Annotated in this window: 57 protein-coding genes (1 of these 57 cut by a window edge); 22 read left to right on the top strand and 35 right to left on the bottom strand. The window is 73.6% G+C overall.

All coding sequences use genetic code 11. The features are described from left to right. A protein-coding gene (locus ACK8HX_RS00285) for a UPF0182 family membrane protein (protein ID WP_411938646.1) crosses the window boundary here: on the bottom strand, positions 1–532 show its 5' end (the start). Its footprint begins 2,516 nt before the window's first position; 532 of the gene's 3,048 nt are visible here — the first part of the coding sequence; the start codon lies at positions 530–532; its stop codon lies off the left edge, out of view. A gap of 98 nt (positions 533–630) precedes the next feature. On the opposite strand from ACK8HX_RS00285, the gene ACK8HX_RS00280 reads away from it, so the two are divergent. Further along, positions 631–1,170, top strand: coding sequence for a PPA1309 family protein (locus ACK8HX_RS00280; protein ID WP_411938645.1), 540 nt, complete (start codon positions 631–633; stop codon positions 1,168–1,170). Between the two features lie 22 nt (positions 1,171–1,192). Here the strand turns inward: ACK8HX_RS00280 and ACK8HX_RS00275 are convergent, their stop codons facing one another. The 4 genes from ACK8HX_RS00275 to ACK8HX_RS00260 form a co-directional block, all read right to left on the bottom strand. Further along, positions 1,193–1,444, bottom strand: a complete 252-nt coding sequence (locus ACK8HX_RS00275; RefSeq protein WP_411938644.1) for a DUF4242 domain-containing protein — start codon at positions 1,442–1,444, stop codon at positions 1,193–1,195. 101 nt (positions 1,445–1,545) lie between these two features. After that, entirely contained in the window at positions 1,546–4,167 is a 2,622-nt protein-coding gene (locus ACK8HX_RS00270; protein WP_411938643.1) for an ATP-binding protein, read from the bottom strand. Positions 4,168–4,207: 40 nt separating this feature from the next. Next, positions 4,208–5,371 (bottom strand): YlbL family protein, encoded by a 1,164-nt coding sequence (locus ACK8HX_RS00265; protein ID WP_411938642.1) that lies wholly within the window; start codon positions 5,369–5,371, stop codon positions 4,208–4,210. Further along, complete coding sequence (locus ACK8HX_RS00260; RefSeq protein WP_411938641.1) at positions 5,368–5,793, bottom strand: molybdenum cofactor biosynthesis protein MoaE; 426 nt, start codon at positions 5,791–5,793, stop codon at positions 5,368–5,370. Before ACK8HX_RS00260 ends, ACK8HX_RS00265 begins: the two co-directional genes overlap by 4 nt. Before the next feature lie 97 nt (positions 5,794–5,890). On the opposite strand from ACK8HX_RS00260, the gene ACK8HX_RS00255 reads away from it, so the two are divergent. Beyond that, complete coding sequence (locus ACK8HX_RS00255) at positions 5,891–7,294, top strand: zinc-dependent metalloprotease (protein WP_411938640.1); 1,404 nt, start codon at positions 5,891–5,893, stop codon at positions 7,292–7,294. After that, positions 7,291–7,860, top strand: coding sequence for an NUDIX hydrolase (locus ACK8HX_RS00250; protein WP_411938639.1), 570 nt, complete (start codon positions 7,291–7,293; stop codon positions 7,858–7,860). Before ACK8HX_RS00255 ends, ACK8HX_RS00250 begins: the two co-directional genes overlap by 4 nt. On the opposite strand, the gene ACK8HX_RS00245 is transcribed toward ACK8HX_RS00250, so the two are convergent. Continuing rightward, entirely contained in the window at positions 7,831–8,433 is a 603-nt protein-coding gene (locus ACK8HX_RS00245; protein WP_411938638.1) for a M48 metallopeptidase family protein, read from the bottom strand. The genes ACK8HX_RS00250 and ACK8HX_RS00245 overlap by 30 nt on opposite strands. A 206-nt stretch (positions 8,434–8,639) precedes the next feature. Here ACK8HX_RS00245 and ACK8HX_RS00240 point away from each other — a divergent pair, with 206 nt between their 5' ends. The 3 genes from ACK8HX_RS00240 to ACK8HX_RS00230 all read left to right on the top strand — a co-directional run bounded on the left by ACK8HX_RS00240 (position 8,640) and on the right by ACK8HX_RS00230 (position 10,829). Beyond that, positions 8,640–8,801: a DUF5679 domain-containing protein gene (locus ACK8HX_RS00240; RefSeq protein ID WP_013493366.1), complete on the top strand. Its 162-nt coding sequence runs from the start codon at positions 8,640–8,642 to the stop codon at positions 8,799–8,801. A gap of 151 nt (positions 8,802–8,952) precedes the next feature. After that, complete coding sequence (locus tag ACK8HX_RS00235; protein ID WP_411938637.1) at positions 8,953–9,495, top strand: hypothetical protein; 543 nt, start codon at positions 8,953–8,955, stop codon at positions 9,493–9,495. Further along, complete coding sequence (locus ACK8HX_RS00230; RefSeq protein ID WP_411938636.1) at positions 9,492–10,829, top strand: ABC1 kinase family protein; 1,338 nt, start codon at positions 9,492–9,494, stop codon at positions 10,827–10,829. The genes ACK8HX_RS00235 and ACK8HX_RS00230 overlap by 4 nt, the downstream gene beginning before the upstream one ends. 1 nt (position 10,830) lies before the next feature. On the opposite strand, the gene ACK8HX_RS00225 is transcribed toward ACK8HX_RS00230, so the two are convergent. From ACK8HX_RS00225 to ACK8HX_RS00195, 7 genes are all read right to left on the bottom strand, one after another. Continuing rightward, on the bottom strand, positions 10,831–11,028 hold the full coding sequence (locus ACK8HX_RS00225) for a hypothetical protein (RefSeq protein ID WP_411938635.1): 198 nt from the start codon (positions 11,026–11,028) through the stop codon (positions 10,831–10,833). 5 nt (positions 11,029–11,033) lie between these two features. Next, positions 11,034–11,606 (bottom strand): HhH-GPD-type base excision DNA repair protein, encoded by a 573-nt coding sequence (locus ACK8HX_RS00220; protein ID WP_411938634.1) that lies wholly within the window; start codon positions 11,604–11,606, stop codon positions 11,034–11,036. Then, a complete protein-coding gene (locus tag ACK8HX_RS00215; RefSeq protein ID WP_411938633.1) occupies positions 11,594–11,749 on the bottom strand; it encodes a hypothetical protein in 156 nt (51 codons plus the stop codon). The genes ACK8HX_RS00220 and ACK8HX_RS00215 overlap by 13 nt, the downstream gene beginning before the upstream one ends. Continuing rightward, positions 11,746–11,877, bottom strand: coding sequence for a hypothetical protein (locus ACK8HX_RS00210; RefSeq protein ID WP_411938632.1), 132 nt, complete (start codon positions 11,875–11,877; stop codon positions 11,746–11,748). Before ACK8HX_RS00210 ends, ACK8HX_RS00215 begins: the two co-directional genes overlap by 4 nt. 59 nt (positions 11,878–11,936) lie before the next feature. Beyond that, positions 11,937–12,224: a WhiB family transcriptional regulator gene (locus ACK8HX_RS00205; RefSeq protein ID WP_411938631.1), complete on the bottom strand. Its 288-nt coding sequence runs from the start codon at positions 12,222–12,224 to the stop codon at positions 11,937–11,939. A 241-nt stretch (positions 12,225–12,465) separates the two neighbouring features. Then, the gene (locus tag ACK8HX_RS00200; protein ID WP_411938630.1) at positions 12,466–12,708 is read right to left on the bottom strand and encodes a hypothetical protein; all 243 of its coding nucleotides are present in this window, start codon (positions 12,706–12,708) and stop codon (positions 12,466–12,468) included. A 167-nt stretch (positions 12,709–12,875) separates the two neighbouring features. Continuing rightward, positions 12,876–14,990, bottom strand: a complete 2,115-nt coding sequence (locus ACK8HX_RS00195) for an ATP-dependent DNA helicase UvrD2 (protein ID WP_411938629.1) — start codon at positions 14,988–14,990, stop codon at positions 12,876–12,878. 119 nt (positions 14,991–15,109) lie between these two features. Here ACK8HX_RS00195 and ACK8HX_RS00190 point away from each other — a divergent pair, with 119 nt between their 5' ends. Then, complete coding sequence (locus ACK8HX_RS00190; protein ID WP_411938628.1) at positions 15,110–15,379, top strand: mycoredoxin; 270 nt, start codon at positions 15,110–15,112, stop codon at positions 15,377–15,379. Between the two features lie 18 nt (positions 15,380–15,397). Here the strand turns inward: ACK8HX_RS00190 and nudC are convergent, their stop codons facing one another. Then, complete coding sequence (nudC, locus tag ACK8HX_RS00185) at positions 15,398–16,366, bottom strand: NAD(+) diphosphatase (protein ID WP_411938627.1); 969 nt, start codon at positions 16,364–16,366, stop codon at positions 15,398–15,400. Between the two features lie 42 nt (positions 16,367–16,408). Here nudC and ACK8HX_RS00180 point away from each other — a divergent pair, with 42 nt between their 5' ends. Continuing rightward, complete coding sequence (locus ACK8HX_RS00180; protein ID WP_411938626.1) at positions 16,409–17,821, top strand: phosphotransferase; 1,413 nt, start codon at positions 16,409–16,411, stop codon at positions 17,819–17,821. Here ACK8HX_RS00180 and ACK8HX_RS00175 read toward each other — a convergent pair. The 3 genes from ACK8HX_RS00175 to moeB are packed head-to-tail and all read right to left on the bottom strand — an operon-like array spanning position 17,787 to position 25,406. Then, positions 17,787–21,077 (bottom strand): UvrD-helicase domain-containing protein, encoded by a 3,291-nt coding sequence (locus ACK8HX_RS00175; RefSeq protein ID WP_411938625.1) that lies wholly within the window; start codon positions 21,075–21,077, stop codon positions 17,787–17,789. The genes ACK8HX_RS00180 and ACK8HX_RS00175 overlap by 35 nt on opposite strands. Further along, a complete protein-coding gene (locus ACK8HX_RS00170; RefSeq protein WP_411938624.1) occupies positions 21,074–24,166 on the bottom strand; it encodes an ATP-dependent helicase in 3,093 nt (1,030 codons plus the stop codon). Before ACK8HX_RS00170 ends, ACK8HX_RS00175 begins: the two co-directional genes overlap by 4 nt. Before the next feature lie 52 nt (positions 24,167–24,218). Next, positions 24,219–25,406, bottom strand: a complete 1,188-nt coding sequence (gene moeB / locus ACK8HX_RS00165; RefSeq protein WP_411938623.1) for a molybdopterin-synthase adenylyltransferase MoeB — start codon at positions 25,404–25,406, stop codon at positions 24,219–24,221. A gap of 91 nt (positions 25,407–25,497) precedes the next feature. On the opposite strand from moeB, the gene ACK8HX_RS00160 reads away from it, so the two are divergent. The 3 genes from ACK8HX_RS00160 to ACK8HX_RS00150 all read left to right on the top strand — a co-directional run bounded on the left by ACK8HX_RS00160 (position 25,498) and on the right by ACK8HX_RS00150 (position 26,907). Then, positions 25,498–26,118, top strand: coding sequence for a TetR/AcrR family transcriptional regulator (locus ACK8HX_RS00160; protein WP_411938622.1), 621 nt, complete (start codon positions 25,498–25,500; stop codon positions 26,116–26,118). A 134-nt stretch (positions 26,119–26,252) separates the two neighbouring features. Next, entirely contained in the window at positions 26,253–26,474 is a 222-nt protein-coding gene (locus tag ACK8HX_RS00155; protein WP_411938621.1) for a DUF3107 domain-containing protein, read from the top strand. A gap of 163 nt (positions 26,475–26,637) precedes the next feature. Then, positions 26,638–26,907, top strand: coding sequence for a GlsB/YeaQ/YmgE family stress response membrane protein (locus tag ACK8HX_RS00150; RefSeq protein ID WP_411938620.1), 270 nt, complete (start codon positions 26,638–26,640; stop codon positions 26,905–26,907). Positions 26,908–26,975: 68 nt separating this feature from the next. Here ACK8HX_RS00150 and ACK8HX_RS00145 read toward each other — a convergent pair whose 3' ends face one another. Further along, positions 26,976–27,644 (bottom strand): ferritin-like fold-containing protein, encoded by a 669-nt coding sequence (locus tag ACK8HX_RS00145; protein ID WP_411938619.1) that lies wholly within the window; start codon positions 27,642–27,644, stop codon positions 26,976–26,978. Positions 27,645–27,812: 168 nt separating this feature from the next. Here ACK8HX_RS00145 and ACK8HX_RS00140 point away from each other — a divergent pair, with 168 nt between their 5' ends. Both ACK8HX_RS00140 and ACK8HX_RS00135 read left to right on the top strand, forming a co-directional pair. Beyond that, entirely contained in the window at positions 27,813–29,387 is a 1,575-nt protein-coding gene (locus ACK8HX_RS00140) for a DEAD/DEAH box helicase (RefSeq protein ID WP_411938618.1), read from the top strand. Between the two features lie 70 nt (positions 29,388–29,457). Then, positions 29,458–30,891: an MBL fold metallo-hydrolase RNA specificity domain-containing protein gene (locus ACK8HX_RS00135; protein ID WP_411938617.1), complete on the top strand. Its 1,434-nt coding sequence runs from the start codon at positions 29,458–29,460 to the stop codon at positions 30,889–30,891. Here the strand turns inward: ACK8HX_RS00135 and ACK8HX_RS00130 are convergent. The 3 genes from ACK8HX_RS00130 to ACK8HX_RS00120 are packed head-to-tail and all read right to left on the bottom strand — an operon-like array spanning position 30,875 to position 33,689. Further along, positions 30,875–31,930, bottom strand: a complete 1,056-nt coding sequence (locus ACK8HX_RS00130) for an NAD(P)-dependent alcohol dehydrogenase (protein ID WP_411938616.1) — start codon at positions 31,928–31,930, stop codon at positions 30,875–30,877. The genes ACK8HX_RS00135 and ACK8HX_RS00130 overlap by 17 nt on opposite strands. A gap of 30 nt (positions 31,931–31,960) precedes the next feature. Beyond that, positions 31,961–32,758, bottom strand: a complete 798-nt coding sequence (locus ACK8HX_RS00125) for a ParA family protein (RefSeq protein ID WP_411938615.1) — start codon at positions 32,756–32,758, stop codon at positions 31,961–31,963. Between the two features lie 43 nt (positions 32,759–32,801). Further along, the gene (locus tag ACK8HX_RS00120; protein WP_411938614.1) at positions 32,802–33,689 is read right to left on the bottom strand and encodes a LysR substrate-binding domain-containing protein; all 888 of its coding nucleotides are present in this window, start codon (positions 33,687–33,689) and stop codon (positions 32,802–32,804) included. Positions 33,690–33,764: 75 nt separating this feature from the next. Here ACK8HX_RS00120 and ACK8HX_RS00115 point away from each other — a divergent pair, with 75 nt between their 5' ends. Beyond that, positions 33,765–33,992 carry a hypothetical protein gene (locus ACK8HX_RS00115; protein ID WP_411938613.1) on the top strand — a complete coding sequence of 76 codons (228 nt, stop codon included), beginning with the start codon at positions 33,765–33,767 and terminating at the stop codon, positions 33,990–33,992. Positions 33,993–34,016: 24 nt separating this feature from the next. Here the strand turns inward: ACK8HX_RS00115 and ACK8HX_RS00110 are convergent, their stop codons facing one another. Both ACK8HX_RS00110 and ACK8HX_RS00105 read right to left on the bottom strand, forming a co-directional pair. Continuing rightward, the gene (locus ACK8HX_RS00110; protein ID WP_411939324.1) at positions 34,017–34,457 is read right to left on the bottom strand and encodes a VOC family protein; all 441 of its coding nucleotides are present in this window, start codon (positions 34,455–34,457) and stop codon (positions 34,017–34,019) included. After that, a complete protein-coding gene (locus ACK8HX_RS00105; protein ID WP_411938612.1) occupies positions 34,442–35,350 on the bottom strand; it encodes a RecB family exonuclease in 909 nt (302 codons plus the stop codon). Before ACK8HX_RS00105 ends, ACK8HX_RS00110 begins: the two co-directional genes overlap by 16 nt. A 78-nt stretch (positions 35,351–35,428) precedes the next feature. Between ACK8HX_RS00105 and ACK8HX_RS00100 the strand changes: the two genes are divergently transcribed. Together ACK8HX_RS00100 and ACK8HX_RS00095 are read left to right on the top strand one after the other, a co-directional pair. After that, positions 35,429–36,292 carry a methylenetetrahydrofolate reductase gene (locus ACK8HX_RS00100; RefSeq protein ID WP_411938611.1) on the top strand — a complete coding sequence of 288 codons (864 nt, stop codon included), beginning with the start codon at positions 35,429–35,431 and terminating at the stop codon, positions 36,290–36,292. A 43-nt stretch (positions 36,293–36,335) separates the two neighbouring features. Continuing rightward, on the top strand, positions 36,336–37,220 hold the full coding sequence (locus ACK8HX_RS00095; protein ID WP_411938610.1) for a homocysteine S-methyltransferase family protein: 885 nt from the start codon (positions 36,336–36,338) through the stop codon (positions 37,218–37,220). On the opposite strand, the gene ACK8HX_RS00090 is transcribed toward ACK8HX_RS00095, so the two are convergent. Genes ACK8HX_RS00090 through ACK8HX_RS00070 form a run of 5 tightly spaced genes read right to left on the bottom strand, consistent with a single transcriptional unit; the run spans position 37,207 to position 42,130 of the window. Further along, entirely contained in the window at positions 37,207–37,893 is a 687-nt protein-coding gene (locus ACK8HX_RS00090) for a DUF1638 domain-containing protein (protein WP_411938609.1), read from the bottom strand. The genes ACK8HX_RS00095 and ACK8HX_RS00090 overlap by 14 nt on opposite strands. Then, a complete protein-coding gene (locus ACK8HX_RS00085; RefSeq protein ID WP_411938608.1) occupies positions 37,826–39,799 on the bottom strand; it encodes an ASKHA domain-containing protein in 1,974 nt (657 codons plus the stop codon). The genes ACK8HX_RS00090 and ACK8HX_RS00085 overlap by 68 nt, the downstream gene beginning before the upstream one ends. Then, positions 39,796–40,704 carry a dihydropteroate synthase gene (locus ACK8HX_RS00080; protein ID WP_411938607.1) on the bottom strand — a complete coding sequence of 303 codons (909 nt, stop codon included), beginning with the start codon at positions 40,702–40,704 and terminating at the stop codon, positions 39,796–39,798. The genes ACK8HX_RS00085 and ACK8HX_RS00080 overlap by 4 nt, the downstream gene beginning before the upstream one ends. Then, a complete protein-coding gene (locus ACK8HX_RS00075; protein ID WP_411938606.1) occupies positions 40,701–41,366 on the bottom strand; it encodes a corrinoid protein in 666 nt (221 codons plus the stop codon). Before ACK8HX_RS00075 ends, ACK8HX_RS00080 begins: the two co-directional genes overlap by 4 nt. Next, a complete protein-coding gene (locus ACK8HX_RS00070) occupies positions 41,363–42,130 on the bottom strand; it encodes an IclR family transcriptional regulator (protein WP_411938605.1) in 768 nt (255 codons plus the stop codon). Before ACK8HX_RS00070 ends, ACK8HX_RS00075 begins: the two co-directional genes overlap by 4 nt. Before the next feature lie 113 nt (positions 42,131–42,243). Here ACK8HX_RS00070 and ACK8HX_RS00065 point away from each other — a divergent pair, with 113 nt between their 5' ends. Both ACK8HX_RS00065 and ACK8HX_RS00060 read left to right on the top strand, forming a co-directional pair. After that, a complete protein-coding gene (locus ACK8HX_RS00065; protein WP_411938604.1) occupies positions 42,244–43,683 on the top strand; it encodes a trimethylamine methyltransferase family protein in 1,440 nt (479 codons plus the stop codon). 16 nt (positions 43,684–43,699) lie between these two features. Next, positions 43,700–45,085, top strand: a complete 1,386-nt coding sequence (locus ACK8HX_RS00060) for an L-serine ammonia-lyase (protein WP_411938603.1) — start codon at positions 43,700–43,702, stop codon at positions 45,083–45,085. Positions 45,086–45,098: 13 nt separating this feature from the next. Here ACK8HX_RS00060 and ACK8HX_RS00055 read toward each other — a convergent pair whose 3' ends face one another. Both ACK8HX_RS00055 and ACK8HX_RS00050 read right to left on the bottom strand, forming a co-directional pair. Continuing rightward, positions 45,099–45,533 (bottom strand): GNAT family N-acetyltransferase, encoded by a 435-nt coding sequence (locus tag ACK8HX_RS00055; RefSeq protein WP_411938602.1) that lies wholly within the window; start codon positions 45,531–45,533, stop codon positions 45,099–45,101. Between the two features lie 232 nt (positions 45,534–45,765). Then, positions 45,766–46,794, bottom strand: a complete 1,029-nt coding sequence (locus tag ACK8HX_RS00050; protein WP_411938601.1) for an aldo/keto reductase — start codon at positions 46,792–46,794, stop codon at positions 45,766–45,768. Between the two features lie 304 nt (positions 46,795–47,098). On the opposite strand from ACK8HX_RS00050, the gene ACK8HX_RS00045 reads away from it, so the two are divergent. Further along, positions 47,099–48,649 (top strand): DUF4041 domain-containing protein, encoded by a 1,551-nt coding sequence (locus tag ACK8HX_RS00045; protein WP_411938600.1) that lies wholly within the window; start codon positions 47,099–47,101, stop codon positions 48,647–48,649. A gap of 162 nt (positions 48,650–48,811) precedes the next feature. Here ACK8HX_RS00045 and ACK8HX_RS00040 read toward each other — a convergent pair whose 3' ends face one another. Next, entirely contained in the window at positions 48,812–49,195 is a 384-nt protein-coding gene (locus ACK8HX_RS00040; protein ID WP_411938599.1) for a hypothetical protein, read from the bottom strand. 420 nt (positions 49,196–49,615) lie between these two features. Between ACK8HX_RS00040 and ACK8HX_RS00035 the strand changes: the two genes are divergently transcribed. Beyond that, complete coding sequence (locus ACK8HX_RS00035) at positions 49,616–50,140, top strand: hypothetical protein (protein ID WP_411938598.1); 525 nt, start codon at positions 49,616–49,618, stop codon at positions 50,138–50,140. A 147-nt stretch (positions 50,141–50,287) separates the two neighbouring features. Here ACK8HX_RS00035 and ACK8HX_RS00030 read toward each other — a convergent pair whose 3' ends face one another. After that, the gene (locus tag ACK8HX_RS00030; RefSeq protein ID WP_411938597.1) at positions 50,288–50,506 is read right to left on the bottom strand and encodes a hypothetical protein; all 219 of its coding nucleotides are present in this window, start codon (positions 50,504–50,506) and stop codon (positions 50,288–50,290) included. Positions 50,507–50,721: 215 nt separating this feature from the next. Further along, entirely contained in the window at positions 50,722–52,257 is a 1,536-nt protein-coding gene (locus tag ACK8HX_RS00025; protein WP_411938596.1) for an exonuclease domain-containing protein, read from the bottom strand. 389 nt (positions 52,258–52,646) lie between these two features. On the opposite strand from ACK8HX_RS00025, the gene ACK8HX_RS00020 reads away from it, so the two are divergent. Continuing rightward, positions 52,647–53,126 (top strand): hypothetical protein, encoded by a 480-nt coding sequence (locus tag ACK8HX_RS00020; RefSeq protein ID WP_411938595.1) that lies wholly within the window; start codon positions 52,647–52,649, stop codon positions 53,124–53,126. 71 nt (positions 53,127–53,197) lie between these two features. Here the strand turns inward: ACK8HX_RS00020 and ACK8HX_RS00015 are convergent, their stop codons facing one another. Next, a complete protein-coding gene (locus ACK8HX_RS00015; RefSeq protein ID WP_411938594.1) occupies positions 53,198–53,452 on the bottom strand; it encodes a hypothetical protein in 255 nt (84 codons plus the stop codon). Between the two features lie 493 nt (positions 53,453–53,945). Between ACK8HX_RS00015 and ACK8HX_RS00010 the strand changes: the two genes are divergently transcribed. Next, a complete protein-coding gene (locus ACK8HX_RS00010; RefSeq protein ID WP_411938593.1) occupies positions 53,946–54,431 on the top strand; it encodes a hypothetical protein in 486 nt (161 codons plus the stop codon). 138 nt (positions 54,432–54,569) lie between these two features. Here ACK8HX_RS00010 and ACK8HX_RS00005 read toward each other — a convergent pair. Then, positions 54,570–54,859: HNH endonuclease signature motif containing protein (locus tag ACK8HX_RS00005; RefSeq protein WP_411938592.1), on the bottom strand; the 290-nt coding region annotated here is incomplete at its 5' end.

Raw genomic sequence — 54,859 nt, 5'->3', positions numbered from 1 at the left:
TCCCGAACTGCGGGTCCTCGATGCCGAACGGCTCACGGTTGGCCCAGAGCAGTGCCGTGCGCCACGCGCCGAGCGACCCGGAGCCGGCGAGCAGCCCGAGGACGACGGGGATCGCGATGAGGGCGAGGCGCCGCAGCGGCTCGATCGCCTGGCGGTACTGCTCGAGCACCTGCTGGGCCGGGGTGGTCGGGATGTAGATCGGCCGGGTGCGGTACGCGATGACCAGGCTGCCCGCCACGGCGCCCCCGGTGAGGAGCGAGGCGAGGACGAAGATGAGGACCTTCGTCGTGAGCTCCTTGACGAAGACCCCTCGGAATCCGACCGACTCGTACCACCACACGTCGGTGAGGAGGTCGGCGGCGAGCCCGCTCAGCAGGGCCAGACCGGCGAGGACGACGAGCGTCGTGCCGAGCGGGCCGCGACGGCGGCGCTCGGGCGGGCGGGCCGGGCCGCGGCCCCCGTCGTCGCCCTCGGGGCGAGGCGTACCGTCTCCCGGGCCGGTGGGCCCGTCGAACCACTCCGAGCGACTCACTGCTCTCCTCGTCCCGCCGGCGGGGTGGGTCCCCCGTGTCGACCGTGGGAGGCAAAGGTACCCCGGGCTCCTGCACGGCCATCGGGCACCATGGTCCGGTGACCCAGACCCCCCAGCCCGTGACCGACCCCCTGACCCTCGCCGCGCTCGACACCGAGCGCCACGTCGCCCGGTCGGGCTGGGACCAGCCCGTGCGCCTGTTCGCCCTCGTCCCGACGGCCGAGCTCCTCGCCCTCGAGCCGCAGCTCGCCGACGGGCTCGCCGCCCACGACGCCGTCGCCGGCGCCCTCAGTGCGGTGGAGCAGGAGGAGCTGCCCGAGGCCACGGGCCTCGAGGAGCTCCTCGCGCAGATCGCCTGGCCCGACCAGGTCACCGGGTGCGCCCTCGCCGTCGAGCGGATCGTCGTCCCCCCGGATGCCGAGCGTGACCTGCCCGACGAGGACGAGGCCGCCCTTCGCGCCGTGGCCGAGCACCCCTCGCGCCAGGACGTCCGGCTGCTCGTCGCCGTGACCCGCGGGGGCGAGGCGCGCTGCCTCCTGCGACAGCGGGCCCACGACAGCGACGACCGGGTCGCCCTCGGCGAGGACATCGCGCCCGGCCTCGTGCACGCGCTCCGGGCGACCTTCGGCCCCGAGTGACGACGGTGGCGCCCGGGGGGCGTCAGACGCCCTCGCGCACCTCGTAGATGTCGTCGGCGACGAGGCCGTGGGCCTCGCGGTGCACGGTGTTGGCGGCCTCGGCGTCGGGCGCCTCGACGAGGCAGAAGATCTGCCCCCGACCCTCGTCGACCCAGTAGCGCAGGTAGCTGACACCGTGGGGGCCCTGCGTCGCCAGGTCGGCCTGGTGCGCTCCGGCGACGGCGTCCATCGTCACGCCCTCGCCGAGGGTGTGCACGTCCATGAAGAGTGGCATTGCGGTCAACCTTTCGTGGTGGTGGTGGAACCACCACGGTCCTGCCGCAGGCCCGCCCGGGTCATGGGTGACCGGTACCCATCTTCCTGGCGGCCCAGGGGTCACCCACCTCCCTGGGTACCGACGAGGTCGCGCCGACCGCGGGCACCGGTCTTGGCGAGGATCGAGGCGACATGGTGCTCTGCCGTGCGCCGCGAGATGACGAGCCGCTGGGCGATCTCGGCGTCCGAGAGGCCGTCGGCCAAGAGGTCGAGGACGTCGGCCTCCCGCGGTGTCAGACCCATCGGGTGCGCCCTCGTTCCGACGCGCGGCTCCCGAGGAGGGCGGGGGGCCGGCCATCCGTGGGCGCGCAGCTCGGCCCGCGCCCGCGCGGCGGCACAGCGCGCGCCGGTCTGCTCGAACACCCCCACCGCCTCGACGAGGAGGTCGCGCTCGCCGCTGCGGGCGAGGGCCAGCCCCCGGTCAAAGGGCGACTCCAGGTCGGCCCAGATGGACGCGGCGTGCGCCCAGTCCCCGGCGACCTCGGCGGCGTACGGCGGGGCCAGCGGCCCGGCCTCCGCCACGCGGACGTCGACCATCCACCGGGCCAGGGCCCCGCGGTTCCAGGGGCAGTCCGTCTCCTCGGCCACGGGCCAGGCGGCGCGGGCGAGCCGGGCCGCCTCCTGCGGGTCCCCGCGCAGCCAGGCGAGCTCGCACTCGAGGGCGACGACCGGGGCGACCCGCTGGAGCTCCCGCATCCCGTCGGCGAGGTCGCGGGCCCGGGCCACGAGCCCGGCGACCTCGGGCTCGCCGAGGCGGGCGCGGACGTGGGCGAGGACGACGAGGGGCTCGACCACGCCGACGGAGGAGACCGAGGCGTCGCCGAGCACCTCCGCGGCGAGGCGACCGGCCTCGGCGTGCTCGCCCCGGTCGAGGTGGTGCGCGGCGCGCCACCCCCGCAGGTACTGGGTCCACGAGTCCAGGTCACGATCGGTGCAGTACCCCATCCCCTCCTCGAGCCAGCGCCGTGCGTCGGCGTGGCGGCGCTGTGCGACGGCGGAGGAGGCCAGGTTGCAGTAGGCGCGCGCGGCGTGCTCGTGCAGCTCGTGGTCGCGTGCCGCGGACAGGCTCTCCGTGAGCATCGCTGTGCCCCGCGCGAGCTCGCCGACGACGACCTCCATGGTCCCGAGGTTGGTGAGGGCATGGACGCGCACCTCCGTGCGCCCGGGGCCCTCGTCGAGGGCCTCGGCCACGTCGAGCGCCCGGCGGCCCCAGGTCCGCGTGCCCTCGAGGTCGGTGGAGAGCATCCGGAGCTGGGCACGGTTGCTCAGGGCCAGGCCGAGCTCGGTCGTGGCCGGCCCGCTGAGGGCCTCGACGGCGACGGCGCCCAGGCGCTCGGCCTCCTCGCCCCGCCCGGCGAACCAGGACAGGCGGGACAGGCACCGCCACGAGTCCCCGACCCGCAGGTCGTCCCCCACGGCCGACCAGATGTCGCGGGCCGCCTCCACCGAGGCGATCGCCTCCTCGATCCGCCCGGTGACGTAGAGCTCGTACCCGAGGGACCACGACAGGGCCGCCCGGTGCGCAGCGTCGAGCTTGTCGTCCGGCAGCCGGGCCGCATGGTCGAGGGCCCGGCGGTACTGTGCGGCGGCCTCGCGGTGGGCACCGAGCCGGGCCGCGTGATCCCCTGCGAGAGAGGCGAACTCGACGGCCACGGCACTGTCTCCGGCGGCGTCCGCGTGGTGGGCGATGCGGGCCGGGTCGGCCTCGACCTCCCTCAGCGCGGCGAGCAGGCGTCGGTGCACGTGCAGCCGGCGCCCGACGGGCACCTCGCCGAGGACGGCGAGCCGGCCCAGCTCGTGCCGGAAGGCCAGCTCGCCCCCTCGCTCGACGAGCAGGCCACGTGCCAGGGGCTCGTCGAGGGCCGCGAGGCCGTCGGCGAGCAGTCCCTCGACGAGGCCGGCCTCGACCCGCGCCCCGGCCAGCGCGACGACCTCGATGGCGCGCTGGGCACCCTCGGGCAGCCGCGCCACCCGGGCGAGGACGGCGTCGCGCACGGTCGGTGGCACGCCGGCGGAGCCCCCGCGCAGCACCTCGGTGACGAAGAAGGCGTTGCCCCCGGTGACGGCGTGCAGCCTGACCGGGTCGACGGGCGGGCTGTCCGGGTGCTCCCGGGCGTGCGCCGCCGCCAGGTCGGCCACTGCGCGCGAGGTGAGCCCGGCGACGTCGATGCGGCGCACTCCTGACGCGGAGGCGGTGTCCCCCAGCAGGACCCGCAGGCCCGTGGTCGCCGGGACCTCCTCCCCCCGGTAGGTGACGAGGACAAGGGCGTGGCAGGTGTCGACCCTTCTTGCGAGGTGGCGCACCAGGTCGAGCGTCGCCTCGTCGGCCCAGTGCACGTCCTCGACGACGACGAGGATCGGTCCCTCCTCGGCCGCCCGGAGCACGTCGAGGAAGGCGGCGAACAGCTCGTGACGTCCCCGGTCCGGCGACCACACGACCCCGGGCAGCTGGGTGGCGAGCTCGGCGAGCGGCGCGAGGGCGGACGGCGTCGCGGAGCCGTCGCACCCGGCGAGGGCGACACGGGCACGCCCGTCGGCCCGCTCGACGGCGGCGCGGACGAGCGTCGTCTTGCCGACGCCCGCCTCGCCGCACACGTAGACCAGCCGGCCGTGCCCGCGCGCCGCGTCCGAGAGCCAGGCCTCGACGGCGGCGAGCTGTTCCGCCCGCTCGACGACATCCATGCCCCGATCCTAGGAAGCCGGCGGGGTCCCTGACGAGGTTTCAGCGGCAGGCGGGGAGCTCCTCGGTGTCGTCGCGCGCGATCGCCTCGACCGCGGCGCGGCCCTCCTCGAAGGTCGCGACCCGCACGACGCGGAGCCCGTCGGGCACGTGGCCGACCACCTCGTCGCAGTTCTCGGCCGGGGCGAGGAACCACTCGGCGCCCTCGGTGCGTGCGCCCACGAGCTTCTGGCGGATGCCGCCGATCGGCCCGACGAGCCCGCCCTCCTCCATCGTCCCGGTGCCCGCGATGTCCTCGCCCCCGGTGAGCGCACCGGGTGTCAGGACGTCGTAGATGGCGAGGCTGAACATCAGTCCGGCAGAAGGGCCCCCGACGCTGCCGGTGTTGAGGGTGACGTCCACGGGGAGGTCGAACTCGATCCGCAGGCCGACGCCGATGACGGTGCGGCCCTCGGACTCGGCCGTCCGGGCGCTGACCGTCCGCTCGGTGCCGCCGCGTCGCACGACGACCGGGAAGGTGTCGCCCGGCGCGTGCCGCTGCACGGCCGCGCGCACCGCGTCGGCCGACGAGGCGGGGTCGCCGTCGACGGAGACGAGGACGTCGCCGGGCTCGAACAGGCCCTTGCTCGGACTGTCCTCGGGGATCCCCGCGATCGCGACGACCTGGCCGACGTCGCGGCCGAGGGCGCGCAGCGCGGTGGCCGCGGCGACGTTCTGGGAGTCGGCCATCTCGGCCGCGCCCTCCTCCTCGGCCTGCTCCTCGGTCGTGTCGGGCGGGAAGACCGCGTCCACCGGCAGGATCTCCTCGAAGGGTGAGAGCCAGCCCTGGAGGACCTCGTAGATCGTGACCCGGTCGCCGGGTCCGCCGCGCACGCTCACCGTCGTGAAGTCCAGGCGCCCCTCGGTGGGGTAGGTCTCGGCGCCCTCGACCTCGAGGAGCGGCTTGCCGCCGGTCTTCCCGAGGATGTTCGTCGCCGGACCCGGGGACATGACGACGTACGGGAGCCCCACGAACGACAGCAGCGCCCCGAGCGCGATGAGGGTGAAGGTCGTCGTGAGGAGCACGCCGGCGAGGCGGCCCGGACGCATCGGGTCGACCGGGCGCGCGGGGCCGGACCCGCGGCGGCGACGACGCCCCGAGGTGGGGAGGAACGGTCCCTCGTCACCGGGCGGCCCGGTGACCGTGTGCGGTGAGGACGAGGTCACGGCAGCCCCACCCACTCGGTCGAGCCGTCGCCGAGGCGCTGGTGCTTCCAGATCGGGGTGCGGCTCTTGAGGGTGTCGATGAGGGCGCGGCACGCGTCGAACGCCTGGCCCCGGTGCGGGGCGGCGGCCGCGACGACGACCGCGAGGTCCCCGACGCCCAGGGCCCCCGTGCGGTGCACGGCGGCGACCCGGACGGCCTCCGAGCCCGCGGCGACCTCGGCACAGACCGCCCGCATCGTCTCGACCGCGCTCGGGTGGGCCTCGTAGTCGAGGGCGCTGACGACGGCACCGTGGTCGTGGTCGCGGACGACCCCGACGAACAGCGCGACACCACCGCACGCGGGGTGGCGGACGGCGTCGAGCACCTCGTCGACGGAGAGCGGCTCGTCGCGCAGGTCGACGAGCACGACCGGGTCGTGCATGGAGCTCCTCGGGCAGGCGGCGGCGGAACCATTCCGGCGCCGTCGTGGTTGGGTTGGACGAGACGACATCCTCTCACCCCCGCCGAGGAGCCCCGGAGTGAACGACCCCGGACCGACCACCCCCCGAGACGACGACGGGCAGGGCCTGCCCCCCGAGATCGAGCAGCTGCTGCGCGGCCTCACCGGAGGTGGCCCGGTCGACCCCCAGGTGGCCTCGATGATGCAGGGGCTGGGGCTGGACAAGGTCGACCCGCAGATGCTCGCGATGGTGATGCAGCAGGTCCAGGCGATGTTCGCCGCGCCCGAGGGCGACGGTCCGGTCAACACGACCCTCGCCACCGACACCGCCCGCAGGACGGTCGCGGCCGAGGGCGACGCCCTCGCCTCCGACGCCGACCGCCGAGCGGCGGCCGAGGCCGTCCAGGTCGCCGGCATGTGGCTCGACGCCGTGACCGACGTCAGCACCGCGGGCCTGCGCGGCACGGCGTGGAGCCGGGCCGAGTGGGTCGAGGCGACGATGCCGGTGTGGACCGGGCTCGTCGAGCCGGTCGCCGCCGGTGTCACCGACGCGGTCGGCACGGCCCTGGAGACCCAGCTGGAGCAGCTGGGCGGGCTCGGGGAGTCCGAGGCGGCGGCCGCGGGCCTGCCAGCGGGAATGGCGGGGATGCTCGACCAGGCCGGGCCGATGCTGCGCCGGATGCACGGCTCGATGTTCTCGATGCAGCTCGGCCAGGGGTCGGGGACCCTCGCGGGCGAGGTGCTCACGGGCTGCGAGGTGTCGCTGCCACTCGTCCCCGCGCCCGACGTCGTCCTCATGCCGCAGTCCCTGCGTGCCTTCGCCGAGGGCCTGGAGGTCGACGAGCCACAGGCCCGCCTCTACCTCGCCGTGCGAGAGGTCGCGAGGGTCCGCCTCTTCGGTGCCGTGCCGTGGCTCGCCCCGGCCCTCCTCGCGGCCGTCCGCGACTACGCCGCCGACATCAGCATCGACACCGACGCCATCGACGAGGCGGTCCGCTCGATCGACCCCTCCGACCCCGAGGCGGTGCAGCAGGCCCTCCAGGGGCGGATGTTCGCGCCGCGGCACTCGCCCGCGCAGCAGGCCGCGCTCGCCCGCCTCGAGACCCTTCTCGCGCTCGTCGAGGGCTGGGTCGACGTCGTCACCGAGGCCGCCACGGGCGACCACCTCCCGCAGGCCTCGGCGCTCGGCGAGGCCGTGCGGCGCCGCCGCGCCACCGGTGGGCCGGCCGAGAAGGCGTTCGGTGCCCTCGTCGGGCTCGAGCTGCGCCCCCGGCGCCTGCGCGATGCGGCCAACCTCTTCCGCGCCCTCGAGGACCGCGGGGGCAGCGCCCTGCGCGACGGTGCCTGGCGCCACCCCGACCTCTCGCCCTCGACGGCCGACCTCGACGACCCGCTCGGGTTCGTCGAGCGGGCGGTCGCGCCGGAGGGCGACGCCATGGACGTCGAGCTGGACCGCCTGCTGCGCGGCGAGGACCCCGCGTGACGGCGGTGGCCGCCGCCTTCGCCCACCTCCACGCCGACGCCGTCCACGTCCTCACCGGCTGGTCCGCGCCGGACCCCGGCCAGGACCGCCTGCGCCGCGACTACCTCCGTCACCTCGCCGAGCACCCGGAGGGCGTGGCCAAGGCCGGGCCGCCGGCCCACCTCACGGCCTCCTGCGTCGTCCTCGACGGGCGCGGCGAGCGCGTCCTCCTCACCCACCACCGCAGGGCAGACGCCTGGTTCCAGTTCGGCGGGCACCTCGAGGAGGACGACGCCTCCCTGTGGGCGGCGGCGCGGCGCGAGGCGCGCGAGGAGTCGGGCATCCCCGGCCTCGAGCCCCTCGCGGACCCCGTGCAGCTCGACCGGCACGTCCTCGTCGGCTCCTTCGGGCGCTGCCACGAGCACCTCGACGTCCGCTACGCCGCCGTGGCGCCGGAGGGGTCTGCGGCGGTCGTGAGCGAGGAGTCGCACGACGTGCGGTGGTGGCCCGTCGGGTCGCTGCCCGGCGGGACCGCCGCCGAGCTCGCGCCGCTCGTGTCAGCCGCGCGGGCCGCCCTCGGCCTCTGAGCGCACGTCCTCGACCCGGCCGACCTCGCCGGCCTCCCCCGCCTCGTCGTCCTCGAGGGCGTCTTCTCCGGGGGGCAGCCCCTCGGCGTGGGCGAGGCCGTCGAGGAAGCCGCGTGCCCGCTCGAGCTTCGGGTACGACGCGAGGAGGCGCCAGAACGCCGGGCCGTGCCCGTGGACGAGCAGGTGCCCGAGCTCGTGGAGCAGGACGTAGTCGAGGACGTGGTCCGGCACGTCGCGCAGCCGGTCGCTGACCCGGATCGTGCCCTCGGACGGGGTGCACGAGGCCCAGCGCCGACCCATCGTCGAGACCCAGCGCACGCTCGTCGGCTGCGCGTGGCCCCCGAGGTAGCGGCGCGAGACGCTCTGGGCGCGCGCGAGCAGGGCGGCATCGGTCGGGCGCCGCCGCCGCTCACCCGCGCTGAGCCGGGCGAGCATCCGCGCCACCCAGCGCTCCTCCTCCGCGCGCGAGAACGACGCCGGGATGAGCACGACGGTGCGGTCGCCGTCGCGGTACGCGCTCACGGTCCGGCGCCGTCGCCGGCTTCGTCGGACCTCGACGTCCTCGCTGGTCACGGCACGAGCCTAGGGGCGTCGCGTCGCTGGTGGGACGGATGTGGTCGATGTGACGCCGGGGGCGGAGGTGGCGGCGTGGCGCGGGCGCGTCACGAGGTCGGGCGCTCCACCCGTCGGTACGGTGGGAGACGTCCAGGCCGCGACCGCGGCACATGACCCCGCATCGACGCGGCCCGGGGCCGTCGTCGACGACAAGGAGAGCGTCCATGGCTGACGAGACCTACAAGGGCGAGTTCTACTGCGTGAAGTGCAAGGAGAAGCGCGAGGCCGAGGGGAAGGTCGTCGTCTCCGAGAATGGGCGACGGATGGCCAAGGGCCAGTGCCCCGTGTGCGGCACGAACCTCAACCGGATCCTCGGCAAGGCCTGACCCCGACGGTCCCCCGCGGCCCCCGGTCCCCTCGCGGACCGGGGGCCGCGCCGCGTCCGGGCCGGGAGGCCGGGTCGCCTGTGGACGACCGCCGACGCGCCCGGGGCGGCGACGGCAGGATGGCGGCGTCGGCGTAGGACGAGGGGGACGGATGCACGAGCCTGGCGGGGCCGCCGTCGTCGTCGACGGGTGGGGTCCGGTCGCCGACGAGGTGACCGCCCAGCTGCGGCGGTGCGGCGTCGAAGTCGGTGGGGGCCCACAGGCGGCCGACGGCGCCGAGCTGCTCCTCGCGGCGCGGGGGTCCCCGGACGTCGTCGTCCTCGTCACCCAGGGCCGCGCGCCGGTGTGGGCCGCGGCGCCGTGGCAGGTGCGGCGCGTCCCGCACCTCCCGGTCGTCCTCGGTGCCGGCGGGCTGGTGGTCGGCCCGCTCGTCCTCCCCGGCCGCACCCCGTGCCTGCGCTGCGCGTCCACCGCGTGGTCGGGGTCGTGGGTCGCCGGCGAGGAGGAGGTGCCCGCCGGACCCCTCCTCCTCACCGCGGCCGTCGTCGCCGTCACGGTCCTGGGCGTGCTCCGCGGCGACGCCTCGCTCGGCGGCATCTCCACCGAGGTGGCCCTCGACAGCGTGCGCGTCACGCACCGGGTGTGGGGCCCTCGACCCGGTTGTCGGTGCGTGGGGGTGAGAATGGCCGGGTGACCGACATCCCCAAGGGCTCGATCGCCCGTGCGGCGAAGCTGGCCGGCCTGCCCGTGGGGTACGCCGGCCGGGTCGCGCTGGGCGTCGGCAAGCGGGTCGGGGGCCGGCCGGCCGAGGCCGTGGCGGCCGAGCTCCAGGCGCGCACGGCCGAGCAGCTCTTCGCGGTCCTCGGCACGCTCAAGGGCGGGGCGATGAAGTTCGGGCAGGCGCTGTCGGTCATGGAGGCCGCGATGCCCGAGGAGCTGGCCGGTCCCTACCGCGCCACGCTCACCAAGCTGCAGGAGGCCGGCCCGCCGATGGGCGCCGACCGGGTCCACGAGATCCTCGCCCGCGAGCTCGGCCCGCGCTGGGCGAGCACCAAGCTCGTCGAGTTCGACGACACCCCCGCCGCGTCGGCCTCCATCGGGCAGGTGCACCGCGGCATCTGGCGCGACGGGCGCGAGGTCGCGGTGAAGATCCAGTACCCGGGGGCCGCCGAGGCGCTGCTGTCCGACCTCAACCAGCTCTCTCGGGTGGCGCGGGTCGCCGGGTCATGGGTCCCGGGCATCGACGTCAAGCCGATCATGGACGAGCTGAAGGCGCGGATGAGCGAGGAGCTCGACTACCACCTCGAGGCGCGCAGCCAGCGGCACTTCGCCGCCGCCTTCCGCGACGACGACGACGTCCTCGTGCCGGACGTCCTCGTCGAGAGCAGCCACGTCATCGTCACCGAGTGGGTCGACGGCACGCCCCTGTCCGCCATCATCCGCGAGGGCACGCAGGAGCAGCGCGACGAGGCCGCCACCCTCTACCTCGAGTTCCTCCTGAGGGCGCCCAACGTGGCGCGGATGCTCCACGCCGACCCGCACCCCGGCAACTTCCGGGTCACGGCCGACGGGCGCCTCGGCGTCCTCGACTTCGGGGCGGTCAACCGCCTCCCCGACGGGCTGCCCCACGCCATCGGCCGGCTGCTCACCGACGGACTGGCCGGCGAGGCCGAGGCGCTGGAGGCCGGGCTGCGCGGGGAGGGCTTCATCCGGCCGGGCGTCGACATCGACCCCGATGCGCTGCTGGAGTACCTCGGGCCGCTCGTCGAACCGATCCTCCACGAGGAGTTCACCTTCTCCCGCGAGTGGCTGCGCGGCGCGGCGGCGACGGTCCAGGACCCCCGCAAGCCGCAGTTCCTCGTGGGGCTCAAGCTCAACCTGCCGCCGGAGTACCTGCTGATCCACCGCGTGTGGCTCGGGGGCATCGGGGTGCTCAGCCAGGTGGGCGGCACCGTGCCGCTGCGCGAGATGATCTGCGCCTACCTGCCCGGTGTCGACGAGGACCGGCTGCCCGCCGCCCCGGGCTGAGTCACCACCAGCTCGAGTCGAGCTTGCCCTCGATGCTGCGCAGGTGCTCGCGGCTGCAGTGCGGGCAGGTCCAGACCCTCCGGCGGTGCTCGGTGCCGCGGGCCCACGTGCTGCGGGCGAGGGCGCGGGCCTCGTCGTCCACCGGGGTCGTCCCGCAGGTGGCGCAGACGATGTGCTCGTCGTCGGCCCGGCCGGCCACGGGTGTCAGCCGTTCGCCTTCGCGGCCGCCTTGGCCGCCTTCTTGAAGTCGCGGACCTTCTGCAGCGACTCGGCGTCGACGACGTCGGCGACCGAGCGGAACGCGCCGTCCTCGGCGTAGGCGCCGCACGCCTGCTCCCAGCCCGGCGGTCGCACGCCGAGCTGCTTGCCGAGGAGGGCGACGAAGATCTTGGCCTTCTGCTCCCCGAAGCCGGGGAGGCGCCTGACCCGGCCGAACAGCTCGGCGCCGGTGGCCGCGTCGCGCCAGAGCCCGCCGGCGTCGCCGGCGTACTCGTCGCGGACCACGACGGCGAGCGCCTGGATGCGCGCCGCCATCGAGCGGCCGTACCGGTGCACGGCGGGCGGGGTGGCGCACAGGTCGGCGAACGCCTCGGGGTCGGCGGCGGCGACCGCCGCGGGGTCGAGCGTGCCGAACCGCTCGAGGATCTTGGCCGGTCCGGCGAACGCCCGCTCCATCGGGAACTGCTGGTCGAGGAGCATCCCCACGAGGAGGGCGAACGGGTCCTCGGACAGGACGCGGTCGGCGGCGGGGTCCTGGGCGATCGTCAGCGAGACCATGGCCTCAGGGTAGCCAGCACCGTCGCCCCGACCGCGCGCCAGAAGTCGCTGCCGCGCAGCGCGGCCTCGTCGAGGAGGTGGTGGAAGGGCACCGCCCCCGACGCGGTGTCGGGGGCGGCGCTCGTCCCGGTCGCGGGGGTCATCGCACGATGCTGTGGACGACGGCCCGCATCTGCTCGCGCTCGGCCGCGGCCTGCGCCCGGCGCAGCGTCTCGTGGACGCGGCGCTCCTGCGCGGTGCGACGGAGGCGCTGCATGCGTCTCGTGTACATCTCGTTCTCCTTGCGGTGCTGTGTCACGTTCGGGTGGGGCAGGCGGTGCGGGTGGCGCGTCACGCGGCGACCTCGGACTTCCGGGGGCGGCCACGGGGGCGCTTGCGGGGGACGACGACTCCCTGGACGAAGAGCTCGCCACCCCAGACGCCCCACGGCTCGTGCCGGTGGAGGGCCCCGGTGAGGCACTCGAGGCGGGCCGGGCAGGTGCCGCAGAGCGACTTGGCGAACTCGACGCCCTCGGGGGTGTCGGCGAACCACATCTCGGCGTCGTTCTCGCGGCAGGGAATCCCGTCGCCGGTCGTCGCGGACGCCTCGTGCAGGTCGAGGAGGTCGGTCAGCTGCATCGGTGTCTCACCTCCTTGCTCGGCGCGCCCGGTGGGGCGCTCGGACTGGTCGGTCACGCACCGGGTGGGGTGCGGGGTACTCGGAGGGCGGCCCTGGTGGGTCCGCACCGCGGTGGTGGTCATGTGGTGTCCTCGCGTTGGTCCGGGTGTCCGGGTGGTCTGGGTGGTCGTGCCGGGAAATGACGAAGGCCGCGGATCCCGGTGTCGGGATCCGCGGCCTCGAGGTGAGCCTGTCTGGTGGTCAGACGGGTGGTACCTCGAGGCGTGGATACACGACACCCGTGATCGGGGCGACGGTGCGGGCGACGGCGATGCGCAGATCGGTGAGCTGGTAGCCACGACCGCGGAAGCCGGCGAAGGGCACAGTGGTCCCCTGGACGGAGCGGAACGTGCCTGCGTGACCGGTGTTGGCGCCGCGCCAGAGACGCATGCAGATGCCACGGACCGCGCTCATCGCCGCCTCCTTCATCGTCGTGTTCTCCATCGGGCCAACCCTCCTCACTGCTGCTCGTTCCTGTGCGCACGCCGGACGGACGCGCGAGGTATGACTAGGAGGGTATGGGAGCCCCGGAGGCGGTGGCAACGGAATTACGAGGAGTTGTTCTCCGCGCGCCGCCGGCTTGGAGCGAAAGTCGTTGCGGCACAGCCCGATCAGGCGTCAGAAAATTCTTGGAGAACGGCCAGGACGGCGTCGCCCCAGCGCTCGAGCTTGGCCGGTCCGACGCCGGGGATCCGGGACAGCTCGCGGGTGTCGCCGGGCACCCGCTCGGCGATCGCGGTGAGGGTGGCGTCGGTGAAGACGACGAAGGCCGGCACGTCGGCCTCCCGCGCCGTCTCGAGGCGCCAGGTGCGCAGGGCCTCGAACAGCCGCTCGTCCATGGTGGGCGGACAGGCGGTGCACCGGCCGATCGTGCGCTCCTTGGCCGTCGCCAGCGGTCCGCCGCACACGCGGCAGGTCGTGCGTGCCGGCTCCTTGGCCGCGCCGGCGGCTCCGCCGCGCCGCCGTCTGGGCTGCGAGCGGGCGCCCTGGCCGAGGACGTCGGCCGTGCCGTCGAGGAACCGGGAGGGCCGGCGGGTCGCCTTGGCCCCGGGGGTGCGGGCGGCGGCGTAGCTGAGGACGAGCCGCTCGCGGGCCCGGGTGACGCCCACGTAGAGGAGGCGGCGCTCCTCCTCGATGGCTTCCGGGGTGTCGGCCATCGTGATGGGGAGCAGCCCGTCGGAGCAGCCGACGAGGAGCACGGTGTCCCACTCGAGGCCCTTCGCCGCGTGGAACGAGGCCAGCGTGACCCCCTGGACGGTCGGGGCGTTCTGCTCGGCGGCCCGCTGGTCGAGCTCGGCGACGAACGCCGGCAGGCGCGCGGCGTCGTCGAGGGCGTGGAGGTCGTCGGCGAGCGCGGCGAGGGCGTTGAGCGACTCCCACCGCTCGCGGGCCGCCCCACCGGACGTGGGCGCCTGGCGGCTCCAGCCCGCGCCGAGGAGGACGTCGCGCACGAGGTCCGGCAGCGGCACCGAGCCGTCGTCGCTGCGGGCTGCGCCCCGGAGGAGGACGACGGCGTCGCGGACCTCGCGTCGCGAGAAGAACCGCTCGCCGCCGCGGACGAGGTAGGGGATGCCGCGCTCGGCCAGCGCCGACTCGACGCCCTCGCTCTGCCCGTTCGTGCGGAACAGCACCGCGATCTCGGACGCCGGGTGCCCCTCGGCGATCAGGGCCTCGATGCGGTTCGCGGCGCGGGCGGCCTCGTCGGGGTCGTGGTCGGCGACGACGAGCTCGGGCTCGGGGCCGTCGCCGCGCTGGGCCCGCAGCTCGACCGACCCTGACCGCCGCGCGCCACCGGGCCCGCTGAGGACGAGGTTCGCGAGCCGCACGACCTGTGGGGTCGAGCGGTAGTTGCGGACGAGCTCGACGACCCTGGCCTGCGGGTACCGGGAGCGGAAGCCGAGGAGGTGCTCGGGCGAGGCGCCGGTGAAGGAGTAGATCGTCTGGGCGGGGTCACCGACGACGCAGAGGTCGTCGCGGTCCCCGAGCCAGAGGTCGAGCAGGGCCTGCTGGAGGCGGTTGACGTCCTGGTACTCGTCGACGACGAAGTGCCGGTACTGGCCGCGGACAGCCCGGGCGATCTGCTCGTGCTCGCGCAGGATGCCCACGGTGAGGAGGAGGACGTCCTCGAAGTCGATGACCCCGCGGTCGGCCTTGACGTCCTCGTAGGCGGAGATGAGCCGCGCCATCGCCGTGGGGTCGAGGCCGGCGGGCGGCTCGCGGCGGGCGCGGGCGGCGGCGTGAGCGTAGGAGTCGGCGGTGAGCATCGAGACCTTGGCCCACTCGATCTCGGACGCGAGGTCGCGCACGCCCGGCCCGTCGAGCCGGATCCGCAGGCGCGATCCGGCCTCGGCGACGGCGCTCGCCTTGTGCGGCATGACCTCGGGCGCCGCACCTCCGACGGCCTGCGGCCAGAAGTAGTGCAGCTGGCGAAGGGCCGCGGCGTGGAAGGTGCGCGCCTGCACCCCGCCGACGCCGAGGTCGCGCAGCCGGGTGCGCATCTCCCCGGCGGCGCGGGCGGTGAAGGTGACGGCGAGGACGCGCTGCGGCTGGTGGACCCCGGACAGCACGCCGTAGGCGATGCGGTGGGTGATGGCGCGCGTCTTGCCCGTGCCGGCCCCGGCGAGGACGCACATCGGGCCGCTCGGGTGGGCCGCGACCTCGCGCTGCTCGGGGTCGAGGGCGTCGAGGACGGCGTCGGCTCCGGGGTGCACGGGCAGGGTCGTCATCGAGCCCGATCCTAGGTGTCGGCGCCGACGCCGCCTCGCGGCCGTCCCCAGCCGGACGGGAAGGATCGGCGGGCCCGCCACGTTGACGGCACCGGACCACCGACCCTCCAGGAGGACCCATGTCCGGCGCCCCCCAGCGCGCCCTGCCCGACGCGGGCACCGTCACGATGTTCACGACGACGTGGTGCGGCTACTGCCGTCGCCTCAAGTCGCAGCTGGACCGCGAGGGCATCGGGTACACGGAGGTCGACATCGAGCGGGACCCGGGCAGCGCCGAGTACGTCATGTCGGTCAACGGGGGCGACCAGACCGTGCCGACCCTGGTCTTCCCGGACGGCTCGGCCGCGACGAACCCGTCGATCCACGAGGTCCGCGACCGCCTCGCCTGACCCCTCCCGCTGACGAGGTCAGCGCAGGGCGAGGTCGGGGGCGTCGAGCGGCCCGCCGTACCAGTGCTCGACGAGCCGGCGCGAGATCGAGATGCGCCCGGAGACGAGCACCGACCCGTCCTCGACGGCTGCCCGCAGCTCGTCGCGGGTGAACCAGCGGGCCTCGGCGATCTCCTCCTCCTGCAGCCGCAGGTCGGTGCCGAGCGCCCGCGCGGTGAAGCCGAGCATGAGCGAGGTCGGGAACGGCCAGGGCTGGTCGCCGAGGTAGGTGACCTCCTCGACGACGACGCCCACCTCCTCGAGCACCTCCCGGGCCACGGCCGACGCAAGGGTCTCCCCCGGCTCGACGAACCCCGCGAGCACCGACATCCCGGCACGCCGGAACCCGCGCCCCCGTGCGAGGAGGAGGCGGTCGTCGGCGTCGACGACGGCCATGATGACGGCCATGTCGGTGCGCGGGTAGTGCTCGCTGCCGTCGCGGGAGCACCGCCGGATCCACCCGGCGAGCCCGGGGTGGGTCGGCTCCCCGCAGCGGGGGCAGAACCCGTGGGTCCGGTGCCAGTTGCCCAGCGCGAGGGTCGTCGCGAACGCCGCCGCCCCCACCGGGTCCAGGTCCGCCCCGACGCGGCGCAGCCCGTGCCACACCGCCCCGGGCACCGGGGCGGGCGGGTCGACCTCGAGGTCGTCGGCCGGGTGGGTGGGGCCCAGGTCGTCGGCGACGACCCCCACCCATGTCGCACCCTCGGTCTCGCCGAGGAAGACGGCCAGGCGGCCGGAGTCGGCGGGGTCGGGAGGGGTCGTGACGAGGCGGGGGCCGTCGGGGGTCTCCGTGACGGCCACCCGGTCCCCGACCAGGCGCACCACGCGCGTCGCCGGGTCGGCGAGGAGGCGGGGCAGGAGGTCGGGGTCGGCCCGCAGGTCGCCCCTGCGGTCGAACGCCGGTGCGCTGAGGGCCAGGTCGGGCAGGATCGCGTCGGCTGCGGTCACGCTTCCCAGCCTAGGCGGGTCCCACGGCATACCGTGGGGCCCGTGGACCGCAGCCCAGCCTTCCTGGCCGCCCTCGCGAGCGCTGCCGTCCCGGGCCTGGACCCGGTGAGCGTCGAGGCGCTGCCGAGCACCCCCGACCAGTCCTTCGACGTCGCGTTCGTCCAGGACGCCGAGCACCGCCGCTGGGTGGTCCGGGCCCCCCGCACCGACGTCGCGGGCGCCGAGATGGACCGCACGGTCGCGCTCCTCGCCCTGCTCGGCCGGCGGCTGCCGTTCGCCGTCCCGTCGCCCAAGGGGTTCGTCGCCCTCGCCGAGGGCGGCCGCGCCGCCGTCTACCCGTACCTGCCCGGCCACAACCTCGACTTCGCTGAGCTCCCCGCCGGCCCCGGTCTCGCCGCCGAGCTCGGCCGCTCCCTCGCCGCCCTGCACAACACCGACCCGGCCGTGTACGAGGAGGCGGGGATGCCGGCCTACGACGCCGACACGTACCGCAGCCGCCGCCTCGCCGAGCTCGACCGCGCCGCCGAGAGCGGGCGGGTGCCCACCTCGCTCCTCGCCCGGTGGGAGGCCGCGCTCGAGGACGTCTCGCTGTGGCGGTTCGCGCCGACCCCCACGCACGGCGACCTCACCGGCGACCAGGTGCTCGCCGTCTTCACGGACGACCACGACGCCTCGACCGGCAAGGTCCGCGCGCTCACCGGCTGGGAGGACGCGAAGGTCGCCGACCCGGCCGACGACTTCGCCGCCCTCGTCGCCGACGCACCCGCGGCCGCGGTCGAGACCGTGCTCGAGGCGTACGCCCACGTGCGGGTGGAGCGCCCCGACCCCAACCTCCTCGTCCGGGCCCGCCTCGTCGGCGAGCTCGGCCTGCTCGGCACCCTCATGACGGCGCTCACCCGGCAGGACACCGGGGCCGTCGAGGTGCTGACGACCCAGCTGCGCCGCCTCGACGACGCCGTGCACGCCGACGAGGACGAGGACGACTACCGTCGCACCTCGCTCTCCCCCGTGCTCCCCCGCCCGCCCGCACCCCGCGCGCCCGAGGTCGTCGACGAGGACGAGGACGAGGACCTCCCGGGCCTCCCCGAGCGGGAGGAGACCGCCCCGTCGGACGACGTCGCCCCGGGGGTGGACGACGAGCGGGACGAGATCGCCCTATTGGACGATGGTGTCCCAGGGGAGGACGAGGACGGGCGGGACGAGATCGCCCTATTGGACGATGTTGTCCCAGGGGAGGACGAGGACGAGGACGAGGAGTGGACCCGGTCGGTGCCCCAGCCGCGCACCGACGACCTCGTCGACGACTGGCTGACCTCCGGCCGCGAGCCCGCGAGCCACGACCCCGTGGCCGCCGCGGAGGCCGACGCCCTCGCCGCCGAGCTCGAGGCCGGCGCCACCGAGGACCTGCCGAGCGACGACGTCAGCGAGGACGGGCAGCGGCCAGCACGCGGGTGATCTCGGCGAGGTCCGGGAGGTCCGGCCAGACCGTCTCGCCGGTGGCGGCATGGAAGAACGCGCCCCGCACCCGTGAGGGGTCGACGTCCCGCAGCCGGGCCCACGCGAGCCGGTAGGCCCCGAGCTGGACCGCCCGGGCTCGGGCCCGCTCCCCCGACGCCGGGGCCCCGGTCTTCCAGTCGACGACGACCCACGCCGGCTCGCCGTCGGGCCCGCGCTCCTCGAAGACCGCGTCGATGCGGCCGCGGACCGCGATGCCGTCGACGACCGTCTCGACGCTCGTCTCGACCTCCGCGGGGATGCGGTCGGCCCACTCGCTCGCGAGGAACCGGGTGCGCAGCTCGCCCAGGGCCGCGGCGTCGGAGCCGTCGTCGTCGGCGGACCCGGGCAGGGCGTCGACGTCGATGAAGCCGGCACGGCTGTAGTGCTCCTCGACCCAGGCGTGGAAGGCGGTGCCCCGGCGGGTGGCCAGCGCCGGCGGCTGGGGCACGGGCCGGCGCAGGTCGAGGGTGAACCGGTCGGCGTCCTCGGCGAGGGCGACGAGGGCAGACGTGGACAGGTGGGCGGGCAGCTCGACGTCGACATCGGCCCCCGACCGTCGGCGGGCCCGCTCGTCGAGGAGCATCCGCACCTCCTCGTCCCGGCCCGGCGCGGGCGCCGCGCCGGCACCCGCGCCGGCCATCGCCGCGACGACCTCGGACGCGGGACCGAGCAGCCGGTCGCGACGCTCCCGGTGGTCGGTGGTGGGCCACGTGACGCTGACGGTCTCGGCCGTGCGGGGGTTCTGCGGCCTGGGGTCGTCGACCGGCGGGAGGTCGGCCCACGGCCCGGGCGCGACGGCGAGGCCGGACGCCCGCACCTCCTCGAGGAAGCGCGACGTGATGCGCGGCGTCGAGGCGGTGCCCCAGACGTGTGCGGTGAGGAGGAGGTCGCGCCGGGCGCGGGTGAGGGCGACGTAGGCGAGCCGGCGCTCCTCGGCGATGCCGTGGTCGGCCGCCGCGGCCGTGAACCCGGTGAAGGCGGCGTCGAGGGAGTCCCAGTCGTGGGGGTCGGCCCAGCCGAAGCGGGGCAGGCCGTCGGCGTCGCCGCGCAGGTCGTAGGGCAGGGTCGCGAGCCCGGCGAGCCAGGCCTTGTCGGACGGCTGCGTGTGGCCCCACGCGCCGTCGACGACGCGCCCCTGGTTGCCGGAGTGCGCGGGGAAGGAGGACTCGACGAGCCCGGGCACCGCGACGACGTCCCACTCGAGGCCCTTGGCCGCGTGCACGGTCATGACCTGCACGGCGTCGGGGCGGGCCTCGACCCAGCCGAGGTCGAGGCCCCGCTCCTCGGCCACGGCGGCCTCGAGCCAGGCGAGGAAGCCGCCGAGCGTCGCCCGCTCTGCGCTCGCCGCGAAGGTCGCGGCGACGTCGGCGAAGGCGTCGAGGTGGGCGCGGGCGGCGCCGGGGGTGTACTCGGGCCGGGCGAGGACCTCGAGGTCGAGGCCGAGGGCGACCTCCGCCTCGGCCGTCAGCTCGGGCAGGCCGAGCCCGGTGAGGGCGCGCAGGCGCCGCACGGCGTCGCCGAGGCCGCGCAGGCGCGCCAGGGCGACCGGACCGACGCGCTGGCCGTCGCTGCCGACCCACCGCTCCGGCGGGAGGTCGTCGAGGGCCTCGACGATGCTCGCCTCCTCGCTGGAGTCGGGAGAGAGGTCGGCCCGGCGGTCGCCCTCGGCGCGGGCGGTGCGCTGGCGGTGCCGGGCCCAGGCGCCGAGGCCGTCGAGGTCGGCGGCGCCCAGCCGGCACGACGGCCCGGTGAGCAGCCGCATGAGCCGGTCCCCGCGTGTGGGGTCCTGGACGACGTGGAGCAGCGCGACGAGGTCGGCGACCTCGGGGGTGTGGAGCAGCCCGCCGAGGCCGACGACCTCGAAGGGCAGCCCGGCGGCCTCGAGCGCGTCGACGACGGCGTCGAACTGGGACCGCTTGCGGCACAGCACGGCCGCGGTGCGGCGACCGGGCAGGCGGAACCGCTCGCCGAGCCAGTCGACGACGTGCGCCGCCTCCTCCTCGACGGTGCCGAGCCGGGCGACGGCGACGTGCCCGGGGCCGGCGTCGTCGCGCGGCGCGAGCGAGCGCACCTCGACGCGGGTCGTGGCGGCGAGCGGCGCGGCGACGAGGTTGGCGGCGTCGAGGACGAGCCGGTCGTTGCGCCAGCTCGTGGACAGGTGCAGCACGTCGGCGGGGTCGTCGTCGTGGAAGTCGGTGCGGAACCGGTCGAGGGTCGTCGAGGACGCCCCGCGCCACCCGTAGATCGACTGGTGCGGGTCGCCGACCGCGGTGACCGGCACCGGCTCGCCGGGCGCGACGAAGAGGGCTCGCAGCAGCTGCAGCTGGGCCTCCGAGGTGTCCTGGAACTCGTCGAGGAGGACGGCCCGGAACCGGCCACGCTCGGCCTCCCCCACCTGCCGGACCGAGGTGGCGAGCCGGGCGGCGAGCGCCATCTGGTCGGCGAAGTCCATGGCGTCGCGCGAGCGCTTCAGCTCGGCGTAGCGCTCGAGGAGGGGCACGATGGCGCGCCGCTCGCGCAGGACACCGAGCGCGGTCCGGACCGTGGCCGGGTAGGCCTTCTTGCGCGAGGTCTCGCCCCGGGCGACGAGCTCGAGGGTCGCGACGACGTCGTCGAGGTGGGCGGCGAGACGGTCGGTGCCGACGAGGTGCTCGGCCATCTCGCCGGCGAGGTCGACGACGGCCGTGGTGACGGTGGACTCCGCCTTCTCGACCTCCATCGGCCCGTCCCACGACGCCACGGCCTCGTGGGCGACCTGCCACGCGGCCGCCTCGGTGAGGAGCCGGCTCTCGGGCTCGACACCGAGCCGCAGGCCGTGCTCGCGGACGATCCGGCCCGCGTAGGCGTGGTAGGTCGACACCGTGGGGGCGTCGTCGAGGACCGCGGCGCCGTCCTCGACGGCCGGGGTCCACAGCCCGGCCTCGCGCAGCGTGGTGAGCCGGGAGGCCAGCCGCTCGGACAGCTCGCCCGCGGCCTTGCGGGTGAAGGTGAGGCCGAGGACCTCGTCGGGCTGGACGAACCCGTTCGCGACGAGCCAGACGACCCGGGCCGCCATCGTCTCGGTCTTGCCCGACCCCGCCCCCGCGACGACGAGCAGCGGCCGCAGCGGCGCCTCGATGACGGCCGCCTGCTCGGGCGTGGGCGCGTGGGACTGCCCGAGCGCACGGGCGAGCTCGACGGCGCCCCACCTCACGCCCACCGACGTCGTCGTCACAGCCGCCTCCCCTCGGCCTGGACCGGGCAGGAGTCCTTGACCTGGCAGGTGCCGCAGTGCGACCCCGGGGTCGCGGCGAAGGACGCTCCGGCCATCGCGGAGGAGGTGTCGTCGAGGAGGGCGCGGGCCCACCCGGGCTCGTCGTCGTCGGCGAGGGGCACCTGCTCCTGGAGGGTCGTGGACACGTTCGCGGCCTTGCCGAGCTGGAGCAGCGCCGCCCCGGCGGAGGCCGTGCCGTGCTCGGCGAAGGCGCCGTGCTCGACGGCCAGCTGGTAGCTGCCGAGCTGGCCGTGGCGGCGCACCTCCTCCTTCGACGGCTTGGACGAGCCGGTCTTGAGGTCGACGACCCTGACCCTCCCGGACGGGTCGACCTCGACGCGGTCGACGGTCCCGGAGACGACGGCGCGTCCGAGCGCGACCCGCAGCTGCTGCTCGGAGGCGGCCCGCCGCCATCCCTGCGCCGAGGTCTCGCCGACGTAGCGGGCGAGCCGTCCGGTCATCCGCTGGGCCTCCGCGAGGCGGCGGCGCGAGAGCCAGCCCGGCGGCAGCCCGAGCCGCCCCCAGCGCCGCTCCACCTCGGCGGCATAGGCCTCCGCGGTGGTGTCGCCGAGGTCGTGGGCGATCTCGTGGACGAGGATCCCGACGTCCTGGGCACCCATCGACGGGCCGTCGCCGCCGCTCTGGCGCAGCACCCACTGCAGGCCACAGCGCCAGAACCCGTCGATGGCCGAGGGCGACACGCGGACCGGGTCCTCGGGGCCGCGCCGGGGCCGGTCGTCGGTGAGGTCGCGCAGGGTCCACCACTGCGCCGGGTCGGCCCCCGGGACGCCCTCGCGGGCGAGGCGGGCGAGCGTGGTGACGGCCGCCCCGCGGGTCGTGGCGTCCTCGGCGAGCAGGGAGCGGCGCAGGTCGGCGACGAGGCCGTGCAGCGTCATCGGGCGGGGGACGTCGGTGAACGCTCGCGCGTCCGGCCGCGGGTCGACGACGTCGAGGAACGGCGAGGGCTGCTCGTCGTCGCTGCGGACGGCCGTGACGACGAGACGGCGCCGCGCCCGGGTGCAGGCGACGTGGAACAGCCGGGTCTCGTCGTGGCGGACCTGGGCCCGCGCGGCCCGCGGCTCGGTGGACCGCCCGGTGACGACGTCGACGAGGTCGGTGGACCCCAGGACCGAGCCGCGCAGGCGCAGGTCGGGCCAGACGCCCTCCTGGACCCCCGCGACGACGACGAGGTCCCACTCGCGCCCCGCCGCGGCGGCGGGTGTGAGGAGGGCGACCGTCTCGTCGGTGCTGGCCCGTGCCGCGAGGGTGTCGCCGGCGACGTCCTGCCCGAGGACGTGGTCGAGGAAGGCCGCAGGCGCCGCGCCGGGCAGCCGGTCGGTGAAGCGGGCGGCGGTGTCGAACAGCCCGAGGACGGCATCGAGGTCGCGGTCGGCCCGTCCTCCCGCCGGTCCGCCGGCGAGCGCGGTCTCGCGCCACGGGGCCGCGAGGCCGCTCGCGCTCCACATCGCCCAGAGGACCTCCTCGACACCGTGCCCCTCGCGGAGGGCGTCGACCGCCGCGGCGAGCACGCGGTGGACCCGCCGCGCGGGTGCCGCCTCCGGCCCGAGCCGGTCGAGGGCGAACGGGGCGAGGACGGCCTCGGCGAGGAGGGCGTCGCTGGGCCGCCCGCCACCGTCGTCGAGCTCGACACGGCGCAGCGAGCGCCGCAGCCGCCGCAGGCCCACGGCGTCGGCGCCCCCGACGGGCGAGCCGAGGACGTCGACGACCACCTCGGGGTCGAGCTCCTCGGCCCCCGCCACGACGTCGAGGGCGCACCGCAGCAGCGCGAGGAAGGGGCGCACGGCCGCCTCGTCGCGGACGGGGAGGTCGGCGGCGGTGGTGTCGACCGGGACCCCGGCCCCCCGGAGGACCCGGCGCAGCGTGGCCGTGCGCGAGCCGCCCCGGACGACGACCGCCATCCGGGACCACGCGACGCCGCCGAGGAGGTGCTCGCGGCGGAGCAGGCCGGCGACGAACGCGGCCTCCTGCGCGGTGGTGCGCAGCAGGTGGGCCTCGACGGACCCCTCGCCCGACGATGCCGGGGCACCACGGTGGGCGCCTCCGCCCACGACCCCGATGTGTGCGGCGACCCGGGCCGCTGCCTCGGACACCGCTGTGCCGCAGCGGTGCCCGGACTGGAGGAGGTGGGTTTCGGCGTCCGCCCAGCCGGTGACGAAGAGACGCGGGTCGGCCCCGCGGAAGGTCTGGGTGGCGGCGTCGGGGTCGCCGACGAGGACGAGCGGGACGGCCCCGTGCCCGGTGACGACGTCGAGGAGGCGGCGCGCGGCCGGCGTGAGCTCCTGGGCGTCGTCGACGACGACGAGGCGCAGCCGCTCGCGCAGCCGGTCGAGGGCGGCGGGGTCGGTCTCGAGGAGGTCGGCGGCGGCGGTGAGGACGGTCGCGGGGTCCCAGGCCCCCGGCGCGGCGAGGGCGGTGACGTCGTCGTACTCCTGGAGGACCGCGGCGGCCGCGACCCACTCGCCGCGGCCGTGCTCGACGCCGAGCGCGGCGAGGTGCGCGGGCCCCAGGCCCAGCTCGACGGCCCGCATGAGGAGGTCGCGCAGCTCGGCCCGGAAGCCACGGGCCGGCAGGGCCTCGGCGAGCTCGGGGGGCCACGGCGGGGCGGGTGTCGCCCCCGAGGCGTGCCCCGCGAGCAGCTCGCGGAGGATGACGTCCTGCTCCGGGCCGCTGAGCAGCCTGGGGGCGGGCTCGCCGGCGAGCGCGGCGTCCTCGCGGAGCAGCCCGAAGCCGAAGGACTGGTGGGTGCGCGCCAGCGGGGTGGTCGTCGTGCCGCCGACGCGGGCGGTCACGGCGTCGCGCAGCCGCGCCGCGGCGACGCGGGTGGGCGCGAGGAGGAGGCACGCGTCGGCCGGGGCGCCGTCGACGAGGACCGCACGGGCCACCCGCTCGACGGCGACGGTGCTCTTGCCCGTGCCGGGCCCCCCGAGGACGCGCACGACCGGTGCCGTGGCCCCGACGGCCGCCCGCTGGGAGGCGTCGAGGGCGGGGGGTGCCGCCGCGGCGGTGGCGGGGCGGCGGAGGACGAGCACGCAGGGATTCCACCACGCGCGACCGACAGGCCCGCCGGGGCGGGGCGGCGTGTCAGTAGGTCGGGAGGGACGGGTCCACGTCGCGCACCCAGGCGAGGACGCCACCCTCGACGTCGACCGCCTGAACGCCGCGGGACCGCAGCAGGTCGACGGCCTCCGCCGACCGGGCGCCGGTCTTGCAGACGACGTACACCGGCACTCCCGGGGGCGGGTCGAGGCCCGGCAAGGGGTCGGCGTCCGAGCCCGCGCGCACCCGGTCCATCGGCAGCCACGCCGACCCGGGGATGCCGACGACCTCGCGCTCCCCGGCCTCGCGGACGTCGACGAGGAGCACGTCGCCGAGCGCGAGGGCGTCGCGCAGCCCGACGGCCGTGACGGACGGGCGCCCGCCGCCCGCGGACGCCGTCGCCGCGTCGTCATCGCGCTGCGACGCCCACCCGAGCGGCCGCACGGGGTCGGCGCCCGAGCCGCACACCCGGCACCCGGGGTCGGCGCGCACGGGCAGCTCGTCCCACGTCTGGCGCAGCGCGTCGTGGACGAGGAGGCGCCCGACGAGCGGCTCGCCGACCCCCGTGACGAGCTTGACGGCCTCCGTGGCCATGACCGACCCCACGCTCGCGCACACCGCGCCGAGGACGCCCCCCACGGCGCACGAGGGCACGGCGTCGGGTGGCGGCACCGAGGGGAAGACGCACGCGTAGCAGGGCCCCTCCCCCGCCCACCAGACCGAGACCTGGCCGTCGAAGCGGAACACCGACCCCCACACGTGCGGCACCCCGAGGCGGGCGCACGCGTCCCCCACGAGGTAGCGCGTCGGGAAGTTGTCGGCGCCGTCCAGGACCAGGTCGTACTCGGCGACGACGTCGAGGGCGTTCGCGGCCGTGAGCCGCTCGCGGTGCTCGACGACGGTCGTCATCGGGCTCACGGCCCGGACGGCGTCGGCGGCCGAGGACGTCTTCGGCCGCCCGACGTCGGCGTCACCGTGGACGACCTGGCGCTGGAGGTTGGTCGTCTCGACGACGTCGTCGTCGACGATCCCGAGGGTGCCGACACCGGCAGCGGCGAGGTAGAGCAGCGCGGGCGAGCCCAGGCCCCCGGCGCCGACGACGAGCAGGCGCGCCGCCCGCAGCCGCCGCTGCCCCACCGACCCGAGGTCGGGCAGGAGGAGGTGGCGCGCGTACCGCGTGCGCTCGGTGGGGTCGAGCTCGGGGCCGGGGGGCACGAGCGGGGGGCGGCCCATGGCGCGACCCTAACAACGCCGGGGCCCGGCGTCCCCGTCGCGTCGTTACCGATCCGTAGGATGCGTCCTGACCACGGAGGACAGGACGAGCATGACGACCACGCACACGACCCACCGGGGCCAGCGGATGCCGCGCAGCGAGCGCCGGGCCCAGCTGCTGGAGGCCGCGCAGGCCGTCTTCGTGCAGTCCGGCTACCACGCGGCCGCCATGGACGACATCGCCGACCGCGCCGGTGTCTCCAAGCCGGTGCTCTACCAGCACTTCCCCGGCAAGCTCGACCTCTACCTCGCCCTCCTCGACCAGCACTGCGAGACCCTCGAGGGCCTGGTCCGCGCGGCCCTGGAGGTCGGCGGCGACAACGAGGTCCGCGTCGAGCGCACCGTCGCGGCCTACTTCGACTTCGTGACCCGCGAGGGAGCCGCCTTCCGGATGGTCTTCGAGTCCGACCTCACGAGCGTCCCCCAGGTCCGGTCCCGCCTCGACGCCGTCGAGATGAACTGCGCCGAGGCGATCGCCGAGGTCATCGCCGAGGACACCGGCGTCGACGACGAGCGGGCCCTCCTCCTCGGGTCCGCCCTCGCGGGCATGGCGCAGGTGTCGGCCCGGCACTGGCTGGCCCAGGGCGGCGACGTCGGCGAGGCCGAGGCGGCGACGATCATCACCAGCCTCGCCTGGCGCGGCCTCGGGTCCTTCCCCAAGCTCGACTCCTGAGCCGACCCGCTGCGCCCTCGGCGAACACGCCCGTCCCCCGGCCCGGGTCGCGGAATGCCGCGGTGCGGGGTCGGGTTAGCCTGAGCCGACGCGCGCGGCGACGCCGCGCCATCCCCGACGAAAGGTGTGCACCCGTGGAGGTCACCATCGGCGTCCAGAACGTCGCCCGCGAGCTCACGGTCGAGACCGACTCCGACACCGCCGAGGTCACCGCGGCCGTCGAGGCGGCCCTGCGCGACGGCGGGGTCCTCAAGCTCACCGACACCCGCGGCCGCTCCGTGCTCGTGCCCGGCTCGGTCATCGGCTGGGTCCAGGTCGGCGAGTCCGAGAAGGGCCGCGTCGGCTTCGCCGTCTGAGTCCGGACCCCGCTCGATGGGGCGGGCGCACCTCCCACACCCGCACCGAGCCGGAGGCTAGGCTCGCTGGCGTGACCTGCCCTTTCGGGGTCACCGCCCGCGGCCACCGCCCGGGTGTCGGACGGCACTCGTGGGTCCCCGGACCCCGGAAGGAGCTGGGCCCATGGGCATCGGCGAGATCATCGGACTCATCATCTTCGGGGCGGTCATCGGCATCCTCGCCCGGTTGGTCCTCCCCGGCAAGCAGAGCATCAGCGCGGTCGTCACGGTCATCCTCGGCATCCTCGGCGCCCTCATCGGGTACTGGGTGTGGGGCGCGCTCGGCGGCGGCGACACCGGCGGCATCGACTGGATCCGCTGGTTCATCTCGATCGCCGCGGCCGCCCTCCTCGTCGTGGCGTACGGCGCGATCACCGGGCGCAGGCAGACCTGACGCCCCACCGCACGGCACGCGGCCCCCGTCCTCCTTTGAGGACGGGGGCCGCGTCGCGTGCCCGGGGCTCAGGCGGCCAGGCCGAGGCGCGCCATCCGGGCCTGGTGGCGTTCGGTGAGCCGGACGAACATCTGCCCGACCTCGGCGAGGTCGACCCCGCCCCCGACGAGGAGCGCCGACATCGCCTCGCGCTCGACCGCAACCGCCTGGGCCTGCGAGAGCGCCTCGCCGAGCAGGCGTCGCCCCCACAGCGCGAGCCGGCCACCGGCGCGGCGGTCGGTCTTGAGGGCGTCACGGACGACCTGGACGACGAAGTCGGCCTGCCCCTCGTCGTCGAGCGCGCGCTCCATGACGGCGCGGGTGTCCTCGTCGACGAACTGCGACATCTCGCGGTAGAAGTCCTTGGCGATGCCGTCGCCGACGTAGGCCTTGACGAGCCCCTCCAGCCAGCCCTTGGGGCGGGTGCGCTCGTGGTACGCGGCGAAGGGGACGACGAAGGGCCCCATCGCGACCTCGGGGTCGATGTCGTGGGCCCGCATGTGGTCGACGAGCTGGGTGTACTGCACGTACTCGGTGTGCGCGAGCCCGGCCATCGCCGACTTCAGGGCGAGGGTGGGGGCGATGTCGGAGTCGACGGCCATCCGCGTGAAGGCCGTGAGCTCGCCGTAGGCGAGGACACCGAGGAGGTCGACGACCGCGGCACGGTAGGCGGGGTCCTCGATCGAGGTGTGCTCCATGGCTCGCGAGCCTAACGGTAGGATGGCGGTCGTCCACGGTGCCCGGTCGGCACGCAGGCAGCCACGGGTCACGTCCCGACGACACGGCTGCACCCGAAGAAGACCTCCGATCGGCCCGCAGCCCCATGTGCGCCGGCGCCCTCGCGCCGAGCCGACCGGAAGAGACCCATGACCGACGTCACCGACGCCCCCGAGGCGCCCGAGGCCGCCGCGGCCACCCCGCCCCCGGCCCCCCTGTTCTCCGACTTCCCCATCCACCCCGACATCGTGTCGGCCCTCGCGGGCCACGGCATCACCACGCCGTTCCCGATCCAGGCGATGACCCTCCCGGTCGCCCTGTCCGGCCACGACATCATCGGCCAGGCCAAGACCGGCACGGGCAAGACCCTCGGCTTCGGCATCCCGATCCTCAACCGCGTGGTGTCCCCGCGCGACGACGCCTTCGCGTCGCTGCCGCACGCCGGCAAGCCGCAGGCCCTCGCGGTCGCCCCCACGCGCGAGCTCGCCGTCCAGGTCGCGAGCGACCTCGAGCGGGCCGGCGCCACCCGAGGCATCCGCGTCCTCACCGTCTACGGCGGGCGCGCCTACGAGCCGCAGGTCGAGGCCCTCCGGAAGGGCGTCGAGGTCGTCGTCGGCACCCCGGGCCGCCTCATCGACCTCGCGAAGCAGGGGCACCTCGACCTCGGCCACGCGCGCATCGTCGTCCTCGACGAGGCCGACGAGATGCTCGACCTCGGGTTCCTCCCCGATGTCGAGCGCATCCTCGCGCTGACCCCGGCCGCCCGCCAGACCATGCTCTTCTCGGCGACGATGCCCGGCGCGGTCGTCGCGCTCGCTCGCCGCTACATGAACCAGCCGACGCACATCCGCGCCATGGCCAACGAGGACGGCCAGGACAGCCACACCGTGGCGGCGGTGGAGCAGTTCGTCTACCGCGCCCACGCGATGGACAAGGTCGAGATGCTCGCGCGCATGCTCCAGGCCGAGGGCCGGGGGCTGACCATCGTGTTCAGCCGCACCAAGCGCACCGCCGCCAAGGTCGCCGACGACCTCACCGAGCGCGGCTTCGCCGCCGCCGCCATCCACGGCGACCTCGGCCAGGGGGCCCGTGAGCAGGCGCTGCGGGCCTTCCGCAACGGCAAGGTCGACATCCTCGTCGCCACCGACGTCGCGGCGCGCGGCATCGACGTCGACAACGTCACCCACGTCGTCAACTACCAGTGCCCCGAGGACGAGAAGACCTACGTCCACCGGATCGGCCGCACGGCCCGCGCGGGCAACACCGGCATCGCCGTGACCTTCGTCGACTGGGACGACATCCCCCGCTGGGGCCTGATCAACAAGGCCCTCGACCTCGGCATCCCGGACCCGCAGGAGACCTACTCCTCCTCGCCGCACCTCTACACCGACCTCTCGATCCCCGAGGGCACCAAGGGCCGCCTCCCGCGCGCCCGGCAGACGCGCGCCGGGCTCGACGCCGAGGTCCTCGAGGACCTCGGCGAGACCGGCAAGGCCTCCGGGCGGCGCACCACCGGTGGCGGGCGCGGCGGCGACCGTGGTGACCGCGGCGACCGTGGTGACCGCGGCGACCGTGGTGACCGCGGCGGGCGGGGTGACCGCGGTGGACGCGGCCGCAGCGATGCCCCGGCCCCGCGGGCCGAGGGCGAGGCCCCGAGCCGCCGCAACCGGTCGCGGCGCCGCACCCGCGGCGGCCGCCCGGCGGACGAGGCCACGCAGGCCTGACGGGCGGCCGGACGCACCTCACACGGCGAGGGCCTGTTGCAGCCCCCGCCGTGAGGACGACAATCGAGGCGTGCCCAGCCCCACGCTGACGTTCTGGGGAGCCGCCGGCACGGTGACCGGCAGCCGGTTCCTCGTCGAGACCGCAGCGTCGCGGGTCCTCGTCGACGCGGGGCTGCACCAGGGGCCGCGCGAGCTGAGGCGCCTGGACCGCGAGGGCATCCCGCTCGACGCGACCGCCCTGGACGGTGTCGTCCTCACCCACGCGCACCTCGACCACTGCGGCTACCTCCCGCGCCTCGTCCGCGACGGCCTCGACGCCCCCGTGCTCTGCACCGACGGTACGGCCGAGCTCGCGGCCATCGTCCTGCGCGACAGCGCGCACCTGCAGGAGGAGGACGCGGCGTACGCGGCCGAGAGCGGGTACTCGCTGCACGCGACGCCCCTCCCCCTGTACGACCGGGCCGACGCCGAACGCACCATCCCCCTGCTCCGCCCGGTGCCGCTGCACGACCCGGTCCCGCTGACCGACGACGTCACGGTGGTGCTGAGGTCAGCCGGCCACATCCTCGGCGCGAGCACCGCACTGGTCGAGGCCGCCGGCGCCCGCGTGCTGTTCAGCGGGGACCTCGGGCGCCCGCACCACCCGCTCGTCCCCCCGCGCGAGGACCCGCCCGCCGCGGACGTCGTCGTCGTCGAGTCGACGTACGGCGACCGCCGCCACCCGGACCCTGCCACCGCCCCGCCGGGTGGCGTCCTCGCCGACGCGGTCCGGCGCACCGTCGCCCGCGGTGGGAGCGTGCTCGTGCCCGCCTTCGCCATCGACCGGACCGAGCTGGTCCTGCTCCGGCTCGGCGAGCTGATGGCGCAGGGGCTGGTGCCCACGGTCCCCGTGTTCGTCGACAGCCCGATGGCGCTCGCGGCCCTCGACGTCTACCGCCGCGTCCTCGGCCGCCTCGACCCCGGTGTGCTGCCGCCGGCGTGGGACGCCGAGACCTTCGGGGTCCCGGACCTGAGGACGGTGCGGTCGGCCGCCGAGTCGCAGGCGCTCAACGACCCCCGCCGCCCGTGCGTCGTCGTGTCGGCCTCGGGGATGGCGACCGGTGGGCGGGTCGTCCACCACCTCGCGCACCAGCTCCCCGACCCGCGCCACTGCGTCGTCCTCACCGGGTACCAGGCCGCCGGGACGCGCGGGCGTGACCTCCTCGAGGGCGCCCGCCAGCTGAAGATGCACGGCCGCTACGTCCCCGTGCGGGCCGAGGTCGTCCACGACCCGTCGTTCTCGGTGCACGCCGACGCCGACGAGCTGGTCGCGTGGCTGGCCCGCTGCCCCGAACCGCCGATGACGGTGTTCGTCGTCCACGGGGAGCCACCGGCCTCGGAGGCGCTGTCGGCGCGGGTGGCCGACGAGCTCGGCTGGTGCGCCGTGGTCCCGCGGCTCGGGGAGCGGGTCCGGCTCGACCGCCCGGACCGGCCGGGGGCCGGCGGCCTCAGTCGGCCGGGATGATCGTGCTCGTGTCGATGACGTAGCGGTAGCGCACCTGCGAGCCGACGACCTTGTCGTAGGCGGCGTCGACCTCGCCGGCCGAGATGACCTCCACCGTCGCGCCGATGCCGTGCTCGGCGCAGAAGTCGAGCATCTCCTGGGTGCCCTTGATGCCACCGATGTTCGAACCCGTCATGGCCTTGTCGCCCGAGATGAGCGACCCGAAGTTGACGGACTGGTCGTTCTCGGGCAGGCCGACCATGACGAAGGTGCCGAAGGTCTTCAGCAGCCGCAGGTACTGGTCGACCGGCAGGTCGGCGGACACGGTGCACAGGATGACGTCGAAGGCGCCCCGGAGGTCCGTGAACGTCTGCGGGTCGCTCGTCGCGCGGTAGTCGCTCGCGCCGAACGCGCGGCCGTCCTCCTCCTTGGACAGGCTCTGCGACAGCACGGTGACGTCGGCGCCCATGGCCGCGGCGAGCTTGACGCCCATGTGGCCCAGGCCGCCCATCCCGACGACGGCCACCTTCGTGCCGGGGCCGGCGCCCCAGCGTACGAGGGGGGTGTAGGTGGTGATGCCGGCGCAGAGCAGCGGCGCGGCCTGCGAGAGCTCGATGGCGTCGGGGACGCGGAGCACGAAGCGCTCACCGACGACGACCTGCCGGGCGTAGCCGCCCTTCGTCCACTCGCCGTCGTAGCCCTTCGAGTTGTACGTGCCGACGGCTCCCTTCGTGCAGAAGTTCTCGTGGTCGTCGAGGCACATCTCGCACTCGCCGCAGGAGTCGACGAGGCAGCCGACGCCGACCCGGTCGCCCACGGACCAGCGCGTCACCTCCTCACCGACGGCGGCGACGGTGCCGGCGATCTCGTGGCCGGTGACGAGCGGGAAGTGGGCCGGGCCCCACTCCTCGCGGACGGTGTGGATGTCGGAGTGGCAGATCCCGGCGTACGCGATGTCGATGAGGACGTCGTCGGGTCGCAGGTCGCGGTGCTCGATGGTGCCCTGGCGGAAGCCCGACGAGGAGGAGTCGGCGATCAGTGCGGGGGTCGTGGTCGGCATGCCCCCCACTCTAGGCACGCGCGGGCGGGCTCAGGAGGGCGGGACGAGGGCGGCCGCCACGGCGCGGTAGGCGGCGGCGCCCTTGCTCGAGCGCGCGGTCGACAGGATCGAGCGCCCGACCGCGGGGGCCTCGGCGAAGCGCACGGTCTTCGGGATCGGGGGGCTGAGCACGGGGAGGTCGTACCGCTCGCCGACGTCCTCGAGGACCTCGCGCGCGTGCGTGCTGCGCCCGTCGTAGAGCGTGGGGAGGATGCCGAGGACCGTCAGCTTCTTGTTGAGGATCCTCTTCACGTCGCGGACGGTGTCGAGGAGCTGGCCCACGCCGCGGTGGCTGAGCATCTCGCACGGCATGGGGATGACGAGGCCCTGCGCCGCCGTGAGGGCGTTGAGGGTGAGCACGCCCAGGCTCGGCGAGCAGTCGAGGAGGATGACGTCGTACTGCCTGCGCACGCCGTCGAGGGCGCCCTGGAGGACGTACTCGCGGGCCGGGCGGGACAGGAGCACGGCCTCGGCTCCGGCGAGGTCGATGGTGCTCGGGACGAGGTCGATGCCCTCCTCGCAGGAGACGACGACGTCGGCGAGGTCCTCGCCACCGACGAGGACGTCGTGGACCGAGTCCTCGACGGCGTCGGGGTCGACGCCGAGGCTGAAGGTCAGGCAGGCCTGCGGGTCGAGGTCGACGAGGAGGACGCGCAGCCCGCGCTCCGCGAACGCCGCCCCGAGCGAGGCGACCGAGGTCGTCTTGGCGACCCCGCCCTTCTGGTTGGCGAGGGCGATGACGGTGGCCTTGCCCTTCGCGGGCTTCTTCGGGGGGCGGGAGGACGCCATCGATAGGCCTTTCGGGGGATCCGCGGGAGAGGCCTGCATCCTCTCACCCGGCCAGGACGAACCTGCGGAAGGCCTCGGCCGACGGCAGGAGGGGGCGTCCGGCGACCCAGGCGAGCCCGACCTCGCGCTGCGCCCCGGGGTCGGTGAGCGGGAGCAGCCGGGTCCGGGCGAAGGTCGTCGGTGCGGGCAGGCCCATCGCCGGGACCACGCCGACCCCGAGACCTGCGGCCACGAGCCCGCGGACCGTGGGCAGGTCCTCGGCCTCGAAGGCGACCTCCGGCTCGAACCCGGCGGCGGCGCACAGCTCGAGGGTCTGGGAGCGCATCATCGACGGGGCCGCGCGCAGGACGAAGGGCTCCTCGGCGACCTCGGCGAGCGAGACGGCGTCGCGGTCGGCGAGGCGGTGGCCCGGCTCGACGGCGAGGACGAGGGGCTCGACGAGGACGCGCGCCCACTCGACGTCGGGCTGGAGGACGCGGTGCGCGGTGAGCTCGACGTCGGCCCGCCGGGTCGCGAGCAGCGGGGAGACCCGTCCGGCCTCCCCGACCGCGGTCCGCTCGAGGACGACGCGGACGCGCGGGTGCTCGCGCCGGAAGCCGCGGATGAGGCCCGGGACCAGCCAGGACCCGAGGCTGAGCGGGAAGGCGAGGGTCACGACGCCGCCCTCGGGGTCCAGGAGCTCGCTGACCGCGGCGAGGCCGTCGTCGAGGTGGTTGACGAGGGAGTCGACGTGTCGCTTGAAGGCGGCGCCGGCGTGCGTCATCCGCAGCACCCGCCCGGAGCGGCGCAGCAGCGGGGTGCCGACCTCCTTCTCGAGACGGGCGAGCGCCCGCGAGACGCCGGGCTGGCTGACCTCGAAGACCTCGCTGACCTCGGTGACCGTGTAGCCGTCGGCGACGAGCTGGAACCAGCGGAGGGCGTCGGTGTCCATTGCATGACGATAGTGCATGCGTCGTATGTCTGGATTTCATTGGACGCATGCGAGGCCGTTCTCGACACTGGATGCATGAGCACCTCACAGATCTGGACCACCGTCAAGGACGAGCTGCGCGCCCGCCGCGAGGCTCGCGAGCGCGCGGCCGCCCTCCGGGCCGACCTCGCGCACTACCGGACGCCCGCCGAGATCGACGACCTCCTCGCGGCCGTCGACCAGCAGGAGGGCCCGGAGGCCGATCTCATCCGCTCGGTCCTGTCGGACAACCTGCGCGCCTGGCAGGCGCGGGTCAGCGCCTGAGGCGCTGACCCCCGACCGGCCCGCTCAGGGCCGGGCGTCGACCTCGGTCTCGGGGACGACCCGCCGCCCGACCGGGCCCGGGTTCCACGCGACCTCCCACCGGAACCCGTCGGGGTCGGCGAAGTAGCCCGTGTAGCCGCCCCAGTCGCGGGCGACGGGCACACCCGCGACGGCACCGGCGGCCCGGGCCGTCGCGAGCACGGCATCGACCTCGCGAGGGCTGGCGACGTTGTGCGACAGCGTCATCGGCACCACGCCCGGCCCGGCCCGGACCGGCTCCCCCACCTCGGCCTCGAAGGCCGCGCGGTCCCACAGCGCGAGGACGAGCCGCTCCCCCGCCGCGAACATGACGACCTCCCCCGGCACGTCGAGCTCGGGCTCCCACCCGAGGCCGTCGACGTAGAACGCCCGGCTGCGGTCGAGGTCGTGCACGGCCAGGGTGACGAAGCTCAGTCGCTGTTCCAGGGGGACTCCTTGGTCGGGGCGGGCTCCTCGAGCGCGGCCCAGTCGGACTTCTCGGGCCCCGCCGCCTGGCCCTCGGGGCAGTGGGCCCGCAGGTCGCACCAGCCGCACAGCGGGCCCGGTCGCGGCGGGAACAGCTCGCTGTCGGTGCCGCGCTCGGCGTGGTCGCGGTCGGCCCGCCGGGCGTCGCGGGCGATCGAGCGGGCCTGCTCGACCTTGCGGGCCAGCGAGGCGTCGGTGTGCACGTGCGTCGCCACCATGCCGGTCGGCACGTGGTGCAGCTCGACGCGCAGGGTGCGGCGCCGGAACATCTTCCACACCGCGGCGGCGTACAGGGCGAGCGGCAGGGACGTGCGGGCGTCGTCGTCCGTGGGGACCACGCGCGAGGTCTTGTAGTCGACGACGACGAGCTCACCGTCGCGGTCGTCCAGGCGGTCGACGCGCCCGGTGAGCCGCAGCTCGCCGCTGACGAAGGACACCGTGCGCTCGATGCCGACCGGCCGGCGCTGCGGGTCGACCTCGCCGAGGTAGGCCGTGACGGCGTCCTGCATGCGCGCCCGCCACTCACCCGACTGGGCGGCGTCGCGGAACCCGACGTCGATCCAGGCCCGGTGCACGAGCCCCGCGCCCGCCTCCGCACGCCGCTCCGGGAGGTCCCACCAGTCGCGCAGCGCGTTGTGGACGGCGGTGCCGAGCGAGGTGTGCGCCCGCGGGCGGCGCTTCTCGGGCGAGGGCCGGTCGAGGTACTGCAGCCGGTAGCGCCGGGGGCAGTCGAGGAAGGCGAGGAGCTTGCTGGGGCTGGCCGCCCACAGCGGTTCGGGCACGCCGGTGAGGGGCAGCGCCCCCTGCGCGGCCCGCGACGGGGTCACCCCCTCGACGACGCTCCCCTGGTCCATGACCGCAGACGCTAGCGCCGAGGACCGACGACCCCTAGGCTGGCACGGTCAGGTGCGCATGACGAGACAGGTTGCACGATGAGCAACGAACTGCCGACCGTGGCCCTCGCCCGGCTCCTCGAGGGGGCGCGGTACGAGGTCATGCCGACGGCCACCATCGCCGAGAAGGTCCGCGAGCACGTGCCGGCGACCGTGCCGGTCACCGTCACGGCCGCCCCGGGCAAGGGCCTGGGGGCCACGCTCGACCTCGCGACGACGCTCGCCGACGCCGGGTACCACGTCGTCCCGCACCTCGCGGCGCGCATGGTGTCCGGGCGCGGTGAGCTCGCGGAGGTCGTCGCCCGGCTCAAGGAGCACGACGTCACCGCGGTCTTCGTCCCCGCGGGCGACGCCGACCCGCCCGCCGGGCCCTACCACGGCGCGGTCGACCTGCTCCGCGACCTCGAGGCGCTCGGCCACCACTTCACCCACGTCGGCATCACGGGCTACCCGGAGTCGCACCCGACGATCGACGACGACGTCACGGTCCAGGCGATGTGGGACAAGCGCCGGTACGCCACGCACATCGTGTCGAACATGACCTTCGACGCCGAGCACCTCGCCACGTGGACCGAGCGGGTCCGCCGGCGCGGCGTCGAGCTGCCCATCCTCGTCGGCGTCCCGGGCCCGGTCGAGCGCACCAAGCTGCTCGGCATGGCGACGAGGATCGGTGTCGGGGAGTCACTGCGGTTCCTGAGGAAGCAGCGGTCGGTCTTCGCGCGGATCGCGGCCCCCGGCTTCTCCACCGACCGGTTCGTCAGCCGCGTGGCGGCCCTCGCGGCGAACGAGGCGCTCGGCATCGAGGGGCTGCACGTCTTCACCTTCAACCAGGTCGAGGTCATCGAGGCCTGGCGCCGACGGATGCTCGACGAGGCCGTCGCGGCCCGCAGCCGCCCGCAGTGAGACGGCCGTCCGAAGCGAAGGTGCCGGCTCGTACCGTGGCGGGATGACGAACCGGCTCCTCGCCCTCCTCGACGGCCGCCCCGCCGTGGCCGACGGCGGCTACGGCTGGCTGCTCCAGGAACGCGGCCTGCCGATGGGTGAGTGCGCCGAGTCGTGGAACCTGTCCGACCCCGACGCCGTCGCCGCCCTCCACGACGACTACGCGGCCGCCGGGGCCGTCATCCTCACGACGAACACGTTCGGCGCCACCGAGCCGCGGCTCGCGCAGCACGGGCTGTCCGGGCGGGCGGAGGAGGTCAACCGGGCCGGGGCCGCGCTCGCGCGCACCGTCGCCGACCGCCACGGCGCCCTCGTGGCCGGCGACATCGGCCCCACCGGTGAGCTCCTCGAGCCACTCGGCACGCTGACGGCCGAGGACGCCCGCGCCCTCTTCGCCGACCAGGTCCGCGGGCTCGCCGCGGGCGGCGCCGACCTCCTCCTCGTCGAGACGATGAGCGACCTCGACGAGACGCGCGCGGCCGTCGCCGCCGCGCGGGAGGTGGCGCCCGACCTCCCCGTCGTCGCCACCCTCTCCTTCGACACCAACCTGCGCACGATGATGGGCGTCACGCCCGCCGCGGCGGTGGCCGCCCTGGTGGCCGAGGGGGTCGACGCCGTCGGGGCCAACTGCGGCCGCGGCCCCGACGACATGCGCACCATCGCCGAGCAGCTCGTCGCCGCACGCCCCGAGGGCGTCCTCCTCGTGGCGCAGTCCAACGCCGGCCTGCCCGAGCTCGACGGCGACCGGTTCGTCTACACCGTCGGCCCCGAGGCGATGGCCGAGCACGCCCTCGAGCTGCGCGCGCTCGGCATCGACGTCATCGGCGCGTGCTGCGGCTCCTCCCCCGAGCACGTGCGGGCGATGGCCACCGCCCTCAGCCGCTCCTGACGGCGAGCAGGCCGGCGAGTGCCCGGTCCAGGCCACCGCCCCCGGTGTGCCGCACCTGCAGGGGGAGGCCGATGCGGTCGGCCGCGCCCTGGGCGAGCGTGCGCAGCTCGGCCTGTTCGGCCGGGTCCACGGTCTGCACGAGCCAGACGACCCGCGTGTAGTGGCGGAAGTAGTCGTCGCGCAGCTCCGGGTACCGGTCCAGCCCCAGCTCGTGGACGACGGTGCGCGAGAACGACCTCACGAGGAAGTCGGTGAGCAGGTAGGTGCCCGGCTCGTCCTCGGTCAGGGCCTCGACGACCGGGGGCCCGGCGAAGAGGTCGTAGCAGTGCAGCCCGGGCAGCCGCTCGACGCCGAGCCGCTCGCACACCGCGTCGAGGGCGCCGTAGGTGCCGCAGTCGGCGTACCCGACGGCCACCCGGTCGTACCGCGTCCGCAGGTCGAGCACCATCCGCTCGACCTCGCCCGCGATCCGCTCGGGGCGGTTGTGCAGCAGCGGGGGCAGCGGGTGGACGTCCACCGCCCAGCCGTGCCGGGCGACGGACTCGGCCGCGGGCTGCGCGATCGCCCCGCAGGCGACGAGCGCCGTACGGCTCGTGGCCCCGGCGTCACCCGGGGAACGCGAGCTGGTCGACGAACCGGTCGTTGAAGTCCGGCCGGTCGGAGAGCTCGACATAGCGCACCTCCTCGAGCAGCGCGTCGGCACCGGCCCGCTCGCGGGCGGACAGCAGCACCATCTTCGCCCCTTCGCCGGCGACGTTGCCGGCCGAGACGATGCGCAGGACCGGCAGCGTGGGCACCAGGCCGATGCGCACGGCCGAGGCCGGGGAGAGGTAGGACCCGAAGGAGCCTGCGAGGAGCACCTGCTGGACGTCGCGCGGCTGCACCCCCAGCTCCTCGAGGAGGAGGGTCCACCCGGTCGAGATCGCGGCCTTGGCGAACTGGAGCTCGCGGACGTCCCTCTGCGACAGGTACACCGACTCGACCGTCGGGGTGTCTGGAGCCGGCCGGTGGAGGACGAACACCCGCTCGCCGCTCTCGCCGACCGTCGTCAGCCGCGGCGCGAGCAGGGGGAGGTCACGCGCGGCGTCCTCGTCGGCGACGAAGCGGCCCGACGCGTCGAGGAGGCCGACCCGCCAGAGCTCGGCGACGGCGTCGACGAGCCCGGACCCGCAGAGCCCTCGCGGCTCGACATCGCCGATGACACCGAGGGTGACGGCCGAGTCGCCGTCCGCGGCAGCGGGATCGAGCGTGACGACCTCGATGGCGCCGTCGGCGGCCCGCATGCCGCAGCGGATGGCGCCCCCCTCGAAGGCCGGCCCGGCCGGGGCCGCGGTCGTGACGATCCGCTCACCGTCGCTGAGGGCGATCTCGCAGTTGGTCCCGACGTCGATGAACAGGCGCACCCGCTTGTCGCGGTCGAGGCCGCTGGCCAGCATCCCGGCGACGATGTCGCCACCGACGTACGCGCCGAGCGCGGGGAAGACCACGGCCCTGGCCCCGGGGTGCAGCGCCAGCCCGAGGTCGCAGGCCCGCAGCACCGGCCAGTCGGCGGTGCTCTGGATGAACGGCGCGACGCCGAGCGGCTCCGGGTCGATGCCGAGGAGGAGGGCCGTCATCGTCGCGTTGCCGGCGAGGGCGACCTCGTACACCTCCTCGGGCGCGACCCCGCCCTCGTCGCAGACCTCGCGCGCGAGCTCGGTCAGGGTGTCGCGGGCGAGGCCGGTGAGCCGGCCCAGCGCCTCCGGATCCATCATCGTCGCGCTGATCCGGGTGATGACGTCACCCCCGAACGGCTGCTGCTTGTTGAGGATCGACGAGACGGCGACGGGCGTCCCGGTCTCCAGGTCGAGCAGGGTGGCGACGACGGTCGTCGTCCCCAGGTCGTAGGCGAGGCCGTGGCGCCGGGCTGTCGTGTCGCCCGGCTCCACGTCCACCAGGGTCTCGTCGACCACGACCGCCGTGACCTTGAAGTCGTTCTCGCGCAGCACCTTCGGCAGCCGCCGCAGGGCGTGCAGGTCGGGTTCGAGGGTGAGGTCCTCGACCGCGTCGCGCAGCCGCTGGAGGTCGGTGCGCTGGTCGGCGAGTGTCGGCTCGGTCAGCTCGACGTAGCGCTTCTGCACGGCCGGCCGCAGGATGACCTGGCGCCCGACGCCGACCGTCGACGCCTTGGGCCGCGTCACGAGCGGCGGCACCTCGAGGCCGAGGTCGTGGGTCGCCCTGACGAGGCACGCGAGCCGCCAGCCGTCGCCGAGCTGCTCCTCCGAGAAGGTCCGCCGGTCGTGGCGGGTCACCGGCGCGCTGCCCGCGGTCAGCCGGACCAGGCACTTGCGGCAGGTGCCGTGCCCGCCGCACGTCGAGTCGATGGCGATGCCGTTCCACGAGGCGGCGTCGAACACCGACACCCCGGGCGGCACGCGGACCGACCGGCCGGCCGGGGCGAAGGACAGGGTGACCCGCCCGGTGCCCTCGTGGGCCTCCTCGCCGCCGGCACCCGACGGCGGGGGCTCGAGGAGCCCCTCGCGCCGCATCCCGTCGACGACGTCCTCGAACGGCGCTCCCGGTCCGCGCTCGCCGCTCACGCGGAGCCGACGGCGGCGGCCTCGGCCTTCGCGGCCTCCGCCGCCTGCCGCGCCCGGTGGGTGGCGATCCACGACATCCCCCACTCGTCGTTGCCGAGGAGGAGGTCGGCAGCCCGGACGGCGTCGACGACGTGCGGCGTCCGCGCGTCCATGATGGCGCTCGTCATCCCGGCCGACATCGCGAGCGGCAGCCAGGCGCCGTTGATGGCGTGCCGGCCGGGCATCCCGAAGCTGACGTTCGAGGCGCCGCACGTCGTGTTCAGGCCCCACCGCTCGCGGATGCCCCGGATGACCTCGAGGGTCACCCGCCCGACCGTGGAGTCGGCGCCGATCGGCATGGCGAGCGGGTCGATGACGATGTCGTCGATGGCGATGCCGTACTCCTGCGTCGCGACCCGGACGATCTTCTCGGTGAGCGCGAGGCGCTTGTCGGCCTCCATCGGGATCTCGTCCTCGTCGTTGGGGAGGGCGACGATCGCGGCGTCGTACTTCTTGACGAGCGGCAGGATCGCGGCGAGCCGGTCGTCCTCCGCGGTGCACGAGTTGACGAGCGCGCGCCCCTGGTAGACCGCCAGGCCGGCCTCGAGCGCCTCGACGACCGAGGAGTCGATGCAGACCGGCAGGTCCGAGATCGACTGGACGAGCCGGATGGCCCGGACGAGGAGGTCGGCCTCGTCGGTGAGGGGCACGCCCATGTTGATGTCGAGGACGTCGGCGCCGCCGGCGACCTGGGCGGCGACGTCCTTCTCGATGATCGACAGGTCGCCCTCGCGCAGCGCCTTCTGGAACACCGGCCGGCCCGTGGGGTTGATGCGCTCGCCGATGACGCAGAACGGCTTGTCGGCGCCGATGACGACCTCCTTGGAGGCCGAGCGCAGGACGGTGTGGCGGAGGGGGGCGCTCATGCAGGGACCTTCGTGCGGCGGGCCTCGAGGAGGGCCTTGGCGCGCTTGACCGTGGCGGAGGCGTCGGCGGCGTACCCGTCGGCACCGACGGCGTCGGCGTACTCCTGGGTGACGGGGGCCCCCCCGACCATGACGACGACCGAGTCCCGCAGGCCGGCCTTCTCGAGCGCGTTGATGTTCGCCTTGAACATCGGCATCGTCGTCGTGAGGAACGCGGAGAACCCGACGATGTCGGGCCGGTGCTCCTCGATGGCGGCGACGAACTTCTCGGGGGCCACCTGCACACCGAGGTCGATGACCTCGAAGCCGGCGCCCTCGAGCATGATGTTGACGAGGTTCTTGCCGATGTCGTGGACGTCGCCCTTGACGGTGCCCATGAGGAACTTGCCGATCGTCTCGACCCCGGTGTCGGCCAGGAGCGGGCGCAGCACCTCCATCGAGCCGGCCATCGCGCGGCCCGCGATGAGCATCTCGGGGACGAAGAAGTCACCGCGCTCGAACCGGGCGCCGACCTCCTCGAGCGCCGGGATCAGCGCATCGAACAGCAGGGTGCCGGGCTCCATCTGCATCGACAGCGCCTGGTGCGTGAGGTCGAGGACCGCGGGTCCGTTGCCGACGAGCGTCTCGTCGTACAACCCCTTGAGGATCTCGTCGGGAGTCATGCTGCGCCTTCCTGTGGGTGGGAGTCGAGACGGACCGACAGCGCCCGGGCGTGGGCGGCGACGAGGGCTCCGGTGGACCGGAGGTCGGCGGCCAGGCGGGAGGTCGGGCCTGAGACGCCGAGGGCCGCGACCACCGCGCCGTGGCGCCGGACGGGGGCGGCGACGCCGGTGAGGCCGGGCTCGAGCTCGTCGACCGTCGTCGCGAACCCGTCCTGGCGGATGCCGGCGAGCTGGGCCTCGAGCGCGGCACCGTTCGGCACCGAGGCCGGGGTGAGCGCCTCGAGCGGGCCCTTGGGGACGGGGAGGGCGCCGTGGGCGTAGAGCACCTTGCCCAGGGCGGAGCAGTGGGCCGGGACGTCGGTGCCGACCCAGTCACGCGAGCCGAGGAAGTAGGCCGAGTCGACCTGCGCGACCTGGACGACGGTTCCCCGTCGGGCGACGCCGAGGTTGACCGTCTCGCCGGTGAGGTCACCGAGGGCCCGCATCGTGGCGTCGGCTCCCTCGACGAGGGTGTCGTCGTCGCTGCGCCGGGTGGCGTAGAGGTCGAAGAGGGCGCCGGGCCCCCAGCGGCCGCCGTCGTCCCGGGAGAGCAGGTCGGCGCGCTCGAGGGCGGACAGCAGGCGGGAGGTGGTGGAGCGCGCGAGGCCGGTGGCGGCGGCGAGCTCGGTGAAGGTCACCGGGCCCTCGGAGCGCACCACGCGCGCGAGCAGGTCGGCGGCCCGGTCGATCGACTGGGTGCCGGTGCCGGCGGGTGCGGTGCTCACGGAGGTCCTCTCGAAACTGGCCATCATGTGGAACCACTGTCCCACATGATGAGGCTAGGATGTGAGGAGGCTCACCGTCAACGTCGATCCGCCGTCGAAAGGCCCCACCCCCGATGTTCACGAACCGCATGCCCCGCTACGAGATCCTCTCCGCCGACGCCATGGCGCAGCTCGACGCGGGCTGGCGCCGGCTCGTCACCGAGATCGGCGTGGAGTTCATGAGCGACCGCGCCCTCGAGCTGTTCCGCGCTGCGGGACAGCGCGTCGAGGAGAACACCGTCTTCCTCGACCCCGAGTTCGTCCTCGAGCAGGTCGCCAAGGCGCCGCGCGAGTTCGACGTCCAGGCGCGCAACCCGGCCAACACCATCCACATCGGCGGGGACTCGATGGCGTTCGGTGCCGTCTACGGGCCGCCCTTCGTCCGCGACGGCGACGTCCGGCGCGACGGCACGATGGAGGACTACCGCACCTTCGCCAAGCTCTCGCAGTCCTTCTCGATGCTCGACTCGGCCGGCGGGGTGGTCTGCGAGCCCAACGACACCCCCCTCGACTCGCGCCACCTCGACATGACGCTCGCCCTCATGACCCTCACCGACAAGGTGTTCATGGGCAACGTCGTGTCGGGCCCGAACGCGGCCGACGTCATCGCGATGTCCGAGATCCTCTTCGGCGGTCGGTCGGCCATCGAGCAGACACCGGTGTCCATCAGCCTCATCAACTGCAACTCACCGCTGCGCTGGGACGACCGGATGCTCGATGCGCTCTTCGAGTACGCCGCCGCGGCCCAGCCGGTCGTCCTCACCCCGTTCATCCTCATGGGGGCGATGTCGCCGGTCACCATCCCCGCGGCGCTCGTGCAGCAGATGGCCGAGGCGCTGTCCGGCATCGCGCTCGCACAGCTGATCCGGCCCGGGACCCCGGTGATCTTCGGGTCGTTCCTGTCCAACATCGACATGCAGTCGGGCTCCCCGACGTTCGGGACGCCCGAGTCGGGCATCGGCCTGCTGTGCACGGGGCAGATCGCACGGCACTTCGGGCTGCCCTTCCGCACCGGTGGCGGCCTGACGTCGTCCCAGGTCCCCGACGCCCAGGCCGGCTACGAGGCGCTGATGACGCTGCTCCCGACCTTCCTCGCCGGCACCAACTGGGTCATGCACAGCGCGGGCTGGCTCGAGGGCGGGCTCGTCGCCGGGTTCGAGAAGTTCGTCATCGACTGCCAGCTCGTCGAGATGCTCCAGCACGAGTTCACCCCGCTCGAGATCGACGAGGGCTCGCTCGGGTTCGACGCCCACCAGGAGGTCGGCCACGGCGGCCACTTCCTCGGGTCGATGCACACGATGGAGCGCTTCCGGACCTGCTTCTACCGCCCCTTCCTCAACAGCTCCGAGAACTACGAGCGGTGGATGCGCAACGGCGCTCAGGACACCGCGACGCGGGCCGCGGCGATCTGGCGCAAGCGGGTCGAGGAGTACGAGCAGCCGTCGCTCGACGACGCCCTGCGGTCCGAGCTCGAGGAGTTCGTGACCCGGCGTCGCCGAGAGCTCGGCGACTGAGGCAGGCTGTCCTCCCGTGGCCATCAGCGCGTTCGACCTCTTCTCCGTCGGCATCGGGCCGTCGAGCTCCCACACCGTGGGACCGATGCGGGCCGCGGCGACCTTCGCCGAGGGCCTGCGCGCCGACGGGGTGCTGACCCGGGTGGGGCGCGTCCGGGCCGAGCTGTTCGGCTCGCTCGGCGCCACCGGGCACGGCCACGGGTCGGTCAAGGCGGTCGTCCTCGGCCTCGAGGGCGAGCAGCCCGAGAGCACCGACCCCCGTGGTGCGGACGCCCGGCTCGAGGAGGTGCGCTCGTCCCGGGTCCTGCGGCTGGCCGGCTCGCACGAGGTGCCGGTCGACGTCGATGCCGACGTGGTCCTCCACCGCCGGGCGTCGCTTCCGTTCCACGCCAACGGGATGCGGTTCAGTGCCTACGCGTCCGCCACCCCGGCCGAGGACGAGGAGCCGCTGCGGAGGCGCGAGTACTACTCCGTCGGCGGCGGGTTCGTCCTCGACGAGGACGAGGTCGGCGGCAACCGGATCGTTCCCGACGAGACCCCCGTGCGCTTCCCGTTCACGACCGGCAACCAGCTGCTCGAGCGGTGCGCCGAGTCCGGTCTGCCGATCAGCGGCGTCATGCTCGCCAACGAGACCGCTTGGCGGTCCGAGGCCGAGGTCCGCGCCGGCCTGCTGCACCTGTGGGACGTCATGCAGGAGTGCGTCGACAACGGCTGTCGCACCGAGGGTGTGCTGCCCGGTGGCCTCAAGGTGCAGCGCCGCGCGCCCCGCCTCGCGCGACAGCTGCGCTCCGAGCACGGCGGCGACCCCCTCGCGGCGATGGACTGGGTGACCCTGTACGCCCTGGCCGTCAACGAGGAGAACGCCTCCGGCGGGCGCATCGTCACGGCCCCGACGAACGGGGCGGCCGGCATCATCCCCGCCGTCCTGCACTACTACACGCGCTGGGTTCCCGGCGCCGACGACGAGGGCGTCGTGCGCTTCCTCCTCACGGCCGCGGCCATCGGCACGCTCTACAAGGAGAACGCGTCGATCTCCGGTGCCGAGGTCGGGTGCCAGGGCGAGGTCGGGTCGGCGTGCTCGATGGCGGCCGGCGCGCTCGCCGAGGTCATGGGCGGGACGCCCGACCAGGTCGAGAACGCCGCGGAGATCGGCATCGAGCACAACCTCGGGCTCACGTGCGACCCGGTCGGTGGCCTCGTGCAGATCCCCTGCATCGAGCGCAACGCCGTGGCCTCGGTCAAGGCGATCACCGCGGCACGAATCGCGCTGCGCGGCAACGGGAAGCAGATCGTCTCGCTCGACAAGGCCATCAAGACGATGCGCGACACCGGGCGCGACATGAAGGTCAAGTACAAGGAGACCGCGCGCGGGGGGCTCGCCGTCAACGTCATCGAGTGCTGAGGTACGGACCCCGTCAGGGTGAGGCCCTGAGCCGCTTGACGTACAGGACGAGGTCGTCGCCGTCCGCCCACCAGTCCTCGACGGTGGCGGCCAGGTGGTACTCGGCCCTGTCGTAGAAGGCCCGTGCGCCGTCGTACTGCGCCGTTCCGGAGGTGCGGACGGCGAGAAGCCGAGCGCCCTGCGCTGCGAGCGTCGCCTCGACGTGCTGCAGGAGCTCGAACCCGATGCCGGCGCCCTGACGGGCCGGTTCCACGGCGATCATCGTGAGGTCCCACACCCCTGGCGCCGCCTCCTCCGGGCGGTAGTACACGACACCGGTGACCTCGTCACCGTCGGTGCTGACGACGCAGGATGGGGACCCTGCCTCGCTGCCTGACCCCTCGTCCGCGCACGGGAGCTCCTCGCCGAGGAAGCCGGCCTCGTCGGCGGCGAACAGGCCGGCGGCCACCACGAGGTCCTGGACGCTGGCGAGGTCGGATGGTCGACATGGCCTGAGCACGTCGGGATCGTGTCGCTCGCGGGCCCCCTCGGCAACCTCTTTTCCGGATGGCCGCGGCTCACGCCTCGACGGCGAGCCGTTCGCGGTGGCCTCCCTCAACCGTGGAGGCGTCCCGTGACGAGCCACCGGGCCTCCTCGGGGGGGCACCGATGGCGTTCGGGCGCATCGCGAACTGCCGAGGTCAGCCGCCCGCGAGGTTGCGGCTCCTCTGCTCGATGCCCAGCTCCCCGTACGGGTAGTCGGCGGCCCCGAGGTCGCTCGCCTCGTCGAGGGCGGCACACTCCTCGGAGGACAGCTCCAGCCCCGCCGCCTTCAGGTTGGTCCGCAGCTGGTCCGTCGTGCGGGCACCCAGGATGGTGGAGGTGACGGCGGGGCGGTTGGTGACCCAGGCGAGCGCGACCTCCGGCATGGAGATCCCGCGGTTCTCGGCGACCTCGGCCACGGCGTCGATGACCCGCCACGTGCGGTCGCTGCCGCGTCGGTCGTAGGCCTCCATCCCTCGCCCGGGGTCGTCCCCGAGCCGGGTGTCCCCGGTCGGCCGCTCGTCGCGCCGGTACTTGCCGGACAACCAGCCCCCTCCGAGCGGGCTCCACGGGAGCAGCCCCAGCCCGGCGTCGAGCGCCGCCGGGACGATCTCCCACTCGATCTCGCGGACGATGAGGCTGTACTGCGGCTGCAGCGTCACCGGCTCGCGCAGGCCCAGGGCCCTCGCGGTCAGGACCGCCTTGGTCAGCTGCCACCCCGTGAAGTTCGACAGGCCGTAGTACCGGATCTTCCCGGCCTGGACGAACCCGTCCAGGGTGCGCAGCGTCTCCTCCAGCGGTGTGTTCGCGTCGTACGCGTGGGCCTGGTAGAGGTCGACGACGTCGACCCCGAGCCGACCCAGTGACGCGTCGAGGGCGCGGGTCAGGTGCCGGGCCGACAGGCCGTTGCCGTTGGGACCGGGCTCGGTGGCGAACCGGCCCTTGGTGGCAAGGACCACGCGGTCCGTCACCTCTCGCGGGCGCGCGGCCAGCCATCTCCCGATGATCTCCTCCGACACCCCCGCGGAGTACACGTCCGCGGTGTCGACGAGCGTGCCGCCGGCCTCCAGGAAGACGTCGAGCTGTTCGTGGGAACCGGCCTCGTCGGTCTCGGCACCGAAGGTCATGGTGCCCAGGCAGAGCTCGGAGACGGCACATCCGCTGTGGCCGAGGAGTCGATAGCGCATCGACCGACCCTAACCCGGGATCCCTGCCGCAGGGCCACTCGCCGACAGTGAGCGCAACGGACTCCCCCCACCGACCGCTCGAGGCTCCAACGAGAGGGAGGACGAACCCCTCGGACACCCAGCCCTGGTGCTCGGTGCGGCTGCTCGCGCCGCGGCATTTCCGGATGCTCGATGCCGACGTGATTCGACCCCACCGAACCACCGTGCCGGGGTGGCCCTTGTGTTCATCGATCGGCGTATGACGCCGACTGCCTGACAGTCCGCGTCGCCGCTCGGTAGCGTGCGGTGCCGGAGGGAATAACACATGGCGACGAATCCACCTGCTGGATGGCACCCGGACCCGATGCGCAGGTTTCAGCACCGTTACTGGGACGGCGCACGCTGGACTGAACACGTCAGTACCGCAGGCGCCCGGGCCATCGACTCCCTGTCGACTCCACCGGCGCCGGTCCACATCGACCCCGTCGCGACGGCCACTCCCGAAACCGGGCCGTCGGCTCCGGAACCAGACCCGACTACCGCCGCGGCGCCTCCCCCGGCACGGGTCGTCGTCGCCCCGGAGCGGCCGACCGAGCACCACCGCGACCACGCCGGGGAGAAGATCACGCCCTTCAACGCGAAGCGGATCGCCACCGAGCTGCAGGCCGACAACTGGCGGCTGCGGACCGACCTCGCGCGCTGCGAGCGTCTGTTGTCCGAGATGGGCGCGCTCGACGCCGCCGCCCGCGAGCAACGGATCCACGCCCAGCGCGAAACCGAGGAAGCCCTCAGGATCAAGATTGCCGACCTGCAGCGGCAGGTGAGCGACCTGGACCGTCAGGTCATCGTCAACCGCGATCGCCTCGTCCTCGAAGAGGTCGGCCTGTTCGACTTCGAACACCCAGCCGAGTCATCCGCCGCCCTAGCGACCGAGCTCGAGGCGTTGCGCTCCGACATCCGCCAGACGAACAAGATCGGCTCGGCGATCACCGCCGCGTCGAACTTCACCTTCAACAACTCCCTCTCCAAAGGGCAGACGTTCGTGAACCAGATGAGCCGCATCATGCTGCGCGCCTACAACGCGGAGGCCGAGAACGCCGTCAAGACCGTCAAGGCGGGCAACCTCGCCTCAGCGCAGAAGCGCCTCTCCACCGCGCGCGAACAGATCGCGAAACAGGGACGGATGATCGACCTCGCCGTCACCGATCGTTACCACCGGCTCCGCCTCAAAGAGCTCGAGCTCGCCGCCCGCCACGAGCAGGCCAAGGCCGCCGACCGGGAGAAGGAACGCGAACGTCGTGCGGAACTACGCGAACAGCGCGCCCTCGAAGCCGAGATCAAGCGCGAGAAGGAACGCCTGGAGAAGGAGCGCACCCACTACCTCAACTCGATCCAGCGCCTCCGGGACTCCGGCGACACCACCGGCGCCGAAGCGCTCCAGGGTGAACTCGACCGCATCGACGCCGAGATCGCCGCCGCCGACTACCGCGCCGCGAACATCCGGGCCGGCTACGTCTACGTCATCTCTAACATCGGCGCCTTCGGCGAAGGCGTCGTCAAGATCGGTATGACTCGCCGCCTCGAACCCGAGGACCGCATCCGTGAGCTCGGCGACGCGTCAGTCCCCTTTAACTTCGATGTCCACGCCCTGTTCTTCAGCGACGACGCCGTCACGATCGAGGCGATGCTCCACCGCGAGTTCGCCGACCAACGGCTCAACAAGGTCAACCAACGGCGCGAGTTCTTCCGCGTCCACCCCCAGCAAGTCCTCGACGCCCTCACCGAACACAAGGTCTCGGTCCTCGAGTTCAGCACTCACGCGGCAGCCGACGACTACCGCATGTCCTGGCCGATGGGATACCCCGTCACGGGATGAGAGCGGCATTTCCGTGGGTGGACGAGCAGAGCCTGGCGCAACGGCCTGCGACGATCCGGTCCGCGCGCGACCTGGATCGGCTCTGCTCGGCGCGCGTCTGAGGGCGCACTCACCACCATGCAGCCTCGTGGTTTGGGACGGGGCATATCGAGTGCTCGCGACCTAGTCGACCCAGTAGTTGAAGGTCACCCAAAGGGCCACTAGTACCGCCGCAACGGCAGCCAGCAGGTGGCCGATCCCCTCGGACATCCGTCGTCCTTCACGGATCTCCTTGACAATTGGCGGAATCGAGATGAGCCCAACACACGCCAACAACGTGGTGACAACCACGTGCCCGGCAAGTCCGGACGCTGGCGTGGCTCCACCCACGACAGCGAGGCTCGTGATTAAGGCGATCGTCAGAAGGGCGAGCCCCCAAGATCGCATGACCCTCTCCGTTGCCTCCTCCTTGTCGTATCGAAGCCTGTCCTCGACTATCAAAGCCAGGAAGAGGACGGGAATCACTTGGGCGCAGACGGCGAAGAACTCCGGCTTCAGGGTCGGCATGACGTCCACTTTGGCAGCAGTCACTCCAGCGAGCCATGGCGTCGCACGGCGGCCATCTCCGTCATTCGCGCGGCGGTCACTACTACGGCGCCAAGTCCGTACCGGATGCACCGCACCTCTGGCTGGCCGCGGCATGTCCGCTCGTGGCGGTTCTCAGTCGGAGCACCACACACCCTGTCGGTGAGCCCTTCTAGGGTGCGCATCGGGAGGTTGACGATGATTGACGAAGAGTGGCTTTCAGCGATGGTCGCGGCGCACTCACCGCGGCGCGATGCGGACCAACACGTGGCTCGCCTTTGGGCACTCCTCCACGAGCGCGCCCGCGGCTTTGCCGCGACTCGGGACGACGTCTTGAGTCCGGCGATAGCCCCACCTCGCAGGGGACTGTTACCTGACGAGTCCGCGACCTTTCTTCGCGCGGTGGACGCCGGAATCGCAGAGGTAGACGAGGCCGGATTCGTGAGTATGCCGACGGTCCGACCCAAGATTCCGGCGGGCCGCTACGCGCTGTTCAGCAAGTCCGGACCAGGAGTCGCAATCAACCTGGAGTATCTGATCCAGGTCGGTGCAGTTGCCGAACTGATCCTCGACCACGGATGGCCCGCGAACCAGATCGAGTTCGAGCGTGGACCATTCGATGCCCTCGGCCTTTCCGGCGATGGCCGGGTAGAACTCGCTGTCGAGGCCAAAGCGCGTGTGGCGGGTCCAGACAGCTTGCAGGGACTGCTCTCGCACTGGGTGAGTGCTACCAACCGACCAGCAGCGGACCTCGCGAGCACATCCGGGCGGAAGCTGGCCGAGCTGATGCGGCTCTGCCGCAGCGGACCGATCACCGTCTGGCTTGTGGCCGACAGCGCGCGCTGGCCCCTCCTCGCCACCTATGTCGATGAACAGCTGATCGTCCGTCCAAGCCAAGCACCGACCTGGGGACGTCCGCCCACGTAGCCCGAGCGCTTCCCTTCCACCGAAACCGGGTGGCGACAGACGGCCTTACCGAGTGGCCTGGCGGCATGACAGGACGTAGCCAAGCATTTCGGCCAGCAGTCGACGAGTCGGTCTCCCCATGGCTACGGCGCCAGGTGGCCCCGGACCCTAGGACTTCTTCAGCTGAGCCCGGCGCCTCGAAGTTGCGTCCTTGCGGAACTCGTTAAGTGTCGCTGTGATTACCTCGGCAGCGCCAAGCCAACCGTGGCCCTGCTCATACGCGGGTTCGACGTTGATGGGTATCCCATCGACTTCGACCATGCCGTTGTCGTAGGCCGTGACTTTGATCGTGAGCGTGAGCCCCTTGTCGCGGGCGGTTGGCTTCACGTTCCAAGAGTCGCGAATCCGCCCAATGCCTGCAGGCATAAGCACCTCCCATGGCCGAGTGACCTTATCGCGGAGGGCGGGAGTGACGCCATGCACCTCCGGACGCGCCCCCCGCGGCATTTTCGGTCGTTGTGCAGGTCCATGAATTCCGTGTGGTCGGCACCTCCTACGGGCCCCGGGCGCTCCTCGGAACTGGTGTGCACCCGGCAGCGGTACTACGGCGCTGGAGCGGTCGCTTGAGCAGCGTCGTATGCGGCGAAGACGTCTTTCGACAACCGGCCTCGCACACCTACCTCTAACCCTTGGCTTCGAGCCCACGCACGGACGACGGAAGGGTCAACACGAGCGCGGTCAGGAGCAGACGTCATCGTTGGCACGATCAGGGAGCCCTCGCCCGCGGTTAACGGCGCCGCAGGGCTTTGCGCGTCTGTAGTTGGGCTACGGCGCGCGGCGGGCTGGAGGTGCTTGAGCAGGACGGTGTAGAGCGCAGGGTCCACTGTCCGAGTGCCGATCTCGCGGGCCTTGGCGGCCTTGATTCCGTCGACGCTGCCGTCGGTGACGAGCATCGCGGTGCGGGCAGATACTGAGCTGACGACACGCACCCCGACCTTCTCCGAGCGGGCCTCGAGGCGGGCGCGCTCATCGTCGTCGCACCCGGTGAACACGACCTTGTCGCCCACCTGGAGCGGCTTCCCGTGAGCCCAGCCCGGGGGAAGATCCCGCAAACCCATGGATAGGCGTTCGTGCCGTGCCTGCTCGGCCGCGTCGAGAGCTTTTGAGACGACGCTGTCCTGGACGGCAAGAAGAGCGGCCACAGCGTGCAGCTCGGCTCGTTCCGCTCGGGTCACCTTGCCGTCGTTGAGCGCTTCATGAGCCAACGCGAGCACGAAGGCGCGGTTGGCGTCGGCAACCTGCCCATCGGTCAGGTCCTCGGTGGCGGCGACCGCCGCGAGGTCTGCGCTCTCCTGCGCGGTCAGCTCCCCGTCCTCAAGGACCTCGGCGAGCTTCTCCAGGTAGGCCACTGCTCCCTCGGGAGCACCCTCGTCGAGCGCGTCCCCGAGCGAGAACCGATCAACGAGCTCGACGAGAGCGGCCGGCTGACTGACTGGGCCCTGCGCCTGCCACGCTGCCCGCACTCGCGCGGGTACGACCGTGACAGGTGGCTCACTTGATGGGCCGGTCGGCCATCTCACGGCCAGTCCTTGGCGGGGCAGGTCGGCGTGCTGCGGCAGTGGCGGGGTACCGAAGCTCGGGTGCATGAACGCGGCTAGGAGGGACGCGGTCGCGCGCGCGTCCCCGATGGCTGAGTGCGCCCCCACCACGTGATGGCCGACGGCCCAGCAACAGTCGGAGAGGCGACGCCGATCTAGGTGTGGCAGGTGATGCTCGGAGGCTTGAAGGGTGCACAGCGCCGGCAGCAGCGGCAGCCGCCATCCGGCACGGGAGTACTCAGCCCGAAGGAACGCGAGGTCGAAGCGGGCATGGTGGGCGGCGACGGCGCTGCCCGCGAGGCGCCGGTTCAGCTCGCCGATCAGGTCAGCGAATGGGGGCGCGTGGCGCACGTCGTCGTCGGTGATGCCGTGGATGTGGGTAGCTCCGACCGGACCCTGCGGGTTGATGCGCGTGGACCACTCGTCACTGACGCGCCCGTAGGCATCGGTGGTGACGATGGCGATCTCGACGATGCGGTGCCGGCTGGCGTCGAGTCCAGTCGTCTCTACGTCGAGCACGGCGAAGCCGGGCTGCTTCATCCCCTGGCTCGTAGGGGTAGGGGTCGATGACTTCGTCGCGGGCGTTGCGCGCCTGGTCGCCCGGTCAGGTTCGCGTCGTGAACGGAAGCGGTCGAGCAATCCCACGTGGGCCCCCCTGTGATGTGTGGACGCTTATCGTGCCACCGGTCGCCGTGAACTCACTGGGGTTTCGCCCATCACGTCCGGCGGCATGTCCGGACGTTCTCAGCGGCATGACCGGAGGTTCACCTATGACTCACCGCATCGAGTGACGACCGGCACGCGAGTCAACTTCACGCTCGACTGCATCGCGCTCCAACATGATCGATACCGACCGGCCTGGCCTTAGGGTCGCTGCCAGGGACGAACAGGAGGCCCCAGGCTTCGAACACGGAAGGAGGCGAGGGGCGGTGAGCCGGACGGCAGCCGAATGGATCCAGCAGACCGATGTGGGGCCCATGCTGACCGCCGATATCCCGGCCGGGTTCGTGGCAACGGTCTGGACCGGCGACTATCCGGACGAACAAGAGGCCGATTCGTTGCTCGCCGCGCTCTCACCCGGCAAGTCCGATTTGACGGTGACGGAAGCGGCTGACGGCTCCACGACCATTGTCCCAGCCGCCGAACTTAGGAGCTGGCTGGCTTCACTCCTGCCGGTGGAGGGACTTCTGGTGTCCTCGCCCGAGGCGACAGGCGTGGCGTGGTTTCCATTCCGCGACTACTGGGTCACGGTCCTGGATGTGCCAAGCAACACTCGAATGCTGGGACCTCTTTCCCGCGAACAGCAGAGCCACATCGCTGCAGCATGGGACAGAGAGGTGCTAGCCGCCGGCGATGTCTACTTCGCCCTCGACCGCTGGATGCCCGACTGTGACTGGCGGCAACCCTGAGGTCGGATGGCCGCCGTGACGGCACTGAACGCGAGTGGCGCTGGACGCGTCAGGTGCGGCATGTCCGGGCACTAGGAAGACCTGGTTCGACCCGTGATGGCCCCTGGCACCTTCCGATAGACGAAGAGGTTTACGGCCAGAAGTACGAAGCCGAGCGGCGGCACAAGGAAGAGGAGTCCGAACCACCACACCGGCTTCAGGCTGAGCCAAGGCTGAGTCCAACCGCCCGACACCGACCGTGCATAGAGCGAAACGAGCGCAGCCGGGATGAGCACGAAGGGCAGCGCGACCCAGTCCACGTGCAGTCCCAGTTCCTCATCCTCCATGAGACGGAGGTTAGGCGACTCGGCCACAGCCTGCCCTCCACGCGGAATGTCCGGCCGACTAGGCCGAGGGGCGCAGGTATCTGCCTTCTACCTCGGCCCAGGAGTACGGGCCGTCTCCCTTCGGATCGATCTGCGGTCGGTCGAACTCCACGAGGTAGACCGTGCGACGCCAAGGTCCGCCTCCGCCCTCGACGATCCAGAGGACGTTGCCGGTTGCGCCTGGCTTCCATGGAGGGGGCAGCAGACCGCCACGCACGATCCGTACGCGCGCATCGACATCGTGGCGTCTGACCATTGCTTGGAGGGTACAAGCCGCGAACATCCGCTGGGCTCCGCTCCTGATCAGATCAACGCGGCCCGGTACGACGTTTGGTTGACCTCGACGTCGCCGCAGCGGTCACGGATCATGGTGTGCCACGGGTTTCACCTCGCACCGACCTTGCCCGGCGTGGTTCGGTGACAGGTCGATGAACCACGAGGAGAGGAGGGGACCATGAGCTGGACGGCAGTCGAATGGATCCAGCCGACGGATAACGGGCCCATGCTGACTGCCGATATCCCGGCCGGGCTCGTGGCAACAGTCTGGACCGACGACTATCCGGACGACGATGAGGTCGATTCGTTGCTCGCCGCGCTCTCACCCGGCAAGTCCGATTTGACGGTGACGGAAGCGGCTGACGGCTCCACGACCATTGTCCCAGCCGCCGAACTTAGGAGCTGGCTGGCTTCACTCCTGCCGGTGGACGGTCTTCTGGTGTCCTCGGCCGAGGCGACAGGGGTGGCGTGGTTTCCATTTCGTGACTATTGGGTCACGGTTCTCGACGCGCTCGGCACAAGTCAGATGCTGGGAGACCTTTCCCGCGAACAGCAGTGTCATATCGCTGCAGCGTGGGACAGAGAGGTGCTAGCCGCGGGCGATGTCTGCTTCGCCCTCGACCGGTGGATGCCCGACTGCGATTGGCGACGACCACCACCTTGACTGTCAGTCAAATCCTCTACGTCCCAATGGCTCGTCGACAGCACCCGCATCGAATCGCCCGCTGACGCCCGCTCATCGGCATATCCGCAAGGGCCAGCTCATCGGCGGGGCGGGCGGGGAGGGCGGTACAGCCGACCATCAGAAGGGTGGCTCCGAGGCCTCGGGGAGGCGCGACTCCTCGGGCGCTCTCGCGGGCAGACGGCGGTGGTCGGGTTCGGTGGTGCGGACGGCGTCGGTGGGGCTGGTCCAGGTGAGGGTGCCGTCGGGGTGGAGGGTGGGGCGCCATCGTCCGCGTTGTTTCATCCGGTGGTGTCGGCGGCAGAGCGCCATGAGGTTGTTGGGGGTCGTGGGGCCGGCGGGCCAGGGCCGGAGGTGGTCGAGGTCGGCGTGGGTGGCCGCCCGGGTGCAGCCCCACATCCGGCAGGTGC

Source organism: Oryzobacter faecalis (assembly GCF_046764005.1).
In the GTDB taxonomy this organism is placed as follows: Bacteria; Actinomycetota; Actinomycetes; order Actinomycetales; family Dermatophilaceae; genus Oryzobacter; species Oryzobacter faecalis.
The sequence above is the reverse complement of the archived record's forward strand: the minus strand, read 5'-3'. Positions and strand labels throughout refer to the sequence as shown.

Coding starts and splice junctions, on each gene's coding strand:
- ACK8HX_RS00275 (WP_411938644.1), bottom strand. CDS start 1,444: ATGCCACTCTTCATGGACGTGCACACCCTCGGCGAGGGCGTGACGATG.
- ACK8HX_RS00270 (WP_411938643.1), bottom strand. CDS start 4,167: ATGGATGTCGTCGAGCGGGCGGAACAGCTCGCCGCCGTCGAGGCCTGG.
- ACK8HX_RS00260 (WP_411938641.1), bottom strand. CDS start 5,793: ATGCACGACCCGGTCGTGCTCGTCGACCTGCGCGACGAGCCGCTCTCC.
- ACK8HX_RS00240 (WP_013493366.1), top strand. CDS start 8,640: ATGGCTGACGAGACCTACAAGGGCGAGTTCTACTGCGTGAAGTGCAAG.
- ACK8HX_RS00235 (WP_411938637.1), top strand. CDS start 8,953: ATGCACGAGCCTGGCGGGGCCGCCGTCGTCGTCGACGGGTGGGGTCCG.
- ACK8HX_RS00220 (WP_411938634.1), bottom strand. CDS start 11,606: ATGGTCTCGCTGACGATCGCCCAGGACCCCGCCGCCGACCGCGTCCTG.
- ACK8HX_RS00215 (WP_411938633.1), bottom strand. CDS start 11,749: ATGACCCCCGCGACCGGGACGAGCGCCGCCCCCGACACCGCGTCGGGG.
- ACK8HX_RS00210 (WP_411938632.1), bottom strand. CDS start 11,877: ATGTACACGAGACGCATGCAGCGCCTCCGTCGCACCGCGCAGGAGCGC.
- ACK8HX_RS00205 (WP_411938631.1), bottom strand. CDS start 12,224: ATGCAGCTGACCGACCTCCTCGACCTGCACGAGGCGTCCGCGACGACC.
- ACK8HX_RS00200 (WP_411938630.1), bottom strand. CDS start 12,708: ATGGAGAACACGACGATGAAGGAGGCGGCGATGAGCGCGGTCCGTGGC.
- ACK8HX_RS00195 (WP_411938629.1), bottom strand. CDS start 14,990: ATGACGACCCTGCCCGTGCACCCCGGAGCCGACGCCGTCCTCGACGCC.
- ACK8HX_RS00190 (WP_411938628.1), top strand. CDS start 15,110: ATGTCCGGCGCCCCCCAGCGCGCCCTGCCCGACGCGGGCACCGTCACG.
- moeB (WP_411938623.1), bottom strand. CDS start 25,406: ATGGGCCGCCCCCCGCTCGTGCCCCCCGGCCCCGAGCTCGACCCCACC.
- ACK8HX_RS00160 (WP_411938622.1), top strand. CDS start 25,498: ATGACGACCACGCACACGACCCACCGGGGCCAGCGGATGCCGCGCAGC.
- ACK8HX_RS00150 (WP_411938620.1), top strand. CDS start 26,638: ATGGGCATCGGCGAGATCATCGGACTCATCATCTTCGGGGCGGTCATC.
- ACK8HX_RS00145 (WP_411938619.1), bottom strand. CDS start 27,644: ATGGAGCACACCTCGATCGAGGACCCCGCCTACCGTGCCGCGGTCGTC.
- ACK8HX_RS00140 (WP_411938618.1), top strand. CDS start 27,813: ATGACCGACGTCACCGACGCCCCCGAGGCGCCCGAGGCCGCCGCGGCC.
- ACK8HX_RS00130 (WP_411938616.1), bottom strand. CDS start 31,930: ATGCCGACCACGACCCCCGCACTGATCGCCGACTCCTCCTCGTCGGGC.
- ACK8HX_RS00125 (WP_411938615.1), bottom strand. CDS start 32,758: ATGGCGTCCTCCCGCCCCCCGAAGAAGCCCGCGAAGGGCAAGGCCACC.
- ACK8HX_RS00120 (WP_411938614.1), bottom strand. CDS start 33,689: ATGGACACCGACGCCCTCCGCTGGTTCCAGCTCGTCGCCGACGGCTAC.
- ACK8HX_RS00115 (WP_411938613.1), top strand. CDS start 33,765: ATGAGCACCTCACAGATCTGGACCACCGTCAAGGACGAGCTGCGCGCC.
- ACK8HX_RS00105 (WP_411938612.1), bottom strand. CDS start 35,350: ATGGACCAGGGGAGCGTCGTCGAGGGGGTGACCCCGTCGCGGGCCGCG.
- ACK8HX_RS00100 (WP_411938611.1), top strand. CDS start 35,429: ATGAGCAACGAACTGCCGACCGTGGCCCTCGCCCGGCTCCTCGAGGGG.
- ACK8HX_RS00095 (WP_411938610.1), top strand. CDS start 36,336: ATGACGAACCGGCTCCTCGCCCTCCTCGACGGCCGCCCCGCCGTGGCC.
- ACK8HX_RS00090 (WP_411938609.1), bottom strand. CDS start 37,893: ATGTCGAGCTCTCCGACCGGCCGGACTTCAACGACCGGTTCGTCGACC.
- ACK8HX_RS00080 (WP_411938607.1), bottom strand. CDS start 40,704: ATGAGCGCCCCCCTCCGCCACACCGTCCTGCGCTCGGCCTCCAAGGAG.
- ACK8HX_RS00075 (WP_411938606.1), bottom strand. CDS start 41,366: ATGACTCCCGACGAGATCCTCAAGGGGTTGTACGACGAGACGCTCGTC.
- ACK8HX_RS00065 (WP_411938604.1), top strand. CDS start 42,244: ATGTTCACGAACCGCATGCCCCGCTACGAGATCCTCTCCGCCGACGCC.
- ACK8HX_RS00050 (WP_411938601.1), bottom strand. CDS start 46,794: ATGCGCTATCGACTCCTCGGCCACAGCGGATGTGCCGTCTCCGAGCTC.
- ACK8HX_RS00045 (WP_411938600.1), top strand. CDS start 47,099: ATGGCGACGAATCCACCTGCTGGATGGCACCCGGACCCGATGCGCAGG.
- ACK8HX_RS00040 (WP_411938599.1), bottom strand. CDS start 49,195: ATGCCGACCCTGAAGCCGGAGTTCTTCGCCGTCTGCGCCCAAGTGATT.
- ACK8HX_RS00025 (WP_411938596.1), bottom strand. CDS start 52,257: ATGAAGCAGCCCGGCTTCGCCGTGCTCGACGTAGAGACGACTGGACTC.
- ACK8HX_RS00015 (WP_411938594.1), bottom strand. CDS start 53,452: ATGGAGGATGAGGAACTGGGACTGCACGTGGACTGGGTCGCGCTGCCC.
- ACK8HX_RS00010 (WP_411938593.1), top strand. CDS start 53,946: ATGAGCTGGACGGCAGTCGAATGGATCCAGCCGACGGATAACGGGCCC.